The organism is Streptomyces sp. DT190, from assembly GCF_049846985.1.
GTDB lineage: Bacteria > Actinomycetota > Actinomycetes > Streptomycetales > Streptomycetaceae > Streptomyces.
The window spans coordinates 1-54,134 of the sequence record NZ_JBNCNM010000021.1 but is presented as its reverse complement, the minus strand read 5'-3'; the positions used below and the strand labels follow the sequence as shown (position 1 = coordinate 54,134).

The window sequence follows — 54,134 nt, the reverse complement described above, 5'->3', positions numbered from 1 at the left end:
GCGACGACCGTGCGGTCGGCGGTGGCGCCGGGCACGAGGGCACGGACGGTCCAGGTGCCCTCGGCCGCGTAGAAGCGGAACTGTCCGGTCGCCGAGGTCGGCACCTCGGCCGTGAACTCGCCGGTCGAGTCCAGCAGGCGGACGTAGCCCACCACGGGCTCGCCGTCCTTGGTCACCTGACCCTGGATCGTGGTCTCACCGGGCTTGATCGTCGAGGCGTCGGGGCCGCCGGCCTTCGCACCACACATGTCGTACTCCTGAAGGGGTCGGAAGAGGTCGGTCGGGGTCGCTTACTTGCCGGCGCCGAGCTCGATCGGCACACCCACCAGGGAGCCGTACTCGGTCCAGGAGCCGTCGTAGTTCTTGACGTTCTGCACGCCGAGCAGCTCGTGCAGGACGAACCACGTCAGCGCGGAGCGCTCACCGATGCGGCAGTAGGCGATGGTGTCCTTCGCCAGGTCGACGCTCTCCTCCTCGTAGAGGGCCTTGAGCTCCTCGTCCGACTTGAAGGTGCCGTCGTCGTTGGCGTTCTTGGACCACGGGATGTTGCGGGCGCTGGGCACGTGGCCCGGGCGCTGCGACTGCTCCTGCGGCAGGTGGGCCGGGGCGAGGAGCTTGCCGGAGAACTCGTCGGGCGAGCGCACGTCGACCAGGTTCTGCGAACCGATGGCGGCGACGACGTCGTCCCGGAAGGCGCGGATGGACGTGTCCTGGGCCTTGGCCTTGTAGTCCGTCTTGGCGCGCTCGGGCACCTCGTCGCCGGGGACCAGCTCGCGGGCGTCGAGCTCCCACTTCTTGCGGCCGCCGTCGAGGAGCTTGACGTTCTCGTGGCCGTAGAGCTTGAAGTACCAGTACGCGTAGGAGGCGAACCAGTTGTTGTTGCCGCCGTAGAGGACCACGGTGTGGTCGTTGGCGATGCCCTTCTCCGACAGGAGCTTCTCGAAGCCCTCCTGGTCGACGAAGTCACGGCGGACCGGGTCCTGGAGGTCCTTGGTCCAGTCGATGCGGATCGCGTTCCTGATGTGGTTCTTCTCGTAGGCGGACGTGTCCTCGTCCACCTCGACGATGGCGATGGTCGGGTCGTCCAGGTGCTCCTGGAGCCAGTCGGCGTCGACCAGGACGTCGCTGCGGCTCATGCTCTTTCTCCTCCGGGGCAGTTGCGGCGGGGCGTGCGAGATCTGTGGGCGCGCGCCCGTGACGGGGCGGCACACGAGTGCCCTTGATGCAGGGCGGCGGGGATGCGCGCACCGGCTCACGGGCCGGCGCGGTCGCTCAGAAGGTGCGACAGAGCATGGCGGCGACGCGGCACAGGTCTACTGCCCGCCGCTTCGTGAGGTCCGCCTGTCGCTTCATGCCGTCGATCGTAGGGACGGTCGGGCGGGCATGTCACCGGCGTGTCGCATACTGAGACGGGATGGTCCGCATGATGGGATCGCGAGCCTCTCGGCCCGTGCCGCGCACGGCCTCCCACCGGTTGCGTCGGCCGTCACATCTACGCTGCGGACTCCACCGTCTCGCCCACCGGACAGTCCTGGTGGCGGGCCCGCGTCCGTTCTACCCGGCGAGCCGGACGTCGGAACCCTTCACCGTGATCTCGACGCCGTCCGGGGCCGCCTGCACCTTGTCCAGCGTGATGCCGCCGGGCAGGCCGTCGATCTTCTGCTGGAAGTCGGTGATCGTGCGGACCCGGTTCTCGGCGAGGTCCACACCGGCGAACTCAGGCAGGCCGTCGGCCTTGACCCGTACGGTGTCGCCGTCGACCACGGTCACGGTGCTGAGCACCGAGACCGGCTCGGGCAGCTTGGTGCCGAGGACGGTGGCCTCGACCGCGACCTTGATCTTGCCGTTGCCGCCGTCGGAGAGGCCGACGACGTTGGCGGTGACGCCCGGGGCGACCTGGGTGGGCTCCGACTTCGCCGTCTTCAGCAGCTCGTCGTAGGCCACGGTCGCGGTGCCGGTGGCCGAGGTGGCGGTGGCCGAGCTGTAGTCGCCGGAGAACTCGACGCCCTTCATGTCGGCCCGGAGGTCGTCGATACGGATCTTCCGGCCGCCGTCGCCCGCGGCGGCCTCGTAGCTGTCGATGCCGACCTCGATGTCGTCCAGGGTGCCGCCGACGACCTGGGTGAGGAACGGGAAGCCCTTGATGGACACGTCGGGGGTGGCCGCGAGGTTCTCGGTGGCCTTCAGGCGGTCGGCGGCCTCGCCCTCGGCGACGTTCACGGCGATGCGGTCGGCGATGACGAAGAGTCCGCCCAGTACCACGACGAAGATCAGCAGTATGCGCAGTGCTCGCATGCGGTGTCGTCCCCCACCCAGTCGTTGTGCGACAGCGGTCCCTGACGACCGGGTGTGGCCGTCCACTGGGGTGAGGGTAACTCCGCGTGCGGCCCGGGCCCCGGGTTTGTCGATCATCTGTGACAGGCCGGATGCCGCGCCGGTGGCACCGGCACGGCTGTCCGCGGCCCGGTGAGCGATCAGGCCAGGGCCCGCCCCAGCACGTACACGACCGGTGCCGCGGCCGACAGCGGCAGGGCCACGCCCGCGGTGAAGTGGACGAAGCGCGACGGGTAGTCGTAGCTCGCGACCCGGTGGCCGATCAGGGCGCACACGCCCGCGCCGGCACCCAGCAGGGCGCCCGACGCGCCCAGGCCCGTCAGCCAGCCCGCCGCCACGCCGCCGCCCGCGGCGGCGAGCAGGGCCACCACCACCGACGCCGCCGTCGGCAGCGGCAGCGCGCGCGCCAGGACCGCGACCGCCACGGCCACCGCGCCCACCGTCACGGCGTCGGTGTCCGCCGCGAGGTAACCGCCCGCCACGATCGCCAGCGCCGACGCCGCGACCGTCGCCATCAGGCCGTACATCCGCTCGTCCGGGTCGGCGTGCGAGCGCAGCTGGAGCACCAGCGACAGCAGCACCCACACGCCCAGCGTCCCGAGGATCGCCGACGGCGACCGCCCGGACGCCAGCAGTGCCGCGTCCGCGGCCAGTGCCCCGGCGAAGCCGAGCGCGATGCCCTGCCGGGCCGGCCACATCCCGTTCAGCCGGAACCACCCCGCCGCCGTGACGGCCTGGAGCACCACCAGCGGCACGAGCAGCGCGTACGTCCCGACCGCCGCCGCACCGGCCAGCAGCAGCCCCAGCAGGGCCGTCAGCGCGGCCGGCTGCATGCCGGGCTCGATGATCGGCGACCGACCCTCCGCACGGGCCCGCTGGGCGTCGGTCATCCGCTTGTTCCCGGCGAGGGTGGCGGGGCCGTACCCGGCGGGCTCCGGCGTGGGCGCCGCGTCCCCCTGCTGCGGCAGATACGCCGTGTCCGCGGCGGCCGGCGCGGTGACCGGCTGCTGCGTCTGCGTCTCCCAGGTCTGCCCCTGCCACTGCTGCGTGTACTGCTGCGCGGCGTACGGATCCTCGTAGCCCTGGTGGCCCTGGTAGCCCTGCTGATAGCCCTGCCCGGGCCACGCCTGCGGATGCTGGGGCTGCTGCCAGTACGGGTCGTAGCCGTTCTGGCCGTCCTGGTAACCGTCGTACGGCTGGTTGGTCATCGCTCACCCTCCTGCGAACGGCGGGAGCACCTCGACCGTGCCGCCGTCGGCCAGCCGTACCGTCTCATGGGCGCGGGTGCCCACCGGGTCACCGTCCACGAGGAACGAGCAGCGCCGCAGCACCCGCTCCAGTTCGCCGGGATGCCGCTCGCGCACCCCGTCGAGCGCCTCGGCGAGCGTGGCCGCCTCGTACGCCTCCTCGGCCACCCCGGCCGCGGCCTTGGCGGCGGCCCAGTAGCGGACCGTGACCTCTGGCATCTGCTTCCTCACTCGGACTCACAACGGGCTCACCCGACGGTGAACCCCGTCAGGCTAGCCCGCCCGGCCGACGGCCCACTCCCCGATCCGGTCCAGCAGCCCGTCGCCCGCCGCGTGCTCGGCATGTCCCATGCCCGGCTCCAGCCACAGTTCGCCCTGGTCACCGGCGGCCGCGGCCAGCATCCGCGGGTGGTCGAGGGGGAAGTAGCCGTCGGAGTCGCCGTGCACGATCAGCAGCGGGGTGGGGGCGATCCGCGGCACCGCCTCCACCGGCGAGAGCGGGACCGGGTCCCAGTCCCGGTGGTGGATGCGGGTGCGGAACCCGTACCGGCCCACCACCCGCCCCTCGGGCCGTGTCACCAGCCAGTGCAGCCGCCGCATCGGCGCGGTCCCCCGGTAGTACCAGCGGGCCGGCGCGCTCACCGAGACCACCGCGTCGGTCCGCCCCGGGTGCAGGGCCGCGTGCCGCAGCGCCACCGAGCCGCCCATCGAGAAGCCGACGGTCACCACGCGCGCGTGCCCGCGGTCCCGGGCCCAGTCCGCGGCGGCCGCCAGGTCGAGCACCTCGCGGTCGCCGACCGTGGAGCGCCCGCCGGACATCCCGTGCCCGCGGAAGGAGAAGGTCACCACCGCGCCGTGGCGGGCGAACGCCCGGGCGATGCGCCGCACGTGCGGGCGGTCCACCGCTCCGGTGAAACCGTGGGCGACGACGAACACGGGGTGAGCGGACGGTGTCCCCGGGGCGTCGTATACGGCCGGGCCCGGCTCGTATACGACATCGATCGGCACCCCGTCGGACGTGCGAAGAAACGTCCGGACAGGCAGCCGAACAGCCTTTCTCCCGGTCGTCTCGGAGTGCGGACGATCGGTGGAACGTGCCACATGACCTGCCGGACCAGAGCTCATGTGGGCTATTCTGCTGGGCAGAGGACTCGGGCAGCGAAGCCCCCGGGTCCTTTTGTGCTTTCGGAAGCGTTGTATACGAAGCGGGAAACCGCAGGTGTACGGGGCCTTCGGGATCGCAGAGCGATGCTGTGCCAACAAACGTCCTCGCAGGGACCGAGGAGGAACCAGACATATGAGTTCTCTGCTGCTCCTGACCAATGCCCTCCAGCCGTCGACGGAGGTGCTCCCCGCCCTCGGACTGCTCCTGCACAACGTGCGCGTGGCTCCGGCGGAGGGCCCCGCCCTGGTCGACACCCCCGGTGCCGACGTGATCCTGGTCGACGGCCGGCGCGACCTCCCGCAGGTCCGCAGCCTGTGCCAGCTGCTGCGCTCGACCGGGCCGGGCTGCCCGCTGATCCTCGTCGTCACCGAGGGCGGCCTCGCGGCCGTCACCGCGGACTGGGGCATCGACGACGTCCTGCTCGACACCGCCGGACCCGCGGAGGTCGAGGCGCGGCTGCGGCTGGCCATGGGACGGCAGCAGATCGTCAGCGACGACTCCCCGATGGAGATCCGCAACGGCGACCTGTCGGTCGACGAAGCCACCTACTCCGCCAAGCTCAAGGGCCGGGTCCTGGACCTGACCTTCAAGGAGTTCGAGCTGCTGAAGTACCTCGCGCAGCACCCCGGCCGGGTCTTCACGCGCGCCCAGCTGCTCCAGGAGGTCTGGGGCTACGACTACTTCGGCGGTACGCGCACGGTCGACGTGCACGTACGGCGGCTGCGCGCCAAGCTCGGCCCGGAGCACGAGTCTCTGATCGGCACCGTCCGGAACGTCGGTTATCGATTCGTTACGCCGGAGAAGGTGGAGCGCGCCGCCGAGGAGGCGAAGGCCAAGGCGGCCAAGGCAAAGCCGGACAACAAGGACGAGTCGGCCGCCCTGGACGCCGCGGAGGTACGCGCCAAGGCCTGAGAGGCGTGATCCCGCGCCGACCTGGGCATCCCTCCCCGCACGAGGGGGCCCCGGGCGGCAGTCGGGATATCGTACGGAACCCCCTTTACGCCCTGCCCGGAGCGGGTATATCCGCGTAGACTCCGCGCGTGGCCAAGGTGACTCGGGATGATGTGGCGCGGCTGGCAGGGACTTCCACTGCCGTGGTCAGCTACGTCATCAACAACGGACCCCGGCCGGTCGCCCCGGCCACGCGCGAGCGTGTCCTCGCCGCGATCAAGGAACTGGGGTACCGGCCGGACCGGGTCGCCCAGGCGATGGCCTCACGGCGCACGGACCTCATAGGCCTGATCATCCCGGACGCCCGCCAGCCCTTCTTCGGGGAGATGGCGCACGCGGTCGAACAGGCCGCCTCCGAGCGCGGGAAGATGGTCCTCGTCGGCAACACGGACTACGTGGGCGAGCGCGAGGTCCACTACCTGCGCGCGTTCCTCGGGATGCGGGTCTCCGGTCTGATCCTGGTCAGCCACGCGCTGAACGACCTGGCGGCCGCCGAGATCGACGCCTGGGACGCCCGGGTGGTGCTGCTGCACGAGCGCCCCGAGGCCATCGACGACGTCGCCGTCACCACGGACGACCTGGGCGGCGCCGAGCTCGCCGTGCGGCACCTGCTGGAGCACGGCTACGAGTACGTCGCCTGTATGGGCGGCATAGCCGAGACCCCGGCGGTCGGCGACCCGGTCTCCGACCACGTCGAGGGCTGGCGCCGCGCGATGGACGAGGCCGGGATCTCCACGGAGGGCCGTCTCTTCGAGGCCCTGTACAACCGCTACGACGCCTATCAGGCCGCCCTGAAGATCCTGTCCGGGCCCCAGCGGCCGCCGGCGATCTTCTGCTCGACCGACGACCAGGCGATCGGCCTGCTGCGGGCGGCGCGCGAACTGCGCATCGACGTCCCCGGCGAGCTGGCGGTGGCCGGCTTCGACGACATCAAGGAGGCGGCGCTGGCCGACCCGCCCCTGACGACGATCGCCTCGGACCGCTCGGCGATGGCCCGGGCCGCGGTGGACCTCGTCCTGGACGACGGCCTGCGGGTCGCGGGGTCCCGGCGCGAGCGGCTGAAGGTGTTCCCGTCGCGGCTGGTGGTACGCCAGTCCTGCGGCTGCCCGTAACCTCGCGGGGGCTCCCCGCGAGGGGTCTTTATATCGGGCATACGAGGTTCTGTCGGGCTTCTCAGCCGTCCCTCAGGAAGCTCTCATGGTCGGGCGACAGGCTCGTTGCCATGACCGAGAGCTTCCACCGCAGTGGCGAGTACCCGAACCCTCACGAGGGTCAGCAGCAGGCCCCGGTGAACCCCGAGTGGCCGCCCCCGCCGGCGCACGCCCCGGCGCACGCTCCCAAGAAGCGCAACCGCGGCCCCGTCGCCCTGCTCGCCGCCGTGGCGATCGTCGCGGCCGCGATAGGCGGCGGCACCGCCTACGGCATCCAGGAGCTGACCGGCACCGACACGGTCGCCTCCAGCTCCACCAGCACCACCGTCGTGCCCGCCGGCCAGAAGGGCACCGTCGCCGGGGTCGCGAAGGCGGTCAGCCCCAGCATCGTCGAGATCAGCGCCCAGTCCAGCGCCGGGTCCTCCACCGGCTCCGGCGTGATCATCACCGGTGACGGCGAGATCGTCACCAACAACCACGTCGTCTCCGGCGCCTCGCAGATCAAGGTCTCGACCAGCGACGGCAGGTCCTACTCCGCGAAGATCGTCGGCACCGACAGCAAGAAGGACCTGGCACTGATCAAGCTGGAGAATGCCTCCGGCCTGAAGGCGGCCACTCTCGGCGACTCCTCCGGCGTCCAGGTCGGCGACCAGGTCGTCGCGATCGGTTCCCCGGAGGGACTGTCCGGCACCGTCACCAGCGGCATCGTCTCGGCGCTCGACCGGGACGTCACGGTCCCGACCGACGAGGACCAGGGCGGGCAGCAGGAGCAGCAGGACGACGGCTGGCCGTTCGAGTTCGGCGGGCGGCAGTTCAACGGCGACACCGGCAGCGACACCACCACGTACAAGGCGCTGCAGACCGACGCCTCCCTCAACCCGGGGAACTCCGGCGGCGCGCTGATCGACATGAACGGCAACATCATCGGGATCAACTCCGCGATGTACTCGCCGACGGGCAGCGCCTCCTCGTCCTCCGCCGCGGGCAGCGTGGGCCTGGGCTTCGCCATCCCGATCAACACCGTCAAGGCCGACCTCGCGAAGCTGCGGGCCGGTGCGACCGACTGAGTCCGCCGGGCCGCCCGGTCCCGGCCCGGCGCCGCGCGGTCCGGGGCCGGCGCCGCGCGGTCCGGGGCCGGCGCCGCACGGTCCGGGGCCGGCGCCGCACGGTCCGGGGCCGGCGCTCCTCCCGGCACCTCCCCGCGGCGTGCGACGCTGAGAGCGTCAGACGCACCTCCGTCCCCATCACCCCCGAGGACCCCGGACCATGAGCCCCGCAGACGGCGACCGTGACCCCCAGCGCATCCTGATCGTCGACGACGAGCCGGCGGTGCGCGAAGCACTCCAGCGCAGCCTCGCCTTCGAGGGGTACGGCACCCAGGTCGCGGTCGACGGCGCGGACGCCCTGGAGAAGGCGGCGGCGTACCGTCCCGACCTGGTCGTCCTCGACATCCAGATGCCGCGCATGGACGGCCTGACGGCGGCGCGCCGCATCCGCGCCACCGGCGACACGACGCCGATCCTCATGCTCACGGCCCGCGACACGGTCGGCGACCGGGTCACCGGCCTCGACGCGGGCGCCGACGACTACCTGGTCAAGCCCTTCGAACTCGACGAGCTCTTCGCCCGCATCCGCGCGCTGCTGCGCCGCAGCTCCTACGCGGCGGCCGTGGGCGCGGGCGACCCGGCCGACGAGGACGCGCTCACCTTCGCCGACCTGCGCATGGACCTCGCCACCCGGGAGGTCACCCGGGGCGGCCGCCCGGTGGAGCTGACGCGCACGGAGTTCACGCTCCTGGAGATGTTCATGGCCCACCCGCGCCAGGTCCTCACGCGGGAGCAGATCCTCAAGGCGGTGTGGGGCTTCGACTTCGAGCCGTCGTCCAACTCCCTCGACGTGTACGTCATGTACCTGCGGCGCAAGACCGAGGCGGGCGGGGAGCCGCGGCTGGTCCACACGGTGCGCGGGGTCGGCTACGTGCTGCGGCAGGGCGGCGCCGAGTGACCAGGCTCGTCCGCCGCTTCCGCTCGCTGCCGATCCGCTCGCGCCTGGCGCTGCTGGTGGCGGCGGCGGTGGCGTTCGCGGTGGCGGCGGTGTCGGTGACGTGCTGGTTCATCGTCCAGGGCAAGTTGTACGACCAGGTGGACGGGGACCTGAAGTCGTCCTACCGGACCATCCAGGAGGACGAGTTCAAGGCAGTGGTCTCGGCGTGCCCCCAGACGCCCTCCAGCACGCTCGGCGGCGGTCCCCGCCCGCAGACGTACGCGCAGCTGGTGCGGGTGGACGGCCGGGTCTGCCTGTTCAACAACAGCATGCCGCAGGTGAAGGTCACGAGCGCCGACAAGGCCGTGGCGGAGGACCCCGACCCCAGGACGGCCCGGCTCCGCAACGGCACGGACGGCGACGGCAACTCGGTGCGGGTGCTGACCACGGCGGTCATCGTCCAGCAGAGCCCGCTCGACAAGGCCGTCGCCGCCGACTACGCGCTGGTCATCGCCGTCCCCCTCAAGAGCACGGAGTCCACGCTCAACGAACTGGCGCTGATCCTGCTGCTGGTGTCGGGCATCGGCGTGATCGGCGCGGGAGCCGCCGGTCTCGCGGTGGCCCGGGCGGGACTGCGCCCGGTCGACCGGCTGACGGAGGCGGTCGAGCACGTGGCCCGCACCGAGGATCTGGACGTCCGGATCCCGCTGGACGAGGACAGCGACGACGAGGTGGCCCGCCTCTCCCGCTCCTTCAACTCCATGACCTCCGCCCTGGCCAGCTCCCGCGAGCTCCAGCAGCAGCTCATCGCGGACGCCGGCCACGAACTGCGCACCCCCCTCACCTCGCTGCGCACCAACGTCGAACTCCTCACCCGCAGCGAGGAGACCGGCCGCCCCATCCCGGAGGCGGACCGCAAGGCGCTGCTCGCGTCGGTGAAGGCCCAGATGACGGAACTGGCCGCGCTCATCGGCGACCTGCAGGAGCTGTCCCGCCCGGACACCGGCCAGCACGCCGGCCGGACCCAGATCGTCGCCTGGCACGACACGGTCGAGTCGGCGCTGCGGCGGGCCCGGCTGCGCGGCCCGGAACTGACGATCACGGCGGACGTCGAGCCGTGGTTCGTCCGCGCGGAGCCGTCCGCGCTGGAACGGGCGGTGGTGAACATCCTCGACAACGCGGTGAAGTTCAGCCCGGAGGGCGGCACGGTCGAGGTACGCCTCACCGGCGGCACCCTCACCGTCCGCGACCACGGCCCGGGCATCCCCGCGGACGAACTCCCCTACGTCTTCGACCGCTTCTGGCGCTCCCCGAGCGCACGGGCCCTGCCGGGCTCGGGCCTGGGCCTGTCGATCGTGGCCCGGACGGTGCAGCAGGCGGGCGGGGACGTGTCCCTGTCCCCGGCGGAGGACGGCGGCACGATCGCGACGATCCGGCTACCGGGGGCGTCGGTGCCTCCCCCGGAAGCACCGGCGGCTACCGCGTGACGAACGTGAGGAACGACGCCCAGGGGCTTGTGCCGAACACGAGTACCGGGCCGTCGGGGGTCTTGCTGTCGCGGACCGGGATCATGTTCGGGTAGTCGTCGGCGACTTCGAGGCAGTTGTTGGCGCCCCCGTCGCTGTAGGTCGACTTACGCCAGACGGCAGTGGTCAGATCGAGGGTGGGCTTCATGGTCCGTGCTCCTTCAGTACGTCCCGGATGAACGCCAGCGAGTCCGACGGGGACAGCGCCAGATCCCTCAACCGATCGTAGGACAAACGCTGGTGGGTGACGTCCTCCGGATCATCCATCAGCAGGCCGAAGCTGTGGCCCTCCGCGTAGGCCACGGCACTCCCGTCCGGTTGCCACAGCAGGGTGAGGGATCCCTTGCCCACAAGGTGGTGAACGCCGGCGGAGAAGGGGAGCACCTGGATGACGACGTTGGGTGCCTGCGCGGCGGTCTCGATGCGTGACAACTGGCCCTTCCACGTGTCCGCGGCGGCCGAGGGACGACGCAGCGCCGACTCGTCGATGATGAAGCGGGCATCAGGCGGCGGGTCCTTGTGCAGCACGAGTTGTCGCCCCATGCGTGCCGCCACTTGCTCCTCGACGTCCTCCGCGTTGCCAATCGTTGCCTGAGGGCCAGACAACACCTCTCTGGCGAAGTCCTCCGTCTGCAACAGCCCCGGTACACCGGGCGCGTACACCCGCATGAGGCGCGCAGTCGCCTCCAGCGCCATGTACCTCTTGTACTTGTCCTTGAAGGCGTCGTACCGGGCGATCCTCCAGTGGCGAACGAGCAGGTCACCGCAGCCGTAGTAGCTGTCCAAGTCCTCCATGACAGCCAGCTTGGAAAGCCGCTCACCCGACTCCAGGCGGCTCAAGTAGCTCTTGTCGTAACCCGACTCGTCGGCCAGCTGCCCCAGCGTCTTACCGGCGTTCTCCCGCAGGAACTTCAGCGTCCGCCCCAGCACGGCACGCCCCGACTCCTCCATGTCGTCAACGACATCCACCCCGTCACCCCTCCCCGTTGCCTGAGCGGCCAGACAACACCTGGCCCCTTTCGCAGCGTAGGGGCAGTCGGTGACCATGAGGGCACGAACGGTGATCTCCGCTCGTCAGACCCCCTTTGCCCCTGCCCTGAGAAGGGACGCCCCCGTGCGCCTGCGTATCGCCGAACTCTGCGAGTCCCTGCTGCTCGCCCTCGTACGGCTCCTGCTCCCCGCCAGCGGCCGGCACCGGGCCGCCGGGACGGTGCCGGCCGTCGCCCACCCCCCGCCGCCCGGCCGACGTCACCTCGCCGAAGAGCCCCTCGTCATGGACACCCGCCTCGTACGCCCCTACCTCTCCGCCCTGGAGGTCTCCGCATGAGGCTGCTCCCCTGGACCGGCGCCGGTGGCAAGCCGTGTTACCTCAGCACCGACGATCCCCACAGCCCGCTGTCCCGGCTCGCCGACGACATCGAGGCCCTGCAACTGGCCGACGCGGCAGGAGTCCTCGAAGGGGCGCGAGCCGTGCTCGACGACCCCGGGGCCGGCGAGCACGCCGTCCGCTTCGCGCTGGCCAGGGCCGTGGAGTCGCTGGGTGACACACTCCGCGTCGCGGTCAGCCGGGGCGAGCGCGTCTAGGAGAAGCCGAGCATGCCGGGAGCGTGGCGAACGCGGCAACCTTCGCCCCGGCCGCGGCGACTCCCCACCGCACCACCCGCACCCCGTCCCCCCACCAGCAGAACGGATCGCCGCATGAGTGAGCTGTCCTCTCCGCCGCGTCAGCCCCGCAGAGCGCGTCACCGCCGCAGCCGTACCGCCCTCGCCGCCGGGATACCCCTGGCGCTCGCCGCCGCCGGCGCCCTCGCCTACGGGGTCGCCCCGGGCACCCAGGCGCGCGCCTCCGCCGCCGCCCCCTCCTGGGCCTCGGACACCGCCGACGGGTTCGCCTCCGTCAACTCCCTCGGGCAGAACGGGACCTACGGCGGGCGGGACGGCAAGACCGTCACGGTGAAGACGCAGGCCGAGCTGGAGAAGTACGCCACCGCCGCCGAGCCGTACGTCATCGTCGTCGCCGGCGCCCTCACCATGAACCCCGTCGGGAAAGAGATCAAGGTCCAGTCCGACAAGACCATCGTGGGGCAGGGGACCTCCGGGCACATCGTCGGCGGCGGGTTCTTCCTCGGCCAGGGCGTGCACAACGTGATCATCCGGAACCTGACCATCCGGGACGCGTACCAGGGCGTCTGGAACGACAAGGACCACGACTTCGACGCGATCCAGATGGACGGCGCCCATCACGTCTGGATCGACCACAACGACCTGCGGCACATGGCCGACGGGCTCATCGACGTCCGCAAGGACAGCACCGCTGTGACCGTCTCCTGGAACAAGCTGAGCGACAACAACAAGACCTTCGGCATCGGCTGGACCGAGAACGTCACGACCGACATCACGATCCACCACAACTGGATCCGCGAGACCGAGCAGCGCAACCCGTCCACCGACAACGCCGCCCGCGCCCACCTCTACAACAACTGGCTGGAGGACGTGCCGGGCACGAGCATCGCCTCGTCGTACGGGAACTACGCGCGCGGTGCGACGAAGATGGTCCTGGAGAACTCCTACTTCCAGGGTGTGAAGAACCCGGTCATCAAGGACAGCGGAGCCGCGATCGCGCAGCGCGGCAGCGTCTTCTCCGGGACCAGCGGGCGCAACGAGAGCGGCGGGACCGCCTTCGATCCGAAGGCCTCCTACCCGTACACCCTCGACAAGGCCGCCGACCTGCCGTCGGTCCTGAGGTCGGGCGCCGGGCCGCGCGCCTCCATCGGCACGACCGCCACCACCAAGGCCGCCGCCGCGACCACCCTCACCGTCGCCAAGGACGGCAGCGGGCAGTACACGACCGTCCAGGCCGCCGTGAACGCCGTGCCCGCGAACAATCCCTCCCGGGTCGTCATCGCCGTCAAGCCGGGCACGTACCGGGAGCTGGTGAAGGTGCCGGCCAACAAGCCGCACGTCACCATCCAGGGCACCGGCGGCAGCCGCAAGGACACCACCATCGTCTACGACAACGCCTCGGGCACGCCCAAGCCCGGCGGCGGGACGTACGGCACGAGCGGCAGTGCCACCGTCGCCGTCGAGGCCGACGACTTCCAGGCCCGGAACCTGACCATCTCCAACGACTTCGACGAGAAGGCCAACCAGGGCCTCAGCGGCCACCAGGCCGTGGCGCTGCGGACCGCGGCCGACAGGGTGTTCCTGGACGGGATCATCGTCAGCGGCGACCAGGACACGCTGCTGCTCGACACCGCGGCCAAGGACCGGCTGGGCCGGGTCTACATGAGCAACAGCTACGTCATCGGCAACGTCGACTTCATCTTCGGGCGGGCCACGGCCGTCGTCGACAGGTCCGTCATCACGCTGAAGAAGCGCTGGGACGGCACCTCCGCCGGGTACGTGACCGCGCCGAGCACCGCCGCGAACCGCAAGGGCATCCTGATCGCCAACTCCACGGTGAACGGGGACGTCGCGGCCGGCAGCTTCCACCTCGGCCGGCCCTGGCACGCGGGCGGGGACGCCTCCCTCGACCCGCAGACCACCGTCCGCAACACCGATCTCAGCGCCGCGATCAAGTCCACCCCGTGGACCGACATGAGCGGCTTCTCCTGGAAGGACGACCGGTTCGCCGAGTACCGCAACACCGGAGCGGGCGCCGGTCCGGCGGGTACGAACCGGCCGCACCTGACCGATGCCCAGGCCGCCGGCCAGGAGGTCGCGGACTGGCTCGCGGGCTGGACGCCCTCGGCGTCCTGACGGCTCCCTCCCGGGTTCGGCTGACCATCGCCGCCGAACCCGGGAGGGTCACCATCCCGCTCGCCCGAGGTCGTGGGTGAGCGGCGGGGCCGGCCTCACCCGCCCACGGAAAGCCCCGAGCCCGACACCCGCACCCGGATGCCGTCCTCCTCCACCCGCACGTCCCGCAGCCGTACGTCCCCCTGCTCCGGCTCGGGCAGTTCGAACGCCAGGGAGAGCCGGTCGGCCAGGACCGGGCGGGTCAGGCCCGAGAGGGAGTCGAGGAGCTTCGGGTCCAGGCCGAGGCGGCGCAGCACCCCGGGGTTGTCCAGCGCCAGGTCGATGAGGTTGAGGTCCTGGGCCGTGCGGGCGAAGCGCGGGGAGCCGGTCAGCTCGGTGAGCTTGCCGTCGTCGGCGAGGGCCTCGCGCACGGTCGCCTCGGGGACGCCCAGGCGCCGGACCATGGCCGGGACGGACAGCAGCGCCTTGGCCTTGCGGGTCTCGCGGGCCAGGCCGGCGGTCCCCTCACGGGTCAGGTGCAGGCCCTCCGAGGGGCGGGTGCCGGGGCGGTAGGTGGCCAGGTCGCCGATGTCCAGGCGCATGTTGCCGATGTCGGTGGCGATACCCCGCTCGCCCTGCCGCCGGATCGTCGCCTCGGCGCGCAGCCGCAGGTCGTGCCCCGCGACCGGCAGGGTGCCGTCGGCCCGGACCCGGTCGCGGCCCTCGCCGGTGAACGTCACCTGGGAGGCGCCGAGTTCGCGGTTGAGGTCGGCGAAGGAGAGCTGGACCTCCCCGTCGAAGCGCGGGACGCGGGCGCCGCGCACGGAGGTGAGCCCGTCGGCGTCCAGCCGGATGTCGTGGGCCGTGGCCGACACCTTCGCCAGCGAGACGCGGTCGGCGGCGACGTCCGGGACGGTCACCCGCACCGAGTCCAGCCGCTGGTCGGCGAGTTGGGTGAGGAAGGGAAAGCCGCCGATCTCCACCTCCGGGGCCGCCGCGAGGTCGAGGCGGTCCTTGAGGGTGTCGGCGGCGCGGTGCTCGGCGTACAGCACGGCCCAGCGGTCGGCGAGGGCGGTGAAGGAGGCGAGGACGGCCAGGCCCACCACCGCCTTCACCGCGAGCGGCCATCCGGCGAAACGATTCTTCCGGCGGCGCCGGCCGCCCCGGCGGTGGTCCGGCGGGGCCCAGGCGTCCTCGGCGCCTTCCTCGCGTTCCTCAGCGAGGAACTCCCCCAGAGGGGTCTCCTCCAGAGGCCCGTCGTCGAGGGCGCCGAGCTCCTCGTACGGGTTCGGACGGGGCTGGGCGTCGATGCGGTGGGGGGTACGCATCGATCCATCCGACCATGCGTACCGCCCCTGCCCGCAACCCGAACCCCGGGTATGCGATCTAGTTCACCACGGTGATCCGGTCGGCCTTCGGCGGCGCGATCGGGCTGGCCGCCGAGGAGTTGGCCGTCAGGTACTGCTCCAGCGCGGTCAGGTCGTCGGCGCCGACGACGTCGTTCGTGCCCTGGCCGAGCGTCGGGAAGCCGTCGCCGCCGCCCGCGAGGAAGCTGTTCGTCGCGACGCGGTAGGTGGCGGCCGGGTCGATGGCCGCGCCGTTCAGCCTGATGCTGTCCGTGACCACCCGGTCGGCACCGGACTTGGTGAGGTCCAGCGTGTACGTCAGACCGGACGAGACCTGGAGGATCTTCGGCGCGGCCGCGTTCGGGCCGGACACCTGCTCCTTGAGCGCCTGGATCAGCTGCGTGCCCGTGAAGTCCTGGAGGTTCACCGTGTTGGCGAACGGCTGGACCGTGAAGCCCTCGGCGTAGGTGACGACACCGTCGCCCTCACCGGCCTTGGCCGCGTAGGTGAGCGGAGCCCGGATGCCGCCCGGGTTCATCAGCGCCAGGTCGGTCTCCGGGTCGAGCTGCCTGCCGTGGGCGAGCTGCGCGTCGGCGATGAGGTCGCCGAGCGGGGACTCGGTGCCGGTGTTGCCGATGTCGCCGGAGATGTAGCCGATCGCCCGGTTGCCGATGGGCGCGGCCAGCGCGTTCCACTTGCCGATCAGCCCGGTCATGTCGGGCGCCTTGGGGACGTCCCGGGTGACCACGCGGTTCGCGGACTTCACCGCCGTACGGGCGATGTCGCCGGTCCTGCGGTCGTAGGTCAGCGTGGTGTCGGTGTAGAGGCGGCCGAAGGACGCGGCCGAGGTGACCATGCGGGGCTTGCCCGACGGGTCGGCGATGCTGCACACGTACGCGTTGTGGGTGTGGCCGGTGACCAGCGCGTCCACCTGGGGCGTGACGTTCTTGGCGATGTCGACGATCGGCCCGGATATGCCGTCGCCCGCACCCGGGGAGTCACAGTCGTAGTTGTACGACGTCGACGCCGGGAAGCCGCCCTCGTGGACGAGCGCGACGATCGACTTCACGCCCTTGCGCTGCAGCTCCTTGGCGTACTTGTTGATCGTCTCGACCTCGTCCTTGAAGGTGAGGCCCTTGACGCCCTCGGCGGAGACGATGTCCGGGGTGCCCTCCAGGGTCACGCCGATGAAGCCGACCTTGACGCCGTTCTTCTTCCACACCCAGTAGGGCTTGAGGATCGGCTTCTTCGTCTTCTCGTCGAGGACGTTGGCGGCCAGGTAGGGGAAGTCGGCGCCCTCGAACTCCTCGTCCGTGTAGCAGCCCTCCTTCGGGTGGCAGCCGCCGTTCTGCAGCCGGGCCAGCTCCTCGGCGCCCTCGTCGAACTCGTGGTTGCCGACCGAGGTGACGTCGAGGTCGAGCTTGTTCAGCGCCTCGATGGTCGGCTCGTCGTGGAAGAGCCCGGAGATCAGCGGGGAGGCGCCGACCATGTCGCCGCCGGCCGCGGTGATGGAGTACTTCTCGCCCTGGCGGGCCTGCCGCAGGTGCGTGGCGAGGTACTCGACGCCGCCCGCGTCGATGGTCTTCGTCGTGCCGTCGGGCTGCTTCTCGGTGACGCGGCCGGAGGAGCCCGCCGGCGGCTCCAGGTTGCCGTGCAGGTCGTTGAAGGACAGCAGCTGCACGTCCTGGTAACGGCCGGGCCAGTGCCCGCCCGTGCGCTGGTCCTCGTCGGCGGTCGCCGCGCCCGGCAACGCCGCGGCGGCCAGCGCGCCGACGGTGACGACGCCGGCGGCGAGAGCGAGGAAACGGTTCGTACGGCGTCTCCGGCGCTCCGGATGCGCCGGTGAAGTGGCTGGCATACGCCCCCCTGAGGGTCTGCGGGACAGTGATGTCGTCCGGCGCAGCCTAGAGTCAACGCGCGTAGCGCGACAGGCCTTTCCGGGTTACGACCTGGTTGCTTCTTTGCCGCCGATTTGCCGGTGCCGCCCCGTACCCTCGTACGCATGACCAGCGACGACACCGTACGGCCCGGCCACCCCCGCTCGATCGAGACCCTTGCCGCGCTCTCCGCGGAGCAGACCGAGGCCGTGCTCGGACTGCTCGACGAGGCCGCCCGGACCGACGGGCAGCAGGCGGTGTCCGAACAGGGCCGGCTGCAGTTGCGCGGCGGCGAGCGCGAGGGCGTGTCCCATCTGCTGCTCACCGTCGACGGGGAACTTGTCGGTTATGCCCAGTTGGAGGACACGGACGAGGTGGAGCCGCCGGCCGCCGAGCTGGTCGTGCACCCCGGGCACCGCGGGCACGGGCACGGACGGGCGCTCGGCTCGGCGCTGCTGGCGGCCTCCGGCAAGCGGCTGCGGGTCTGGGCGCACGGCGGGCACTCCGCCGCCCGGCACCTCGCCCAGGTCCTGGGCCTGACGCTGTTCCGCGAACTGCGCCAGATGCGCCGCCCGTTGACGGACTTCGACGCACCCGAGCCGGTGCTGCCCGAGGGCGTCACGGTCCGCGCCTTCGTGCCCGGCCGGGACGACGCGGCCTGGCTCGCGGTGAACGCCGCCGCCTTCGCCCACCACCCCGAGCAGGGCTCCCTCACCCAGCGCGACCTCGACGACCGCAAGGCCGAGCCGTGGTTCGACCCGGCCGGTTTCTTCCTCGCCTTCCGCGGCGACGAACTCGTCGGCTTCCACTGGACCAAGGTGCACGCCGAGGAGGGCCTCGGCGAGGTGTACGTCCTCGGCGTCGCGCCGGGCGCGCAGGGCGGCGGCCTCGGCAAGTCCCTCACCACGATCGGGCTGCGGCACCTGGCGGCGCGGGGGCTGCCGACCGCGATGCTGTACGTCGACGCCGACAACAAGGCGGCGGTGTCGGTCTACGAGCGGCTGGGCTTCACCACGCACGAGGCGGACCTGATGTACCGGACGGAGACCTGACCGTGCCGCAGGCGCGAGGCCTGCCGTAACGCCGGGAGCCCGGCCCGCGTGCTGGTCCCGCCGCCGCCTCCGACGCCGGGCATGACGCCGGGTGCCCGGCCTCCGTTTCCGTCCCCTTGCCGCCTCCGACGCCGGGGCATGACGCCGAGAGCCCGGCCTCCGTTTCCGTCCCCCGCCGCGTCCGACGCCGGGACACGGCGCACGGCGAGGTCCGGCTCGCTCGGGCCGGCGGCCGCCCGGCCCGTGCCCGGGAGCCGTGGTGCAGGGACGAGGACGCCCGGGGTCCGCAGCCGCCCGTCGCCGGGTACGCGCACCGGCGGATGGTCGACCGGACCGCCGCCCCGCCCGGGACGGCTGCCGCCGAACACCGGGTCGCCTCAGCCGGGCGCACCCACGTGCGTCCGGCCTGCCGGGCGGGCGGGCAACGCGCAGCTCAACGCCTGCCGCGCGGACGCCGGTCACCGCGTGGTGGGCCGTGAGGAGGACAAGCCGCGGCCCGGCGGGGCACCGCGGTCCCTCACGCTGCTGGAGAAGCGCCTCGGCCGGCCGGGGGTTCCGCCCACGCCGGACGCCACAGGGCGCCCTCCGGCGGCCGGGGCCGGGCCGCCGCCAGGTAGTCGCGCAGTGCCGTCAGGCCCGGGTGCGGGTTGTCCGCGCGCCAGAGCAGGGAGTGCGGGTAGACCGGGGTCGGGTCCTTCAGCGGCACGAGCCGCAGGTCGTGGCCGACGGGCCAGACGTGCGGGGTCCGTTCGCTGAGGATCGTCGCCACGGTCGGGGAGCCGGCGACCGTGTCCAGGAGCGCTTCGAGGCCGAAGTTGGGCCCGATGGTGTCGATGTCCGGCCCGAACGCGGCGGCGAAGGCCTCGTAGTAGGCGTGCCACTCGGTGCCCGGCACGTTGCCCGGCATCCAGATCCGGTGCCCGGCGAGCTGTGCGGGCGTCACCGCGGCGGCCCGGGCGAAGGCGTGGCCGGGGCCCACGCACAGGCTGAGCGGCTCGTCGAGGACGGGCTGCGCCTCGACGCCGTCGGGGAGCCGGTGCCCGGGCATGGTCACGGCGCGGAAGGTGGCGTCGACGGCCCCGTCGCGCACCGCGGTCACGGCCGTGTCCACGTCGAACAGCGTGACCACGTCCAGCGGGATCCGCGGACGGGCCCGGTGGAAGTCCTGCACCAGTCCGCCGGTGGCGGCCCGGCGTCCCACGACGTCCACCCGCAGCGCCCGGCCGTCGGGGCGCACGGCGGCCACCGCCCGCTCCTCCGCCCGGAGCAGGACCCGGGCGTGCGGCAGCAGCGCCTGCCCGTCGATGGTGAGCTCCGCGCCGCGCGGCGTCCGGACGAACAGCCGGACGCCGAGGTCCCTCTCCAGGGCGGCGATCCGCTTGGACACCGCCTGCTGGGTCAGGGCCAGGTCCACGGCGGCCTTCTGGAACTGCCCGGCGTCGGCGACCGCGACGAAGGCCCGTACGGCGTTGAGGTCCACGGCGGCAGCCTATTTCTCCCCACGGCAGCGCGACGCCCCGGGCGTTCCCCACCCGGGGCATCGGTTTGTTCGCCGGTGCTGTTCGGCGCCGCTACGAGCCGGGCCGCCGCAGGACCCGCCGCCGCAGCGGTTCGCGCAGGCAGAGCACGCCCACGAGGGCCGCCACGGCCAGCAGCACCGCCCACCGGTCGTGCGCCGCCGCCCATCGCTTGTCCGCCACGGTGACGAACAGCGCCCAGCGCTCGGGCCAGAGCAGGATCGCCAGCACCGCCGTGGTGAGGAAACCGGCCGCCACCGGCAGCCCGGGCCGGGCCGCCTCGGTGAAGCGGACCGCGGCCGCCGCGCCGGTCACCGCCAGGACGCAGGCCGCCCCGGCCTCCAGCGTGAGGTCCCCGACCGGGGGCCGTACGTCCGGCGGCACGAGCAGCAGCGCCACCGTCCACCAGGCCGCCGCCGCCGGGACCACGAGGGCCACCCGCAGGGCCACGCGCAGCGGGCGCGGCGCCGGCACGGTGCCCGTGGTGTGCCGGGCCGGGTCGTCCAGGAGGAACACCAGCCCCAGCGCGAAGGCCAGGACCGCCGCCCGCAGCAGGGGCAGTGTGAGCTGTTCCGCCGTCTCCCCGGTCCGGGTCAGCGCGGTGAGCAGCAGCCCCGCCGCACCGGCCGCGCCGAGCGCCGGCCAGGGCAGGGTCCGGTGCACGGGGAGCAGCAACTGCCGGGTCAGGCGCACGTGTCGTCCCCCTCGGGTGCGGGCAGGCCCAGCAGCTTCGCGGCCCCGGCCGCCGTCACACCGGGCGCGGTCAGTGCGGCCCAGTGCCGTTTGACGCGTGCCGTGGCCCGGTCACGGGGCAGGTCGAGCAGCGCGCGCAGCACTTCGGTCTGGGCCTCGGTCATGGACAGGCCGTTCGTGGGCTGCAAGACAGCGGCCGGGCCGGTGATCGAGTCGTCGAGGCGGACGCGGCGCAGGGCGTCGAGGGGCTCGGACTCCCAGCCCACGGCCAGCCACATGAGGGGGACCATGCGGCCGTCGCAGATCGAGGACGTGGCCTCCTCGTCGCCCGCGATCAGCACCCCGGCCACGGCGGCGGAGAACTCGGGGACGCGGTTGCCGCCCCACCGGGTGCCCACGGTCACCTCGTACGGACGCTCCAGGGACGGCAGCGCGGCGTCACCGTCGAGTCCGTACCGGGCCTCGACCCGCTGCCGTACGACGACGTCGCGCTCGTGCGCCGCGCCCCCGGCCAGCGACCGCACCCGGTCCACCACCCGGGCCCACTCCCCGACCTGCGGCCTCCACTCGGGGAAGGCGCAGTAGGCGGACCCGTCGCGCCGGACGCAGGTCTGCAGCTGATCCGGGTGCACCGAGGCGCGTTCGCGTGCCTTCACCAGCCCGGGGGAGGCACCCTGCGACTGGCCCACCGCGCCCGCCGTCGTCAGGGCCAGCGCCCCGGCCAGAGAGGCGAGGAGGACCGGCTTGCGGCCGCCCGTCACGAGCACCGCCAGCAGCCCGAGCGTCAGCCCCAGCCCGGCCAGGTACGCCGCGTGCCAGGCCGCGGGCCGGCCGATCAGGTCGGTGGGCAGCGTGTTGCCGGTCGCCTGGCCCACGACGGGCATGAGCCACCGCGAGCCGCCGTCCCCGGTCCCGGTGCCGAGGAACAGGAAGAGGCAGAACACGATCAGCAGCGGGCCCACGACGGCGGACCGCACCAGGCCGGCCACGAGCAGCCCGAACAGACCGAACAGCAGCACCGTCAGCGGCCCCACGAGCAGCTCGGCCACCGAACCGCGCCCGATCGCGCCGGGCTTGAGGGCCTCCCGGCCGAACTGCGCGGCCACGCACCCGGCCGTGACCAGCGCGGCGGCCAGGACCGGCAGGGCGTGGGCGACCGTACGGCGCCACCGCGGCAGGACCAGCACCGCGAGGTGCGCCTCGGTGCCGTTGCGGTGGGAGCGCAGCACGGCGTGGTTCACGCTCAGCATGACCGCGAGGCCGACGAGCAGCGGGGGGCTCTGGGTGGCGCGGTCGGCGTCCTGGAGCGCCGGGAAGTCGCCCCAGTCCCGGCCGCCGCGCCACACGGCCCAGCCGGCGTACACGGCGAAGGCGACCAGGACCGGCACCCGGGTCAGCAGCCGGCGCGTCTCGAACAGGCCCAGGGCCCACACGGCCGCCCAGGAGCCGCCGGCGTCGGTGCGCGTGCCGGCCACGGCCGGTCGCTGAGCCACCGCGGTCATGCCGCCACCTCCGCTCCGGCGCCGTCGAGCGTGAGCAGGTAGCCGTCCTCCAGGGTCGGTTCCAGCAGGTCGGCCCCGTCCGGCGGGTCCCCGACGTTGCGGAAGGACCCGGCCCCGGTACGCCATCCGGCCCGGGCGCCCGGATCGCGTTCCGTGCTGCTCCACACCCGCCCGGCGGCGCGCGCGGTCAGCTCGGCCGGGGTGCCGTCGAACCGGATCCGGCCCGCGGCCATCACCAATACCCGGTGGCAGAGCATCGCCACGTCCTCCGTCTGGTGGGTGGACAGCAGCACCGTGCGCCCCTCACCGGCCTCGGCGATCAACTCGCGGAAGCGCATGCGCTGTTCGGGGTCGAGCCCGACGGTCGGCTCGTCCAGCACCAGGAAGCCGGGATCGCCGGCCAGGGCGGCCGCGAGGGCGACGCGCTGCCGCATCCCGCCGGACAGCCTGCGCAGCCGCTTGCCGCGCACGTCCGCCAGGCCCACCTCGTCGAGGACCCGCCGCACCTCCCGGTGCCGGGTGCCCCGGTCGGTCATCTCCTTCAGGATGGCCACGTAGTCGACGAATTCGAAGGCCGTGAAGTCCGGATGGAACCCGGGCGTCTGCGGCAGATAGCCCAGCCGGCGCCGGACCTCCTGCCGTCCCCGGGCGGTCGCCGGGTCGTGGCCGAGCACGGTGAAGGCGCCCCGGTCGGCGGGCAGGGCGGTGGCGAGCACCCGCAACAGGGTGGTCTTGCCCGCGCCGTTGGGCCCGAGCAGCCCGGTGACTCCGGCGGACAGGCGCAGCGACACGTCGTCGAGGGCCCGGGTCCCGCCGTAGCGGAGGCCGATCCCGGAGGCGGACACGGTCGGAGTCATACGGCACGTCCCTGGAAGAGGTCGAAGCGGTCACGGAGGAGGAAGAGCAGCCCGGCGGCGAGCGCGGCGACCACCGCCGCCACGCCCTGCCCGGCCGGGGTGAACGGCGCGAGGGGCACGTCGCCCCCGGCCCGCACCGCGTCGGCCAGCAGCAGCAGACCGATCCAGGCGCCGCCGACCAGCGACGGCGCGAGCACCGGCCCGAGCCGGGCGGTGAGCGCGAGCCCGGTCGCGGTGAGCGCCAGCGCGGGCAGCAGCCAGGCCAGGGCGTGCAGCCCGTAGGCCGGCAGGGCCAGCGTCGCCAGCCCGTTCAGCCCGAGCACGACGGCCAGCACGGCCACGGTCCGGATCATCAGCAGCCGGAACCCGTGCAGGGGCGCGACGACGGCCATCTCGTACGTCGGGTCCAGCGCGGGCCCGTACGACAGCGCCACCCCGGCCAGCGGCAGCAGCGGCGCGAGGGCGAGGAAGAGGGTGGGGGACTCACCGGTGCGCACGGCGTGCCCGGCGCCCACGCCGAGCAGCAGCACGGCGACGACGGCCCCCAGCCAGGACCGCCGCAGCACCGGTGTCGCCGCGAGCAGCCGGGCCGTGTGCCCGGCCACGCCGAGCCGCACCAGCAGGCCCTCCAGGAGCCCCGGGCGGGGCGCGTCCAGCTCGGCGTCGAGCCGTTCCCATCCCGCGTCGAGCGCGACCGGGTCACCGGTCTCGGCCAGCACCTGCCGGCACCGCCCGCAGGAGGCCAGGTGCGCGTCGGCGGACCAGAGCGCGGGCGCCGCCAGCTCGCCCCGCGCGTAGGCGCGCAGATCGTCGTCGGGTACGTGCCATGTCATGCCAGTGCCTCCCGCAACTGCTTGCGGGCCCGCATCGCCCGCGTCTTGACCGTCCCCGGGGGGATCCCCAGCAGGACGGCGGCCTCGCGGGTGGTCAGCCCGTCGACGACGGTCGCCTGCAGCACCGCCCGCAGCTCCGGCGACAGCCGCACCAGGGCCCCGGCGAGGTCACCGTGCTCCACCCCCGCGAGCACGCGCTCCTCCGCCGACGCCTCGTCCCGGTGCCGCAGCCGGGCCAGGGCCTGCCGCAGCCGGCCCCGCGCCCCGTCACCCCGCAGGGCGTCCACCAGCCGCCGCGACCCGATCCGCCACAGCAACCCGGCGACGTCCGGGGCGGGCCCGTCCACCCGGAAGCGGGCCGTGCCCCGCCACACGGCGAGGAAGGTCTCCTGGACGACGTCGTCGACGACGCCCGGATCGGCGCACCGCCCCCGCAGCCGGGCCCGGAGCCACGGCGCGTAGCGCCGGTACAGCTCCTCGAAGGCACGCCGGTCGGCGTCCGCCACGGCGGCCCGCAGCAGCTCCCCGTCGCTTCTCGTTTCGCTCACGTCCCCTCATCGGACCACCCGTACCGAACGGTTCACGCGAGCACGCCGGGTTTTTTGCCGGTCCGGACCGAGGCGCGGCCCCGGGCCCCGAAGGCGCCCGGCCCGCCGTGCCGCCCGGGGCCGCCCACAACCTGTGGACAAGCCGTCCCGGCCGCCGGCCCGGCCCCGCGGACGCCCGCGGGCCGCCGCCCGCTATCCCGCACGTCATGTCTCCGTAACCATTGATTCAGACGAGCTTGCGACGCTCGGCCAATGAATCCCGCCGTGCCAGAGCCTTCCCCGCCCCGCGAGGGGCCCGAGGGAAACGGGAGCACTCATGTGACGCCTCCGCTCCCGCCCGCGCTGTCCGACGCGCCCGTGATGCTCGCGGCGCGGAAGAATGGGTCCATGAGCCAGCCGAACACCCAGGCACAGGTCCAGCACGCGCAGCCCTCCGTGGGCTCCATAGCAGCCCACCGCCCGCACACGGTGGCGGCGGTGGTCTCCGATCTGGAACCGGACATCGACGCCGACCTCGACGGGTACGAGGAGTCGCCGTACGACGGGCCCGAGCTGCCCCAGGGGCGCTTCCTGGACCGGGAGCGCAGCTGGCTCGCGTTCAACGAGCGCGTGCTCGAACTCGCCGAGGACCCGAACACGCCCCTGCTGGAGCGGGCCAACTTCCTGGCGATCTTCGCCAGCAACCTGGACGAGTTCTTCATGGTCCGGGTGGCCGGCCTGAAGCGCCGTATCGCCACCGGCGTGGCCACCCGCTCCGCCTCCGGCCTGCAGCCCCGCGAGGTGCTGGAGATGATCTGGGCCCGCTCCCGCGAGCTCATGGCCCGGCACGCCGCCTGCTACCACGAGGACGTCGCCCCCGCACTCGCGGAGGAGGGCATCCACCTGGTCCGCTGGAGCGAGCTGCAGGAGAAGGAGCAGGCCCGCCTGTTCACCCTGTTCCGGCACCAGATCTTCCCGGTGCTGACCCCGCTCGCGGTCGACCCGGCGCACCCCTTCCCGTACATCTCCGGCCTGTCCCTGAACCTGGCCGTGGTCGTGCGCAACCCCGTCACGGGCCACAAGCACTTCGCCCGCGTCAAGGTGCCGCCGCTGCTGTCCCGCTTCCTGGAGAGCTCCCCGGGCCGCTACGTCCCCATCGAGGACGTCATCGCCGCCCACCTGGAGGAGCTCTTCCCGGGCATGGAGGTGCTGGAGCACCACGCCTTCCGGCTCACCCGCAACGAGGACCTGGAGGTCGAGGAGGACGACGCCGAGAACCTGCTCCAGGCCCTGGAGAAGGAGCTCATGCGGCGCCGCTTCGGCCCGCCCGTGCGCCTGGAGGTCGAGGAGTCCATCGACCGCGAGGTCCTGGACCTGCTGGTGCGCGAGCTGAAGATCAGCGAGGCCGAGGTCTACCCGCTGCCGGGCCCGCTGGACCTCACCGGCCTGTTCCGCATCGCCTCGCTGGACCGGCCCGAGCTGAAGTACCGCAAGTTCGTCGCCGGCACCCACCGCGACCTCGCCGAGGTCGAGTCGGCGTCCGCGCCGGACATCTTCGCCGCGCTGCGCGAGCGGGACGTCCTGCTGCACCACCCCTACGACTCGTTCTCCACCTCCGTCCAGGCCTTCCTGGAGCAGGCGGCCGGCGACCCGGACGTCCTCGCGATCAAGCAGACCCTGTACCGCACCTCCGGCGACTCCCCGATAGTCGACGCGCTCATCGAGGCGGCCGAGTCCGGCAAGCAGGTCCTGGTCCTGGTCGAGATCAAGGCCCGCTTCGACGAGCACGCCAACATCAAGTGGGCCCGCAAGCTGGAGGAGGCCGGCTGCCACGTGGTCTACGGCCTGGTCGGGCTGAAGACCCACTGCAAGCTGTCGCTGGTGGTCCGCCAGGAGGGCGAGACCCTGCGCCGCTACAGCCACGTCGGCACCGGCAACTACCACCCGAAGACGGCCCGCCTCTACGAGGACCTCGGCCTGCTCACCGCCGACCCCCAGGTCGGCGCCGACCTGTCGGACCTGTTCAACCGCCTCTCCGGCTACTCGCGCCGGGAGACCTACCGCCGGCTGCTGGTCGCCCCGAAGTCACTGCGCGACGGCCTGATCTCCCGGATCACCAAGGAGATCCAGCACCACCGCGCCGGGCGGCCCGCCCACGTCCGCATCAAGGTCAACTCGATGGTCGACGAGGCCGTCATCGACGCCTGCTACCGGGCGGCCCAGGCGGGCGTGCCGGTCGACATCTGGGTGCGCGGCATCTGCGCGGTGCGCCCGGGCGTCGCGGGCCTGTCGGAGAACATCCGGGTCCGCTCGATCCTCGGCCGCTTCCTGGAGCACTCCCGGGTCTTCGGCTTCGGCAACGGCGGCGAGCCCGAGGTGTGGATCGGCAGCGCCGACATGATGCACCGCAACCTCGACCGCCGGATAGAGGCCCTGGTCAGGGTCACCGACCCGGCCCATCGAGCGGCCCTGAACCGGCTGCTGGAGACCGGCATGTCCGACTCCACCGCCTCCTGGCACCTCGGCCCGGACGGCGACTGGACCCGGCATGCGACCGACGCGGACGGCCAGCCCCTGCGCAACGTCCAGGAGATGCTCATAGACGCCCGGAGGCGCCGGCGTGGCACAGCGACACCTTGACCCGACGGATCCCCGGTCCGGGCACGTCGGGACCGCCCCCACCGGGACCGCCCCGACCGGGGACGCCCTGGCGGGCTACCTTCGGGACCAGGCCACGGAGTTCCTCCGGGCGCTGCGCCTGCACCGGGAGACCGGGGCGGGGGCGAACGGCTCGGAGGGGTCCGCCGAGGCGGCCCGCGCGCTGCGCCGCTCGGCCCGGCGCATCAGCGCCAGCCTGCACACGTTCCAGTCGCTGCTGGACTCGGACTGGTGCGAGACCATGCGCCCGGAGCTGGCCTGGGTCTCCGGCACGCTGGCCATGGAACACGCGTACACGGCCCGTCTGGAGCGCCTGCTGACCGCCCTGCACCGCCTGTCGGGCTCGACGGCGTTCCCGGCCCAGGCGACGGCCCGGACCCAGCCGGCGGCCCCGGCGGGCGGCGGCCGCGCGGACGCGGCGGCACCGGAACGGGGCAGCCTGACCGTCGGAGCGGCCAAGGCGGGCGCCCTGCTGGACCGCCAGCTCACCCTCGCCCGCACCCGGGCCCACTCCACCGCCCTGCAGGCCCTGGGCAGCAGCCGCTTCCACGCCGTCGCCGACAAGGTCGCGGTCCTGGCCAGCGAGGTCCCGCTCAGGGCCGCGGCGGCCACCGGCGACCTGCGCCCCCTGGCCGCCGCCGCCGAGGACCGCCTCACCGACGCCGTGACCGCCCTGCCCCTGCTGACCGCGGGCCACCCGTACAACGCCGCGGCCCTCGTCCACGGCCTGTCCCCCGACACGGTCGCGCACCCGCAGGACGCCCCCTGGCACCAGGTCCGCCTGCTGCTGCGCCTGCACCGCTACGCCCGCGAGGCGCTCAGCGGCCCCAAGGGCAACGCCCCCGTCGACCTGCGCCTGCTCTCCGCCGGCCAGGCCCTGAACCGGCACCGGGACGCCTCGGAGGCGGCGGCGGCCGCCGCCCAGGCGGCCCGCACGCCCAGGATCGCCCCGGCCACGGCCTACGCCCTCGGGGTGCTCCACGCCGACCAGCGGCACGAGGTGGAGGCGGCACGTTTCGCGTTCCAGCAGGCCTGGCAGAAGGAGACGGTCGGCACGTCATGACCGGCACGGCACCCGGAAGGCGGTGAACACCGGTGGGCTCGTCCGAGGATCTCACCGTCCAGGCCGCGGGCTGCGTCCTGTGGCGCCGCTCCCCCGGCACCGGCGGGCTGGAGCTCTGTCTGGTGCACCGGCCGAAATACGACGACTGGTCGTGGCCGAAGGGCAAACTGAAGCGCGCCGAGGACGCCCTCGCCGGCGCCCTGCGCGAGGTGGCGGAGGAGACGGGCTGCCGGGCCGTTCCGGGTGCCGAGCTGGCCACCCTGCGGTACGTGGCGAACGGCCGGCCCAAGCAGGTGCGCTACTGGGCCGCCGAGGCCGTGAGCTGCGCCTTCACCCCGAACGACGAGATCGACCGCGTCCTGTGGCTGTCCCCGCAGGCGGCCCGCGCGAAGCTGACGCAGCCCCACGACCGGCCGCTCGTCGACGCGCTGCTCACCGTGCTGCACCGGGCCCGTACCGCCCACCGGCCGGACTGAGACCGCCCGCGGTTGTCCAGTGGGACCCGCGCGAAAAGCGGAATCCTCACGTGCTCTCCCCGTGAGCATTCCGTGACCTAACCACACCGTCGGCAGGGGTTCACCCGTCGTTCATGTGTGGCCATCGGCGGCTTCACCTGATCTGCCTAATTTCGGCCGTACCAGATGCGAGACGCGCACGCCGCGCGTTCGCGTCGGCCAGTCTTCGCACGCCGCCGATCAGGACGGCGGCTCCTGGAAGGAACTCAAGTGAAGCTTCAGCGCATGAACCGGCGGGCCCTCGCTCTCGGTGCTCTCGCCGTCTCCGGCGCCCTGGCCCTCACGGCGTGCGGCTCCGACGACACCGGAGGTGGCAGCGACGGCTCCTCGTCCAACGCCGCCGCGCCCAGCAACATCAAGTGCGACGACGCCTCGGGCCAGGTGCTCGCCGACGGCTCCTCGGCGCAGAAGAACGCCGTGGACGCCTGGGTCAAGCAGTTCTCCGCCGCCTGCAAGGTGGAGATCAACTACAAGGCCGGCGGCTCCGGCGCCGGTGTCACCGCGTTCACCCAGGGCCAGGTCCCGTGGGCCGGTTCGGACTCGGCCCTGAAGCCCGACGAGGTCGAGGCCTCCAAGAAGATCTGCTCCGGCGGCCAGGGCATCGACCTGCCGATGGTCGGCGGCCCGATCGCCGTCGGTTACAACGTCCCGGGTGTCGACAAGCTCGTCCTGGACTCCTCGACGATCGCCAAGATCTTCGACAGCAAGATCACCAACTGGAACGACCCGGCCATCGCGAAGCTGAACCCCGACGCGAAGCTGCCCAACCTCAAGATCCAGGCGTTCCACCGCTCGGACGAGTCCGGCACCACGGACAACTTCACCAAGTACCTGATCGCCACCGCGAAGAAGGACTTCCCCTACGAGGGCGGCAAGGCCTGGCAGGCCAAGGGCGGCCAGTCCGCTCCGCAGTCCTCCGGCGTGGCCGCGCAGGTCAAGCAGACCGCCGGCGCGATCGGCTACTTCGAGCTGTCCTACGCCAAGGACGGCATCAAGACCGTCGCCATCGACACGGGTGCGGCCGAGCCGGTCGAGGCGAACGTCGAGAACGCCACCAAGGCCATCGCGGACGCCAAGGTCGTCGGCACCGGCAAGGACCTCGCGCTGGAGCTGAACTACGCGACCAAGGCCGACGGCGCCTACCCGATGGTCCTGGTGACCTACGAGATCGTCTGCGACAAGGGCAACAAGGCCGAGACGCTCCCCGCGGTCAAGGCGTTCCTGCGCTACGCGGCCTCGGAGGACGGCCAGAAGATCCTCGCCGAGAACGACTACGCGCCCATGCCCGAGGACATCATCGCCAAGGTTCGGACCACCGTCGAGAGCCTGAGCTGACCTGAGCGTGCGGTCCGGTCCCCCCGCGGGGCCGGGCCGCACCGTCCGGTGCACCGCCGCCAAGAGCCGCACACCCGTTGCGGTTCCGCAGACCGGAGAACCCGATGGACACCACACAGATAGCTGACGCACCTCCCCCCACTCCCCCGCTGCCCACGGCCGAGCAGAAGCGCGCCGCCCGTGGCGCCACCCGGCCCGGGGACCGGATCTTCCTCGGCCTCTCGCGCGGCTCGGGCATCCTGCTGCTGGTGATCATGGCCGCGATCGCGGGCTTCCTCACCTACCGCGCGGTCCTCGCCATCAGCAAGGACGAGGGCAACTTCCTCACCACGTTCGAATGGAACACCGGCGTCAACCCGCCGGTCTTCGGCATCGCGGTCCTCGCCTACGGCACGATCGTCTCCTCGATCATCGCGATGGTCATCGCGGTCCCGATCGCCGTCGCCATCGCGCTGTTCCTCACGCACTACGCCCCGCGCCGGCTGAGCGGTCCCATCGCCTACGTGATCGACCTGCTCGCCGCCGTGCCGTCCATCGTCTACGGCCTGTGGGGCGCCCTGGTCCTGGTGCCGTACATGAACGGCCTCTTCGGCTGGCTGAACGACTACTTCGGCTGGACCGGCATCTTCTCCTGGCAGAACGGCGCCCCGCGCTCCATGCTCACCGTGGGCATCCTGCTCGCGATCATGATCCTGCCGATCATCACCAACGTGAGCCGCGAGGTCTTCCGCCAGGTCCCGCAGATGCACGAGGAGGCGGCCCTGGCGCTCGGCGCCACCCGCTGGGAGGTCATCCGCATCTCGGTCCTCCCCTTCGGCCGCTCCGGCGTGATCTCCGCCTCGATGCTCGGCCTCGGCCGCGCCCTCGGCGAGACGATGGCCGTCGCCACCGTGCTCTCCCCGGACTTCCTGATCCACACCAGCCTGCTCGACCCGGGCGGCGGCACCTTCGCCCAGAACATCGCCAGCAAGTTCAGCGAGGCCACCGAGTTCGGCCGGGACGCGCTGATCGCCTCGGGTCTGGTCCTGTTCGTCATCACCCTGCTGGTCAACGGCGCGGCCCGCGCGATCATCGCCCGCCGCAAGGAGTACTCGGGGGCCAACGCATGAGCACCGCAACCACCGCCCCGAAGGCGCCCAGCACCCTGCGCGGCGCCCGCCTGCCCAAGTGGGCCCCCTGGGCCATCGCCGCCGGATCCGTCGCCGCCGGTCTCGGCATCAGCGCCGCCGCCGGCCTGCACAGCGACATCCAGTGGGCGCTGATCGCCGCGCTGCTGCACATCCTCGGCACGTACGTCATCGCGGCCAAGGTGGAGAACCGCCGCCAGGCCAAGGACCGCGTGGTCACCTCGCTGGTGTGGGTCGCGTTCCTGCTCGCCGTGGTGCCGCTGGCCTCCCTGGTGTGGTCGACCGTGCAGCGCGGCACCAAGGTGCTCGACGTCTACTTCCTGACCCACTCGATGGGCGTGGTCGCCGACTCGGAGACGGGCGGCGGCATCTACCACGCCATCCTCGGCACGCTGCAGCAGGTCGGCCTCGCCACCCTGATCGCCGCGCCGGTCGGCGTGCTCACCGCGATCTACCTGGTGGAGTACGGGCGCGGCAACCTCGCCCGGGCCGTCACCTTCTTCGTCGACGTCATGACCGGCATCCCGTCGATCGTCGCGGGCCTGTTCATCCTCAGCCTGATGCTGATGTTCGACATGCAGCCCTTCGGCTTCGCCGGCTCGCTCGCCCTGGCGATCCTGATGATGCCGGTCGTCGTCCGCTCCACGGAGGAGATGCTCAAGCTCGTCCCGAACGAGCTGCGCGAGGCCTCCCTGGCGCTCGGCGTGCCCAAGTGGCGCACCATCCTGAAGGTGGTCCTGCCGACCTCGCTCGGCGGCATCACCACCGGCATCATGCTGTCCATCGCCCGTATCGCCGGTGAGACCGCGCCCGTGCTGCTGCTGGTGTTCGGCAGCAAGTTCATCAACGCCAACCCCTTCGAGGGCGCGCAGGCGTCGCTCCCGCTGTACATCTACCAGCAGTACGGCTCGGGCGAGGTCACGGCGTACGACCGGGCCTGGGCGGCATCGCTCACCCTGATCGCGTTCGTGATGATCCTCAACCTGGTGGCTCGCGGCATCGCCCGCTGGAAGGCCCCCAAGACCGGTCGCTGACGCGGCCATACAGCGACTGACTGAAGTCTGGAAGTGAAGTAGTCATGGCCAAGCGAATCGACGTGAGCGGACTCACCGCCTACTACGGCTCCCACAAGGCGATCGAGGACATCTCGATGACCGTCGAGCCGCGCTCGGTGACGGCGTTCATCGGCCCGTCCGGCTGCGGCAAGTCGACGTTCCTGCGCACCCTGAACCGGATGCACGAGGTCACGGCCGGCGGCCGGGTCGAGGGCAAGGTGCTGCTGGACGACGAGGACCTCTACGGCACGGGCATCGACCCGGTGTCGGTCCGCCGCGAGGTCGGCATGGTGTTCCAGCGGCCGAACCCGTTCCCCACCATGTCGATCTTCGACAACGTGGCGGCGGGCCTGCGGCTGAACGGCAACTACAAGAAGAGCGAGCTGGCGGACGTCGTCGAGCGCTCCCTCAAGGGCGCCAACCTCTGGAACGAGGTCAAGGACCGACTCAACAAGCCCGGCTCGGGCCTGTCCGGCGGTCAGCAGCAGCGTCTGTGCATCGCGCGGGCGATCGCGGTGGAGCCGAACGTCCTGCTCATGGACGAGCCCTGCTCGGCGCTCGACCCGATCTCGACCCTCGCGATCGAGGACCTGATCGGCGAGCTGAAGGAGCGCTTCACGATCGTCATCGTGACGCACAACATGCAGCAGGCGGCGCGGGTGTCCGACCGTACGGCGTTCTTCAACCTCGCGGCGGTCGGCCAGCCCGGCAAGCTCATCGAGATCGACGACACGGAGCGGATCTTCTCCAACCCGTCGGTCCAGGCCACGGAGGACTACATCTCCGGCCGCTTCGGCTGAGCCCTTCGCCGAGACCCCTCGCGGTGCTGCATGGCGGTGCCACCGCGAGGCCGAAAAGGGCCCGCCCCTGGCTCCCGGGGGCGGGCCCGTTCGTGTTCCGGCGTCCCGGCGGACGCGGATCCGTCGCTACAGGAAGGCCAGGTTCACGATTCCGTAGGACGCGGCGGCCACCGTCGCCGCCGCCGGCATCGTGATGAACCAGCCCAGGATGATGTTCTTGGCGACGCCCCACCGCACGGCGTTCACGCGCTTGGTCGCGCCCACGCCCATGATCGCCGAGGTGATCACGTGCGTCGTGGAGATCGGCGCCTTGAACAGGAACGCCGTGGCGAACATGATCGACGCGCCCGTCGTCTCGGCGGCGAACCCCTGCGGCGGATCCAGCTCGATGATCTTCCGGCCCAGCGTCCGCATGATCCGCCAGCCACCGGCGTAGGTGCCCAGCGACAGCATCACCGCACAGGCGATCTTCACCCAGACCGGGATCGGGTCGCCGTAGTCCTCGACATCCGCGATGACCAGGGCCATCACCACGATGCCCATCGTCTTCTGCGCGTCCTGCAGACCGTGCCCCAGCGCCATACCGGCCGCCGAGACGGTCTGGGCTATCCGGAAGCCGCGCTTGGCCTTGTGCGGGTTGGCCTTGCGGAACATCCACATGATCGCGGTCATCACCAGGTAACCGGCCAGCAGGCCGACCACCGGGGAGATGAACATGGGGATGACGACCTTCTCCAGCACGCCGTGCCAGTAGACCGTCGTCCCACCGGCCAGCGCCGCGCCGACCATGCCGCCGAAGAGCGCGTGCGAGGACGACGAGGGCAGCCCGAAGTACCAGGTGATCAGGTTCCAGACGATCGCGCCGACCAGCGCGGCGAAGAGGATGCCCATCCCCTTCGACCCCTCCGGTGTCTGGATCAGGCCCTCACTGACCGTCTTGGCGACCCCGGAGCCCATGAACGCGCCGACGAGGTTCATCACCGCGGCCATCGCCAGGGCGGCCCGCGGCGTCAGCGCCCGGGTCGACACGGACGTGGCGATCGCGTTCGCCGAATCGTGGAAACCGTTGGTGTACGTGAAGAAGAGCGCGACCCCGATGGTCACGACCAGAGCGAAGGTGTCCATGAAGAGCTCAGGACTCCTTGACGGCGATGGTCTCCACCGTGTTCGCCACGTGCTCGAACGCGTCCGCCGCTTCCTCCAGCACGTCCACGATCTGCTTCAGCTTCAGCACCTCGATGGCGTCGTACTTGCCGTTGAAGAGGTGCGCGAGCAGCTTGCGGTGGATCTGGTCCGCCTGGTTCTCCAGCCGGTTGACCTCGATCCAGTACTCGGTGAGGTTCTCCATGGTGCGCAGGTGCGGCATGGCCTCGGCCGTCAGTTCGGCGGCGCGCGCCAGGACCTCGATCTGCTGCTCGACGCCCTTGGGCAGTTCCTCGACGTTGTAGAGGACGACCAGGTCGACGGCCTCCTCCATGAAGTCCATGATGTCGTCGAGGGACGAGGCGAGGGAGTAGATGTCCTCGCGGTCGAACGGCGTGATGAACGAGGAGTTCAGTTGGTGGAAGATCGCGTGCGTGGCGTCGTCACCTGCGTGTTCCGCTGCCCGCATACGCTCTGCGATCTCGGCCCGGGCGGAGGCGTCCGCCCCGAGCAGTTCCATCAGGAGCTTGGAGCCCGTGACGATGTTGTCCGCGGAGGCGGCGAACATGTCGTAGAAGCTCGTCTCCCTGGGGGTCAGACGAAAGCGCACGTGGGGTCCTCGGGGTGCTTCGGTTTCGGTCAGGCCGATGCTAGGCGCATCATCCGGCCACGGCTATCGGGCCGCCCACCAGTGTCGCCCATCAGGCACAGTGATGAGCACGGGGGCGGCTCCAGGGCCGTGTACCCGGCAAAGTTCGGTACCATATACCCACTAGGGGTATATCTCCGCCCACGGCCCACCAGGAGGACGCGATGACGGACGTGACCGACACGACAGATGTCGCACATGTCACCCCCGGCACCGCCGACGCCGGTGCGCCGGCCGTCACGGACCACGACCGCGGCGTGCACGGGTACCACAAGCAGAAGGACGAGCACCTCAAACGCCTGCGCCGGATCGAGGGCCAGATCCGCGGCCTGCAGCGCATGGTCGACGAGGACGTCTACTGCATCGACATACTCACCCAGGTCTCCGCCTCCACGAAGGCCCTGCAGTCCTTCGCCCTGCAGCTGCTGGAGGAGCACTTGCGCCACTGCGTCGCCGACGCGGCCGTCAAGGGCGGCGACGAGGTCGAGGCGAAGGTCAAGGAGGCGACCCAGGCGATCGCCCGCATGCTGCGGACGTGATCCCGCCCGGGGTCAGCTTCCGCGGGCGTCCCGTTCCTCGGCCACCCTCAGCACCTCGTCGATGCTCGCCAGGCTGAGCCGCTCGCGCGCGGCCGAGGCCGCGATGATCAGCTCTCCGCACAGCTCGATCTCGGCGAGGGCCACGTGGTCCTGAACTGCCGTACCGCCGACCGGAGCCACGTGCATCACCTCTTCTCTGCCGTCACCGACTTCCTAGAGTAGGGAGCGGCACACGCACCGCGCATGGCACGGACGGGCTAGTTCCCGCCGGTCACTCCTCGGCGATCCTGCCCGCGTAGATGTCGTCCCCGTCCGGCAGCCGCACCCGCACCGGGGCCCCGAAATCGTAGAGCAGCGTCGTCGAGGCGACCGCGACGGGGCTCTTCTGCTGTCCGTTGACGAAGCTGAACCGGTGGCGGACCTTGCGGACGCGCCCCTCGTCGTCGAGGTAGGCGTCGAACGGCACCGCGGCCGTGGCGAATCCCTTCGCCGCCGCGCGCAGGGGCCCCTTGTTGCCGCCCGACGCCCGCCTGGCGGCGTCCCCGAGGTCCGCCGTGCCCCGGTAGTGCCGCACCCCGGTGCCCGCGACCTCCGTGCGGCCCAGGTACGTCGCCGTCCGCGTGCCGCGCAGCACCTCCGCCGCGGCGAACGGGTCGGTGGCCCCGCCGGTGACCAGGTTCCCGTCGGACAGCGTCCGGGTGTCCACCCGCACCCACTTGCCCGCGGGCACACCGGCGCCCCGGTTCTTCATGAACAGGGCCCCGGGGGCGAGCAGTTCCGTGATGGGCCGGCGCCCGGCGGCGCCCGCGGGATCCTGCGGCAGCAGCACCCGCAGCCGCCCCAGCCGCTTGCGGTAGTCGTAGACCCCGGCGCCCCGGATGGTCACCCGGGTGCCCCCGGCCGCCATCTCCATCGACGTGCGGGCCTTCGAACTGCCCGCCTCCACCAGCCGGTCGGCGGCCCGGTGCAGCAGCACCACGGCGTCGCCGCCCCGGGAGTCCCCGGCGACGGCGTCCCCGCCCGCGCAGCCTCCCGCTCCCAGACCCGCCGTGGCCACGACCCCGGCGGCGAGGACCGCCGCACCCGTTCGCCCGCGCCGCCGTTCCCGCTGCCGCCCAGTCATCGCCTGCCTACCCCCAGCCGGTACGTCCGTCACGGGCCCCCATGTCGTTCCGCTTAACGACCGGTTTGTGCCCTCGTCACGCGAGCCCCGCCGTCCGGCATACGAACCCTTTACCCGCGGTGGGTACCGTTGTCGTCGTGGCGCAGCAGGACGGGCTGGAGATTCCCCCCAACCTCCCGGAACACAGCACGACGACCATGGAGAGAGGCCGCTTCTGCAGAGCCGAGTGCACCTGCGGGTGGCGCGGCCCGGCCAGGCGTGCGAGAAGCCAGGCACGCACGGACGCGCAGCAGCACGCGGCCGGCTGACCCGCCGCCGTGGAACCCCCGCCCCCAGCAGCCCGTCTTGGAGGGCGGAACCACCGGGAGGCCCCATGGAACGGCGCACCGTCCTCACCGCCGGCACGGCGGCGATCGCCGCGGCGGCGACCCCCTTCGCCACCGCCTGCAAGAACACGGACACCCGCTCCACGGCCACGGCGGCCGGCACCCGGACCCGCGCCACCGCCGCGGGCTGGTCGGCCCTCGCCCGCGACCTCGACGGTCCCCTCGTCCGCCCCGGTGACGCCGCCTGGGCGAGCGCGCGGCAGCTGTACAACACCCGATTCGACCACCTGAAGCCCGCCGCCGTCGCCTACGTGGCCCACCCGGACGACATCCGCACGGCCCTGGCCTACGCCCGCGGCCGCTCCCTGCGCGTGGCCATCCGCAACGGCGGCCACTCCTACGCCGGCTGGTCCTCCGGCGACGGCCGCCTGGTCATCGACGTCTCGAAACTCGACCGGGTCCGGGCCTCCGGCACCACCGCCGTGGTCGGCGCCGGCGCCAAACTCATCGACGTCTACCGCGCCCTGGCCGCCAAGGGCGTCACGATCCCGGCCGGCTCCTGCCCCACCGTCGGCGTCTCGGGCCTCACCCTGGGCGGCGGGCACGGCGTGGTCTCCCGCGCCTACGGCCTGACCTGCGACAGCCTCACGCGGGCCACCCTGATCACCGCCGACGGCAGGGAGCTCACCGCCGACGCCCGCGAGAACAAGGACCTCTTCTGGGCCCTGCGCGGCGCCGGCAACGGCAACTTCGGCGTGGTGACCGAACTGCACTTCACGACCCACCCGGCGCCGCAGGGTGTCTCGGCGTACCTGTCCTGGCCCTGGTCCAAGGCGGCGGCGGTGGTCAAGGCCTGGCAGGAATGGGGGCCTTCGCAGCCCGACGAGATCTGGTCGTCGCTGCATCTGGCGAGCGCCGCGGGCAGCACCCCGACCGTCTCCGTCGCGGCGTTCTCCCTCGGCACGTACGGCGAGCTGAAGAACGCCGTGGACCGCCTCGCCGACCGCGTCGGCGCCCCGGCCCGCAGCGTCTCGCTGAAGCGCCGCTCGTACGAGGAGTCGATGGAGGTGTACGCGGGCTGCTCCTCCTTCCCGACGGACGCCCAGTGCCACCTGCCCGGCTCGACACCGGGCCGCTCACCGAAGGGCGCCCTCGGCCGCGAGACGTACGCGGCGGCCTCGGACTTCTTCGACCGCTCCCTCTCCCCGGCCGGCGTCCGCGCGCTGCTGTCGCAGATCGCCTCGGTGCGCGGCGGCACGGGCAGCATCGCGCTCACCGCCCTCGGCGGAGCGGTCAACCGCGTCTCCCCGACGGCCACGGCCTTCGTGCACCGCCGTTCGCGCATGCTGGCCCAGTACATCGGCGCCTGGCGCGCGGGCACGAGCGGTGCGACGGCCCGGGAGTGGCTGGCCTCGGCCCACCGGGCCATGCGCCCCCACGCCTCGGGCGCGGCCTACCAGAACTACACGGACCCGACCCTGACGAACTGGCGCACGGCGTACTACGGAGACGCGGCGGCGCGGCTGACGAAGCTGAAGAAGCAGTACGACCCGGACCGCTTCTTCACGTATCCGCAGGCGCTCTGACCCGGGCCGGGCCGCGCCGGGTGCTACGCGGCGAGGTCCCGCTCGGAGGCCCGCTCGCTGCGGGATTCGGGGATCACGGAGTCCTGTCCGGCACTCGCCCGCCCTCTGGCCCGCACCAGCCACCCCGCCCGGGGCGACCGCTCCACCGCCTTCACCAACGGCGTCAACAGGGCCATGGCGAGCGGCGACAGCAGCAGTGCCACGGCCGTGCCCAGCGCGAACCCGCCGATCACGTCGGTCGGGTAGTGCACGCCCATGTAGACGCGGATGAAGCCGCCGAACAACGCCAGGACGATCCCGAACAGCCCGAACCTGCGGTGGGCGACGAAGAGTCCGACCGCCATCGCCATGACGATCGTCGCGTGGTCGCTGACGAACGAGTAGTCGGTCTTGCCCTGGACGAGCACGTCGAGCCCCTGGTGGTCGAGGAACGGCCGGGGCCGCTCCACGAATCCCCGTATCGGCACGTTCACCAGGACGGCGATGCCGGCCGCCAGCGGCGCCCAGATCAGCGCCGCGACCGTGGACGCCGCGTCCTCGTCGCCCCGGCGCCGCACGGACCACCAGCACCACACCACGAGCAGCACGACGGCGAGCAGCAGGCCGTACTCGCCCACGTACTCCATGACGCGGTCGAACCAGGCCGGCGCGTCCTTGGCCAGGCCATTGATGTCGTACAGCAGGTCGACGTCGGGGTTCGACCCGGAATCGGCGAGTCCAGCCATGGTGCTGCGGCCCCTTCGTCGTCTCTCCCGGCGCACCCGTGCGTGCGCCGCTCCTGCCACCCCCGTGGTTGTAGATCCGCTTCCGCTGCACGCGTACGTGACACGTGCGTGTTGACGTCTGCTCGGCTACGTCACCAGGAACGCACGGTCCCCGTTGATACGTTCCACACTCCACCGAATGATCACGCAGACGTTATCGAAGAGAGATACGTCGTCGCAGCTCAGGGGGTGGGTTCACGCTCGGTTCACACCGTCGTGGGCAGCGCTTTCGCGCCATCTTCGGTGACTCTGGTGGCCCCGAAGTAGTCGGGGGTGTCGATCGGGTCGAACCGGATGACCGCACCCGTGCGCGGCGCGTCGATCATGTACCCGCCTCCGACATAAATGCCGACATGCCGGATGGCCCGGGAATTGGTGAGGTCGTCCGAGAAGAACACCAGGTCCCCCGGCAGCAGTTCGTCCCGGGAGGGGTGCGGTCCCGCGTTGTACTGGTCGTTGGCGACGCGCGGGAGCGTGATGCCCACGCTCTTGTACGCGGCCTGGGTCAGACCGGAGCAGTCGAAGCGTCCGCCCTGCTCAGGAGTGCCGGTGCCGCCCCACAGGTAGAGCGTGCCGAGCTTCTTCTGCGCGTACTCGATCGCGCCGGCCGCCTGCTGCGAGGGGTCGACCCGGCCGACGGGGGCCGCGAAGCTCTCGGAGAGGGTGGTGATCCGCTTCACGTAGTTCTGCGTCTCGTTGTACGGCGGCACGCCCCCGTACTTGATCACCGCGTACGCACCGGCGTTGTACGCGGCCAGCATGTTTTCGGTCAGATTCCCGCCCACCTTCTTCACGTACGACGCGAGTTCGCAGTCGTACGACGCGGCGGAGGGGATCGCGTCCTTCGGGTCCCACACGTCGCGGTCGCCGTCACCGTCGCCGTCGATGCCGTGGGCGGCCCAGGTGCCGGGGATGAACTGCGCTATGCCCTGCGCGGCGGCGTGGCTCTGGGCCCTCGGGTTGAAGCCGCTCTCCTGGTAGAGCTGGGCGGCGAGCAGGGCCGGGCTGATGGCGGGGCAGAGGTTGCCCCACTTGGCGACCAGCGGCGCGTACGCCGCGGGCACCGACCCCTTGGCCAGCGCCTTCGCCCCGCCGCTCACGCCGTTGACGAGGTTTCCGGCGACGAGGTAGACGCCGACGACGAGCAGCATCACGAAGGCCAGCGCCGAGCTGATCGCAACACTCGCCACGATCCACGCCTTACGCACCGTCAACCGCCCCTCGCCGCCCAGGAGTCCGTCGCTCAGTGTAGAGGCGGCGGTCGCACACCGGAACGATCACGGGGAGGAGAGTCGGGGCGGACGGGGGGAAGGACGGCGGCACGGCGGGCACACGGCCGGCGCGCCGGGCTCACGGCCCGGGCGGCCGGCGCACGGGGGCGCGGCGCGGTCACCCGCGGGACGGCCGGCGCCGCCCGCCGGGAAGGCGGGGTGCGCGCGCTCCGCGCCTCACGCCCGCGCTCCGCGCCTCACGCCCGCGTTCTCCGCCTTACTCCCGCGTTCTCCGCCTCAATCCTGCCCCGCCGCCCCGGCCGCCGCGGGGAAGCGGGTGCCGGTCAGTTCCTCCGACACCCGCCACAGCCGACGGGCCGTCAGCGGGTCGCTGGCGGCGCGGGACCGGCCGACCAGGGTCGGGGCGCCGCGCAGTTCGGCGAAGCCGTCGGGGCCGACGTAGCTCGCCCCGGGCAGGTCCTGGGTGGCGGCGTAGAGCGTGGGCAGGGCGCCGGCCCGGTCGTCCTGGGCGAAGAGGCGGTTGCCGAGGCGCATGAGGGCGCGGGCCGCCGGGTTGGACGTGTGGCTCTGGAGGTTGGTGGCGGCGTAGCCGGGGTGGGCGGCCAGGGCCCGGACCGCGGAGCCCGACTCGGTCAGGCGGCGCTGGAGTTCCAGGGTGAACAGGAGGTTGGCCAGCTTGGACTGGGCGTAGGCGCGCTGGGGGGTGTAGCCCGAGGCGAGGTCCAGGTCGTCGAAGGCGATCCGCCCGCCGCCCCAGCGGTGGGCACCCGAGGAGACGGTGACGACCCGGTCGGTGACGTACGGCAGCAGCAGGTTGGTCAGGGCGAAGTGCCCGAGGTGGTTGGTGCCGAACTGCATCTCGAAGCCGTCCCTGGTGCGCTGCCGGGGCAGCATCATCACGCCGGCGTTGTTGACCAGCAGGTGCAGCGGCTCCCGCCAGCCCTCGGCGAAGGCCCGCACGGAGGACAGGTCGGCCAGGTCCAGCCGGCGCACCTCGGTGCTGCCCCGCACGGTGGCGGCCGCGGCCCGCCCGCGCTCCACGTCCCGCACGGCGAGCACGACGTGCGCCCCCGCCCGGGCGAGCGCGTCGGTCGCGGTCAGCCCGATGCCGCTGTTGGCGCCGGTGACGACGACGGTCCGCCCGGACAGGTCGGGCAGGCGGTCCGCGCTGAACGTCTCGTTGCTCTGGGTGTTCCGCTGATTGGCCATGCCCCCAAAGTAGACGGTGACAACAATGCTGTCAATGACAACAATGCTGACGACGTCAACAAAGATGGCGGCGACAACATCCGGCTACGATGGTGCGCATGCCAGCCAGCCGCCCCTACCACCACGGAGACCTGCGCTCCACCCTGCTCGCCGGGGCCGAGCGCACCCTGCGCGAGAAGGGTGCGGGCGCGCTCTCCCTGCGGGAACTGGCCCGCGAGGCCGGCGTGAGCCACGCCGCGCCCGGCCGCCACTTCAAGGACAAGCAGGCCCTGCTCCACGCCCTGGCGCTGAGCGGCTACGAGCGGCTGGGCCGCGCCCTGGAGGGCGCCGACGACCCCGCCCTGCCCCTGGAGCGGCGGCTCGCCGCCCTCGCGCGCGCCTATCTCGCCTTCTCGATCGACAACGCCGAGCTGCTGGAGCTCATGTACGCCCGCAAGCACGAGCCGGACGCCTCGGAGCAGCTGGCCGCGGCCGTCGACCGTACGGTGGGCTCGCTCGAACGGGTCATCGCCGACGCCCAGGAGCGCGGCGAGATCATCCCGGGCGACCCCGAGCGGCTCACCCTGCTGACCGGTGCCACCCTCCAGGGCATCGCGTCCTTCGCCGCGAGCGACGTGCTCGCCGCCGAGGCCGCCCTGGACGGCGTCGACGAGCTCGTCCACCTCCTGCTGCACGGCCTCAAGCCCCGCTGACGCTCCGACAGCGCCCCTCGCGCGGACCCGGGTTAGCCTTCACCCGGAGAACACCGGCGCGACCGCTCACCCGACCAGCCGTCAGAAACCGTTCGGAAAGGTGAGAAAGGCCGCAGGAGAGCACAACGACGAACCGCACACCAGGTTTCGCTCAGGCCTCATTGCCCGGCGTGACCTGCCGTGATACACAGAGTGACCATACGATCCTTCGTACGCCGTCCGGCGCCTCCCCTTAGGCTCCGAAGCGAAACGGTGGCAAGGTATTCGTACGAAACCCGCCAATCAATGACGCCAAGTCGACATACGACAGCGTCATCGTCGGCGACAATGAGGCCTGACCTCTGCACGACCGCAGAGGATGCGGAACTACCCAACAGGGGCGGTGACTTACATGCTCTTTGCGGCCGACAAGGGAGACATCAACACCATCATCGGCGGGATCGCTCCGGACTGGGGCCCCTTCGGCAGCCTGGGCAACGAGGCCAAGGTGATGATCGAAGTGGTCATGGCGGTCGCCATCCTGATCTGCCTCGGCATCGCCATCTGGGGCGCCGCCAAGCAGCGCATCGGCGCCACGGCCCTCCGGGACACCTTCAGCGCCGAGCAGGGCAAGGGCCTCATCATCGCCGGCCTCACCGGAGTCTTCATCATCGGCTCCCTCGGCACGCTCTTCACCATCGTGTACGGCATGGCCGTGTAGGCCGGGCCCCGTACGCCCCGGCCGGACACGCCCGGCTCCCCCTCCATCCCACCCGCCCGTCGTGCCCACCGGCTGAGGTTGCGTTTCCCTGATGTCGAGTCACCACACCGCGCCCGCGCGGGAACCAGCACGGCTACCGTCGTACGAGGAGTACGTGTATCCGTACGACGTCGAGGGGGCGTACGCGGCATGAGTCTCGGTGACGAGCGTGACACCTCCGGCGGCTACGGCGGCACGGGCCAGACCCGCACCCGCCTCCCCGACACCGACACGGACCCCTACGGCGCCCCGCGCCGCACCCCCCGCTCCTCGTCCCGCAGCCTGGTGACGGTGGTGGGAGTGGTGGTCCTCCTGATCGCAGCGATCGCCTTCGCGAACCGGGGGGACGGGGGCTCCGACAGCGGTGAACCGGGCGGCGACAAGGCCGAGAGCTCGGCGACCGCGCCCTCCGGGAAGCGTCCGGTGGCGTCGAAGGCGAGCGGGATTCCCACGGGATACTCCCAGGACGAGCAAGGCGCCCAGTCCGCAGCCACGAACTACGGCATCGCCCTCGGTTCGTCCGACATGTACAACACCAAGAAGCGTCACGCGATCGTCAGGACCGTGTACGCGCCCGATGTTGCGGCCACCCGCCTGTCAGCGTTCGATCAGGTGTACTCCCGCCCGAGCTTTCTCGAGAAGCTCGGGTTGGACAAGGACGGCGCCGCGCCGAGCGGCCAGACCTTCGTGTCGCGCGTCATCCCGGTCGGCACCAAGGTCACGTCCTTCAGCGGCAGCGCCGCCACCGTCGCCCTCTGGTACACCTCCCTGTTCGGCCTGTCGGGTGAGAGCTCCACGAACCCCGTGACCGAGAGTTGGTACACGACGACCTACCAGTTGAAGTGGGTCGCCGGTGACTGGAAGGTCACCGACTTCACCCAGCAGGACGGCCCGGTCCCCGTGGGGCGCGACCAGAGAGCCTCCACCGCTGAGGACATGACGAAGGCAGTCGAGGAGTACGGAGGTTTCACCTATGCCCGGTAGGCATCACGTACTCAATCTCGGCGTCGCGGTCGCGGTCGTGCAGACGGCCACGGTCCTGCTGGCCACCCGTGCATTCGCCGCACCCACGCCCACCCCGTCCCCCAGCAACAACGCGTGTGACCTGCTGAGGGGTGAGGCCAGGGACATCTGTGAAGGCGACACGGGCACCGGAAGCGGTACCGGCGGGGGCAACCCCTCCCTGAACCCCACCAACACCCTCGACCCCCTCTCCTCCCTCGCCAAGGGCTGTGCCGACGCCGCCGCCTGGACCGTCGACAAGCTCAGCGACGCCGTGAAGGAGACCGCCAACGTCGACTTCACCAACCCCAAGTTCCTCCAGCAGTACGCGGTCGTCTTCGCCGCCTCGACGATCCTCACGCTCCTGCTGTGGCTCCTGGCCGTCGCCAAGCGAGCCGTCCGCGGCGTGCCCCTGACCACCGCCCTGTCCGAAGCCATCGGCTTCCTCTGGCTGACCGTCCTGGCCTCCGCCTTCACCCCCCTGATCCTCTACACCGTCGTCTCCGCCACCGACGGCATCACCGAGGTCCTCGCCAAGGCCACCGGCGACCAGACCGACACCTTCTTCGGCACCTTCTCCGAGGCCCTCAAGAAGGGCGAGGACATCGGCGGCGGCCCGATCATGCTGATCGTCGTCTCCCTCGTCAGCATCCTCGCCGCCGGCGTGCTCTGGCTGGAACTCGTCATCCGCGCGGCCCTGCTCTACGTCGGCGCCCTCCTCGGCACCGTCGTCTACGCCGGCCTCGTCGACAAGAACCTGTGGGGCCACGTCCGCCGCTGGGCGGGCATCATGATCGCCGTCATCCTCATCAAGCCGGTCATCGTCATCGTGCTCGGCCTCGCCGGCGCGCTCTCCGCCGACGACGGTCCGGACGCCTTCTCCGCCGTCGTCTCCGGCCTCGCCATCATCCTGCTCGCCATCTTCGCCAGCGCGATGATCTACCGCTTCGTCCCCGGCTTCGGCGACGAGATCGCCGGCTCCCGCAACAACCGCATCATGCAGGGCGCCGAGAGCAAGGCCGCCGCCGTCATCAGCTCCCCGGCCTCCCTGGTCGCGCAGGGCATCAAGACCCACAGCACCCGCGCCGACCACAACGGCGGAGGCGGCCAGTCCTCCGCCCCCCGCCCGAGCAACCCCGCATCCGGCGGGGTCGCCGCGCACAGCGCGCGCACCTCGAACGGCGGCGGCGGATCTGTCCCCTCCGCCGCACCCGCACCCCGTTCGAGCAGCCCCGTCAACACTCCCCACGCCAGCAGCACCCGCAACAGCAGTACCAACCGCACGGGAGGTGAAGGGCGTTGACGACCGAGTCCCACCTGTCCCATCCGGTCACGCCCCGCCGGACATATCTGATCGGCCGCGCCCGGCCGAACGCGATCATCGGCCGCAACCGCGAGACCGGCGAGATCGCCCTGATCGTCGTGGGCGCGTTCCTCGGCATGATGTGCGGGCTCCTCGTCCCGGTGCTGTCCCTGCGCATCGTGCTGCTCGCCGGGTTCCCGATGCTGGCGCTGGCCGCGGTCTACGTGCCGTACAAGCACCGCACGTTCTACAAGTGGTTCGAGATCAACCGCAGCTACAAGCGCACCCTCAAGCGGGGCGCCACCTACCGCTCCACCGCCGTCGAGGCCGGCACCCGCATCGACGGCCGCGAGGTCGAGGTCGGCCCGCCCCCCGGTATCGGCCGCATCACCTGGCTCTCCGCGCCCTTCGGGCCCGACGAGATCGCCGTCCTGCTGCACGCCGACCGCAAGACCGTCACCGCCGCCATCGAGATCGAGGGCCCCGGCGTCGGCCTGCGCGACAGCGAGGACCAGGAGGCCCTGGTCGACCGCTTCGGCACGCTGCTCAAGCACGTGGCCAACGGCGACGGCTTCGTCACCCGCCTGCAGATGCTCGCCCGCACGCTGCCCGCCGACCCCGACGCCCACGCCAAGGACGTCGCCGTCCGCGGCGACGACAGGGCCCTGCCCTGGCTGCAGGAGTCCTACGACCAGCTCCAGTCGATGGTGTCGACCAGCAGCGAGCAGCACCGCGCGTACCTCGTCGCCTGCATGCACTACACCCGCGACCTCGCCGCCGAGGCCAACGCCATGGCCCGGGCCGCCCGCGCCCACGGCGGCAAGGTCGACCGCGACGCCGGACTCGCCGTCGTCATGGCCCGCGAGCTCACCGACATCTGCTCGCGCCTGCAGGAGGCCGACATCCGCGTCCGCCAGCCGCTCGGCCAGAGCCGGCTGTCCTCGCTGATCCACTCCATGTACGACCCGGACCACCCGATCGACCACATCCAGGCGATGACCAAGCGCAACGCCTGGCCGGCCGAGCTCGACGCCATGGAGCCCACCTACCTCCAGGCCAAGACCCGCGAGTCCTCCACCCGCGCCCCCTGGTGCCACGCCACCGCCTGGGTGAAGGAGTGGCCGATGACCCCCGTCGGCGTCAACTTCCTCGCCCCGCTGCTCGTCCACACCCCGGACGTCATCCGCACGGTCGCCGTCACCATGGACCTCGAACCCACCGAGGTCGCCATCGAGCGCATGCTCACCGAGAAGACCAACGACGAGGCCGAGGCCTCCCGCGCCGCCAAGATGAACCGCACCGTCGACCCGCGCGACGTGGCCGCCAACTCCCGGCTCGACCAGCGCGGCGAGGACCTCGCCAGCGGCGCCGCCGGCGTCAACCTCGTCGGCTACATCACCGTCAGCTCCCGCTCCCCCGACGCCCTGGCCCGCGACAAGCGCACGATAAGGGCCTCAGCCGGCAAGTCGTACCTCAAGCTGGAATGGTGCGACCGCGAGCACCACCGCGCCTTCGTGAACACCCTTCCCTTCGCCACCGGCATTCGGAGGTAGGACCTGATGCGGGATCCGCTGTCCGTCCTCACCGAGGCCTTCACGTCCTTCCTCTTCGGGAAGGTCGAGACGACCCGGCTCCCGGTGCGCACGTCCACGGGCCAGGCCCAGGCGGTCTACCTCCCGACCGCCGCCCCCGGCCTCGGCGACTCCGGCGTCATCATCGGCCGCGAGGTGTACTCCGGCAAGGGCTACATCTACGACCCCTTCCAGCTCTACGGCCAGCAGCTTCCCGCCCCCCACTGGCTGGTCCTCGGGGAGTCCGGCAACGGCAAGTCGGCGCTGGAGAAGACGTACGTCCTGCGCCAGCTCCGCTTCCGCGACCGCCAGGTCGTCGTCCTGGACGCCCAGGGCGAGGACGGCGTGGGCGAGTGGAACCTCATCGCGCAGGAGCTGGGCATAACCCCCATCCGCCTGGACCCGATGGCCGCCCTGGACATGGGGATCCGCCTCAACCCGCTCGACCCCGCGATCACGACGACCGGCCAGCTCGCGCTGCTGCGCACGATCATCGAGGTCGCGATGGGCCACGGCCTCGACGAGCGCTCCGGCTTCGCGCTCAAGGTCGCGCACGCCTACGTCAACGCGACGATCACCGACCGCCAGCCGGTCCTCACCGACATCGTCGAGCAGCTGCGCCACCCCGAGCCCGAGTCGGCCGAGGCGATGAACGTCGCCATAGACGACGTCCGCGCCTGGGGCCTGGACGTCGCCCTGGTCCTGGACCGCCTGGTCGACGGCGACCTGCGCGGCATGTTCGACGGCCCCACGACGGTCGGCATCGACCTCGACGCCCCGCTGATCGTCTTCGACCTCTCCCACATCGACCGCAACTCCATCGCCATGCCGATCCTCATGGCCATCGTCGGCGTGTGGCTGGAGCACACCTGGATCCGCCCCGACCGGAAGAAGCGCATCTTCCTGGTCGAGGAGGCCTGGCACATCATCAACAGCCCCTTCGTGGCGCAGCTGTTCCAGCGTCTGCTGAAGTTCGGCCGGCGCCTGGGCCTGTCCTTCGTCGCGGTCGTCCACCACCTCTCCGACGTCGTCGACGGCGCGGCCGCCAAGGAGGCCGCCGCGATCCTGAAGATGGCGTCGACCAGGACGATCTACGCCCAGAAGGCCGACGAGGCCAGAGCCACCGGCCGGGTCCTCGGCCTGCCCCGCTGGGCGGTCGAGATCATCCCGACCCTCACCCCCGGCATCGCCGTCTGGGACGTCAACGGCAACGTCCAGGTCGTCAAACACCTGGTCACGGAGACCGAACGCCCCCTGGTCTTCACCGACCGCGCGATGACGGAGTCCTCCGCCGACCTCGCCGACGACGCCCTGCGCGCCGCCGAGATCGAGGCGGAGGAGAGGGCGGCGGCCTTCGTGGAGCACCACATGGGCGACTCCGAATCGACGGTGGCGTAGGCGTACGCAGGGGAGGAACGCGTGAGACCGGACGATCGCCGCACCCCGCGGAACACCCAGGGAGGCATCCCCGACGGACTGCTCGTCGGCATACTCGCGTTCCTCCTCGGCATGACCGTGCTGGTGTGGACGGCCACGGGCCTGGCCGGCGTGTTCGCCCACGGCTCCTGGCCGTCCGGCGTCACCTTCGTCGCCACACCCCTGGCCATGCGCCACCTCATCGCCCAGCCCCACGACATCCCCGGCGCCTGGCCCGGCACACCCCCCGGCGACCTCTCCGGCTACGGCCTGTTCTGGGGGCTGTTCATCGGCCAGCTGATGGTCCTGCTCGTCCTCACGGTGTTCGTGCTGGGCACCGTGGCCCGCTGGCGCGCGGGCCGGGCGAGACGCCGTCTGGAGCAGGCGACGGCAGCGGAAGTCCGACAGCACGAAGCACCGGCCCGGCACCCGGCGCAGAGCCCGGTACAGCACGACGTCCCCGCCCCGGCGCCCTCCGCCTCACCTCAGCCCCACACCCCCCAGAGCCCGGCCCCGGCCCCCGCCCCGCACGACCTCCCCACCCCCCGCCGCGCCGCCCCCGAGCCCGGTCACCTCCCGGAGCCGACCGCGCCCCTGGCCCCCACCCCGGCGGCCCCGGCTTTCCTGTTCGGGCAGGAACGGGTGGGCGGGTGGGAGAAAATCCTCGTGGCCCCGAGGGAAACCCGCCAGATCACGGCAACCCAGGCCGTACGCGACGCGGAAGGCCCCACCCTCGTCGTCACCTCCAACCCCACCCTCTGGCAGGAGACCAAGGACGCCAGAGCCAAGCTCGGCCCCACCCACCTCTACGACCCCACCCACCTCTGCAACACCCCGTCCCGCCTCCACTGGTCCCCCACCACCGGCTGCGAGGACCCGCGGACCGCGGCGACGACCGCCACCGCCCTGCTCGCCCCCGTACGCCCGACCGCCAAACTCGACCAGGCGGTCACCGACACGGCCACCACGCTCCTGCGCAGCTACCTGCACGCCGCCGCCGTCGACGGACGCACCATCCGCCACGTGCACCGCTGGGCCCAGGGCACCCAGATCCAGGACGCCGTCCGCATCCTGCGCACCAACCCCAAGGCCGCCCCCGGCTCGGCGGGCGAACTCGAAGGCGCCCTCACCGCCCACCCCGAACGCCGCGACGTGGCCCAGCAACTGACCACCCGTGCCCTCGCCGCACTCTCCACGATCAACGTCCGCGAGGCCTGCACTCCCAACCGAAATGATGCCCTCGCCTTGGATTCCTTCATCGACGAAGGGGGCACGCTTTATGTGGTCGGTGAATCCATCGAGGACCCCAGGACCACCCCGGGCGCGATGCCCTTCCTGACGGCCCTCGTCTCCAGCGTGGTCGAGCGCGGCCGGCGCATGGCCGAACGGTCATCCTCCGGTCGCCTCGACCCACCACTGACCCTCGTCCTCGACGACGTCGCGGCCGTGGCCCCGCTCCCCCAGCTCCCGGAGCTGCTCGCCACCGGAGCGGACCGGGGTCTTTCGACCCTGGCCCTGCTCCGCTCCCGCGAACAGGGCCGCGCCCGCTGGCCGCACGACGAACTACCCGTCTGAGAGCGGCACCCCCGCACCGCCCCGCTCCAGCACGAACTCCAGCTCCCGCTCCCCGGCGTCCCCCAGCGGCACGACCAACCCGCTCGGCACGAACCCCACCCGCCGGTAGAACCGCTGCGCCCGCCCGTTCTCCTCGTGCACGAAGAGCCGCACCCGCTCCATTCCCCGCCCCCACGCCCACTCCAGCGCGGCGTCGAACAGCACCTCGGTCAGCCCGTTGCCCCGCTCCTCGGGCCGCACGAACACCCCGACCAGATGCCCCTGCTTCCGCTCCACCGCCAACCCGGCCCAGTCGGTCGTCCCGGGCTCCTCCACGAGCACCGTCACCGTCCCCACCCACCGCCCGTCCGGCCCCTCGGCGATGACCTGCTGCGCCTGGTCCGCCCCCTCGGCCGCCTTGGCCGTGCGCTCCCGCCAGTACGACTCCGGCCTCTCCACGGCCTGCTCGTACGTCTCCAGGAAGGCGAGGTGCGCCACCGGATCGCGCAGCGCCATGAGCCGCAACTCCTTCACGGCACCCCACTCATCAGCACGGACGGACCGGATCACATAGCTCATGCGGGCCACCGTAGTACCCCGGTACGACGCCCCTCACCCCGATAACCACCGCCGGTCCGACGCCCACCGTCGCCGCGCGCACGAGCATCGAACCATGCTGACCGCACACGAACTCACCAAACGCTACGGCGACCGGACCGTCGTCACGGACCTGTCCTTCACCGTCCGCCCCGGCACCGTCACCGGCTTCCTCGGCCCCAACGGCGCCGGCAAGTCCACGACCATGCGCATGCTCCTCGGCCTCGACGCCCCCACCCGCGGCCACGCCACCGTCGGCGGCCGCTCCTACGCCGCCCACCCCGCGCCCCTCACCGAGGTCGGCGCCCTGCTGGAGGCCCGCTCCGTCCACCCCGGCCGCACCGCCCACCACCACCTGCGCGTGCTCGCCCACACCCACGGCATCCCGCGCAGCCGCGTCGACCACGTCCTCGGCCTCACCGGCCTGACCGACGTGGCCCACCGCCGCGTCAAGGGCTTCTCCCTCGGCATGGGACAGCGCCTCGGCATCGCCGCCGCCCTCCTCGGCGACCCGGCCGTGCTCCTCCTCGACGAGCCGGTCAACGGCCTCGACCCGGAGGGCGTGCTGTGGATCCGCACCCTGCTCAAGTCCCTCGCCGCCGAGGGCCGCACGGTCTTCGTCTCCTCGCACCTGATGAGCGAGATGGCCCTCACCGCCGAGCACCTCGTGATCATCGGCCGCGGCCGTCTCCTCGCCGACACCACGGTCACCGACTTCGTCCGCGACTCCGGCGCCGGCACCACCAAGGTCGTCACCCCCCGCGCCCCCGACCTCGTACGCGTCCTCACCGCACCCGGTGTCGACATCACCACCGACACCCCCGGCACCCTTCAGGTCCGCGGCGCCGACGCCCCGCAGATCGGCCGCACGGCGGCCGCCCACGGCATCCCCCTCTACGAACTGACCCCCAACGCCGCCTCCCTGGAGGAGGCCTTCATGGACCTCACCCGCGACGCGCTGGAGTACCCGGCGACCCTCGAAGGAGCAGCGGCATGACCACGGCCACCCTCCCCTATCGCGTGACCCCCGCCCGCGTGCTGCGCTCCGAGTGGCACAAGCTGTGGACCCTGCGCTCCACCTGGATCAACCTCACCGTCACGACCCTCCTGACCGCCGCGATGGGCGCCGGCCTGGCCGCCGCCTACGACGGCTCCGGCGAAGGCGGCATGGACACCGTCATGTTCGTCCTGCTCGGCACCCAGTTCGCCACGATCAACCTCGGCGTGCTCGGCATCCTGGCCACCGCCGGCGAGTACTCCACCGGCCAGATCCGCGCGACGATGACCGCCGTCCCGCGCCGCCTGCCCGTCCTGTGGTCCAAGGCCGCCGTCCTGACGGCGATCGCCCTGCCCCTCACCCTCGCGACGAACCTGATCACCTTCCCCCTCGCCCAGCCCTTCCTCACCGGCACCGACCTGTCCGCCTCCCTCGGCGACCCCGGCGTCCTGCGCGCCCTCGCCGGCAACGCGGCCGGTCTCACGCTCCTCGCCGTCCTCGCCCTCGCCGTCGGTGCCCTGCTCCGCTCGGTGGCGACGGCCATCGGCGCCTTCATCGGCCTGATCATGGTCCTCCCGGAGGTCCTCGCGATGCTCCCCTACGACGCCGTCGACAGCGCCGTCCGCTACTTCCCGGGCAAGGCCCTGGAGGCCCTGAGCACGGCCCAGCCCATGCCCGGCACGGCCTCACCGGGCGGCGCCCTGCTCGCCCTGCTCCTGTGGGCGGCGGCGACCCTGACGGCGGCCGCCTGGGTCCTGCGCCGACGCGACGTCTGACGCCCGGCGCCGGATACCCGCACGATGGACCCCGTGACGGAAGACCGGGCGACCGAGCCCCTCACCGACTACGCCCAGCGCCTCACCCGCCGGGTGCGCGCCTTCGACCGCCGCCATCCGCTGCTGTGGGACCTGCACTTCACCGGCTTCTGGATGACGGCCGCCCTGATCGACCTCGTCGGCGGAGGCTGGGAACACAACGCCCACCGCCTGGACGTCCCCGGTCCGCTCCTCCTCACCCTCAGCCTGGGCCTGTCGGTCCCCCTGCTGTGGCGCCGCACCCACCCGGGGGCCGTCCTCGCCGCCATGGCCCCCTTCGCCCTCGTCAACGCCTGGACCGGCGCGGCCCTCCAGGCGGCCCTGCTCCAGCTGGTCCTCGTCTACCACCTGGCCCTGCGCCGCCCTCTGCATCACCTGTGGTGGGCCACCGCCCTGGTGATCGCCCCGGTCGTCGTCTCGGCCCTCCGCCACGGCGAGGGCAGCTGGGACCAGCAGCTCGGCTCCCAGCTGATGTCCGTCACGGTGGCCGCCCTCATCGGTGTCACCGTCCGCACCCGCCGGAACTACACCGAGGCCCTCGAGGACCGCGCCCGCCGCCTGGAGACCGAACGCGACCAGCAGGCCCAGCTCGCCACCGCCGCCGAACGCGCCCGCATCGCCCGCGAGATGCACGACATCATCGGCCACAACCTCTCCGTCATCACCGGCCTCGCCGACGGCGGCCGGTACGCCGCCGGCAAGTCCCCGGAGCGCGCCGCCCAGGCCCTCGACGCCATCGCCACGACCAGCCGCCAGGCCCTCACCGAACTCCGCCGCCTCCTGGACGTCCTGCGCGAGGAGGAGAGGCAGCAGGCCGAACTGACCCCTCAGCCGGGCCTCACGGACCTGGAGCAGCTCCTCGACGGCGTCCGCTCGGCGGGCCTCCCCGTCAGCACCAGGACCCACGGCACCCCCACCCTCCCCCCGGGCCGCCAGCTCACCGTCTACCGCGTGGTCCAGGAAGCCCTCACCAACACCCTCAAGCACGCCGGCCCGGACGCGACAGCGCAGATAGACCTGGCCTACGGCGACCGGGCCGCCGTCACGGTCACCATCACGGACACGGGCAGCCGCGGCCCGGCGGACACCCCGGCCGAAGGCCGCGGACTACCGGGAATGCGCGAGCGAACCGCCCTCTACGGCGGCACACTTGAGGCCGGCCCCCGCCCCCACCCGGAGCAGGGCTGGCGCGTCCGTCTCCACCTCCCGGAGGAAAGCCCGCAGTGACCACGGTCCTCATCGCCGACGACCAGCCCTTGCAACGCTTCGGCTCCCGCATGCTCCTGGAGAGCCAGGACGACATGACCGTCGTGGGCGAGGCGGCCAACGGCAGCGAAGCCGTCCGCATGGCGGCCGAGCTCCACCCCGACGTCGTCCTCATGGACATCCGCATGCCCGGCCTGGACGGCATCGAGGCGACCCGCCGCATCACCGCGTCCGGCGACCGCACCCGCATCCTGATCGTCACGACCTTCGACCTGGACGAGTACGCCTACGCCGGCCTGCGCGCCGGTGCCTCCGGCTTCCTCGTGAAGGACGCCCAGCCGGAGGAACTCCTGGCCGGCATCCGCGCGGTCGCCACGGGCGACGCGGTCGTGGCCCCCAGCCTGACCCGCCGCCTCCTGGACGCCTACGTCCACCACCTGCCGACCGACACCGCGGCGGCGACACCGACCGAGGATCCCCGCCTGGCCTCCCTCACGGACCGCGAACGCGAGATCCTCACGGTCATCGGCCAGGGCTGGACGAACACGGAGATAGCCGAGCGCCTGCACCTGGCCGAGTCGACGGTGAAGACCCACGTGGGCCGGATCCTCGCGAAGACCGGATCCCGTGACCGCATCCAGGCGGTCATCCTCGCGTACGACACGAAGCTGGTGCAGCCCTCGTAGGAATGGCCGGGAAACACAAAAAGGCCCACACCATAAGGTGTGGGCCTTTTTGAAGAATTGTTCGGCGGCGTCCTACTCTCCCACAGGGTCCCCCCTGCAGTACCATCGGCGCTGTAAGGCTTAGCTTCCGGGT

The 54,134-nt window shown here is 72.0% G+C and carries 54 protein-coding genes and 1 rRNA gene (1 of these 55 running past the window's edge); 29 read left to right on the top strand and 26 right to left on the bottom strand.

Going from position 1 to position 54,134, the window contains the following annotated elements; translation table 11 throughout:
- The 7 genes from ACPXCS_RS30005 to ACPXCS_RS29975 form a co-directional block, all read right to left on the bottom strand.
- On the bottom strand, positions 1 to 248 hold the 5' portion of the coding sequence (locus tag ACPXCS_RS30005) for a DUF1416 domain-containing protein (protein ID WP_003991226.1). Its footprint begins 40 nt before the window's first position; 248 of the gene's 288 nt are visible here — the first part of the coding sequence; it begins with the start codon at positions 246 to 248; its stop codon lies off the left edge, out of view.
- Between the two features lie 42 nt (positions 249 to 290).
- Positions 291 to 1,136 (bottom strand): sulfurtransferase, encoded by an 846-nt coding sequence (locus ACPXCS_RS30000; RefSeq protein ID WP_425950992.1) that lies wholly within the window; start codon positions 1,134 to 1,136, stop codon positions 291 to 293.
- A gap of 136 nt (positions 1,137 to 1,272) precedes the next feature.
- Complete coding sequence (locus ACPXCS_RS29995; protein WP_350310325.1) at positions 1,273 to 1,353, bottom strand: putative leader peptide; 81 nt, start codon at positions 1,351 to 1,353, stop codon at positions 1,273 to 1,275.
- Between the two features lie 201 nt (positions 1,354 to 1,554).
- Entirely contained in the window at positions 1,555 to 2,295 is a 741-nt protein-coding gene (locus tag ACPXCS_RS29990; RefSeq protein ID WP_425950991.1) for a DUF2993 domain-containing protein, read from the bottom strand.
- 179 nt (positions 2,296 to 2,474) lie between these two features.
- A complete protein-coding gene (locus ACPXCS_RS29985) occupies positions 2,475 to 3,542 on the bottom strand; it encodes a hypothetical protein (RefSeq protein WP_425950990.1) in 1,068 nt (355 codons plus the stop codon).
- Between the two features lie 3 nt (positions 3,543 to 3,545).
- Positions 3,546 to 3,800, bottom strand: a complete 255-nt coding sequence (locus ACPXCS_RS29980) for a MoaD/ThiS family protein (protein ID WP_094055671.1) — start codon at positions 3,798 to 3,800, stop codon at positions 3,546 to 3,548.
- Positions 3,801 to 3,854: 54 nt separating this feature from the next.
- Positions 3,855 to 4,706 (bottom strand): alpha/beta hydrolase, encoded by an 852-nt coding sequence (locus ACPXCS_RS29975; RefSeq protein ID WP_425950989.1) that lies wholly within the window; start codon positions 4,704 to 4,706, stop codon positions 3,855 to 3,857.
- Positions 4,707 to 4,878: 172 nt separating this feature from the next.
- Between ACPXCS_RS29975 and ACPXCS_RS29970 the strand changes: the two genes are divergently transcribed.
- The 5 genes from ACPXCS_RS29970 to ACPXCS_RS29950 all read left to right on the top strand — a co-directional run bounded on the left by ACPXCS_RS29970 (position 4,879) and on the right by ACPXCS_RS29950 (position 10,318).
- On the top strand, positions 4,879 to 5,658 hold the full coding sequence (locus tag ACPXCS_RS29970; RefSeq protein WP_425950988.1) for a response regulator transcription factor: 780 nt from the start codon (positions 4,879 to 4,881) through the stop codon (positions 5,656 to 5,658).
- A gap of 128 nt (positions 5,659 to 5,786) precedes the next feature.
- Positions 5,787 to 6,809, top strand: coding sequence for a LacI family DNA-binding transcriptional regulator (locus ACPXCS_RS29965; protein ID WP_425950987.1), 1,023 nt, complete (start codon positions 5,787 to 5,789; stop codon positions 6,807 to 6,809).
- 110 nt (positions 6,810 to 6,919) lie between these two features.
- The gene (locus tag ACPXCS_RS29960; protein WP_425950986.1) at positions 6,920 to 7,915 is read left to right on the top strand and encodes a S1C family serine protease; all 996 of its coding nucleotides are present in this window, start codon (positions 6,920 to 6,922) and stop codon (positions 7,913 to 7,915) included.
- A 199-nt stretch (positions 7,916 to 8,114) separates the two neighbouring features.
- The gene (locus tag ACPXCS_RS29955; RefSeq protein ID WP_425950985.1) at positions 8,115 to 8,852 is read left to right on the top strand and encodes a response regulator transcription factor; all 738 of its coding nucleotides are present in this window, start codon (positions 8,115 to 8,117) and stop codon (positions 8,850 to 8,852) included.
- Complete coding sequence (locus ACPXCS_RS29950) at positions 8,849 to 10,318, top strand: sensor histidine kinase (protein WP_425950984.1); 1,470 nt, start codon at positions 8,849 to 8,851, stop codon at positions 10,316 to 10,318. The genes ACPXCS_RS29955 and ACPXCS_RS29950 overlap by 4 nt, the downstream gene beginning before the upstream one ends.
- On the opposite strand, the gene ACPXCS_RS29945 is transcribed toward ACPXCS_RS29950, so the two are convergent.
- Both ACPXCS_RS29945 and ACPXCS_RS29940 read right to left on the bottom strand, forming a co-directional pair.
- Positions 10,308 to 10,505, bottom strand: a complete 198-nt coding sequence (locus tag ACPXCS_RS29945) for a DUF397 domain-containing protein (RefSeq protein WP_425950983.1) — start codon at positions 10,503 to 10,505, stop codon at positions 10,308 to 10,310. The two genes, ACPXCS_RS29950 and ACPXCS_RS29945, sit on opposite strands and share 11 nt — an antisense overlap.
- Positions 10,502 to 11,308, bottom strand: coding sequence for a helix-turn-helix domain-containing protein (locus ACPXCS_RS29940; RefSeq protein ID WP_425951080.1), 807 nt, complete (start codon positions 11,306 to 11,308; stop codon positions 10,502 to 10,504). Before ACPXCS_RS29940 ends, ACPXCS_RS29945 begins: the two co-directional genes overlap by 4 nt.
- Before the next feature lie 163 nt (positions 11,309 to 11,471).
- Here ACPXCS_RS29940 and ACPXCS_RS29935 point away from each other — a divergent pair, with 163 nt between their 5' ends.
- From ACPXCS_RS29935 to ACPXCS_RS29925, 3 genes are all read left to right on the top strand, one after another.
- Entirely contained in the window at positions 11,472 to 11,684 is a 213-nt protein-coding gene (locus ACPXCS_RS29935) for a hypothetical protein (protein ID WP_425950982.1), read from the top strand.
- The gene (locus ACPXCS_RS29930) at positions 11,681 to 11,941 is read left to right on the top strand and encodes a hypothetical protein (protein WP_425950981.1); all 261 of its coding nucleotides are present in this window, start codon (positions 11,681 to 11,683) and stop codon (positions 11,939 to 11,941) included. Before ACPXCS_RS29935 ends, ACPXCS_RS29930 begins: the two co-directional genes overlap by 4 nt.
- A gap of 114 nt (positions 11,942 to 12,055) precedes the next feature.
- Positions 12,056 to 14,116: a pectinesterase family protein gene (locus tag ACPXCS_RS29925; protein ID WP_425950980.1), complete on the top strand. Its 2,061-nt coding sequence runs from the start codon at positions 12,056 to 12,058 to the stop codon at positions 14,114 to 14,116.
- Positions 14,117 to 14,211: 95 nt separating this feature from the next.
- On the opposite strand, the gene ACPXCS_RS29920 is transcribed toward ACPXCS_RS29925, so the two are convergent.
- The gene (locus tag ACPXCS_RS29920; RefSeq protein ID WP_425950979.1) at positions 14,212 to 15,423 is read right to left on the bottom strand and encodes a DUF2993 domain-containing protein; all 1,212 of its coding nucleotides are present in this window, start codon (positions 15,421 to 15,423) and stop codon (positions 14,212 to 14,214) included.
- Between the two features lie 58 nt (positions 15,424 to 15,481).
- Entirely contained in the window at positions 15,482 to 17,299 is a 1,818-nt protein-coding gene (locus tag ACPXCS_RS29915; protein WP_425950978.1) for a bifunctional metallophosphatase/5'-nucleotidase, read from the bottom strand.
- 144 nt (positions 17,300 to 17,443) lie between these two features.
- On the opposite strand from ACPXCS_RS29915, the gene mshD reads away from it, so the two are divergent.
- Positions 17,444 to 18,370 (top strand): mycothiol synthase, encoded by a 927-nt coding sequence (mshD, locus tag ACPXCS_RS29910; RefSeq protein WP_425950977.1) that lies wholly within the window; start codon positions 17,444 to 17,446, stop codon positions 18,368 to 18,370.
- Positions 18,371 to 18,887: 517 nt separating this feature from the next.
- On the opposite strand, the gene ACPXCS_RS29905 is transcribed toward mshD, so the two are convergent.
- From ACPXCS_RS29905 to ACPXCS_RS29880, 6 genes are all read right to left on the bottom strand, one after another.
- The gene (locus ACPXCS_RS29905; RefSeq protein ID WP_425950976.1) at positions 18,888 to 19,850 is read right to left on the bottom strand and encodes a LysR family transcriptional regulator; all 963 of its coding nucleotides are present in this window, start codon (positions 19,848 to 19,850) and stop codon (positions 18,888 to 18,890) included.
- 91 nt (positions 19,851 to 19,941) lie between these two features.
- Complete coding sequence (locus ACPXCS_RS29900) at positions 19,942 to 20,580, bottom strand: ABC transporter (protein ID WP_425950975.1); 639 nt, start codon at positions 20,578 to 20,580, stop codon at positions 19,942 to 19,944.
- Positions 20,571 to 22,082 (bottom strand): ABC transporter permease, encoded by a 1,512-nt coding sequence (locus tag ACPXCS_RS29895; RefSeq protein ID WP_425950974.1) that lies wholly within the window; start codon positions 22,080 to 22,082, stop codon positions 20,571 to 20,573. The genes ACPXCS_RS29900 and ACPXCS_RS29895 overlap by 10 nt, the downstream gene beginning before the upstream one ends.
- Complete coding sequence (locus ACPXCS_RS29890) at positions 22,079 to 22,939, bottom strand: ABC transporter ATP-binding protein (protein WP_425950973.1); 861 nt, start codon at positions 22,937 to 22,939, stop codon at positions 22,079 to 22,081. Before ACPXCS_RS29890 ends, ACPXCS_RS29895 begins: the two co-directional genes overlap by 4 nt.
- On the bottom strand, positions 22,936 to 23,772 hold the full coding sequence (locus tag ACPXCS_RS29885; protein WP_425950972.1) for a zf-HC2 domain-containing protein: 837 nt from the start codon (positions 23,770 to 23,772) through the stop codon (positions 22,936 to 22,938). The genes ACPXCS_RS29890 and ACPXCS_RS29885 overlap by 4 nt, the downstream gene beginning before the upstream one ends.
- A complete protein-coding gene (locus tag ACPXCS_RS29880; RefSeq protein ID WP_425950971.1) occupies positions 23,769 to 24,320 on the bottom strand; it encodes an RNA polymerase sigma factor in 552 nt (183 codons plus the stop codon). Before ACPXCS_RS29880 ends, ACPXCS_RS29885 begins: the two co-directional genes overlap by 4 nt.
- Before the next feature lie 252 nt (positions 24,321 to 24,572).
- Between ACPXCS_RS29880 and ACPXCS_RS29875 the strand changes: the two genes are divergently transcribed.
- The 7 genes from ACPXCS_RS29875 (at position 24,573) to pstB (ending at position 32,852) form a co-directional block, all read left to right on the top strand.
- Positions 24,573 to 26,939, top strand: coding sequence for an RNA degradosome polyphosphate kinase (locus tag ACPXCS_RS29875; RefSeq protein WP_425950970.1), 2,367 nt, complete (start codon positions 24,573 to 24,575; stop codon positions 26,937 to 26,939).
- Positions 26,920 to 28,020 (top strand): CHAD domain-containing protein, encoded by a 1,101-nt coding sequence (locus tag ACPXCS_RS29870; RefSeq protein WP_425950969.1) that lies wholly within the window; start codon positions 26,920 to 26,922, stop codon positions 28,018 to 28,020. The genes ACPXCS_RS29875 and ACPXCS_RS29870 overlap by 20 nt, the downstream gene beginning before the upstream one ends.
- Positions 28,021 to 28,052: 32 nt before the next feature.
- Positions 28,053 to 28,496, top strand: coding sequence for an NUDIX hydrolase (locus tag ACPXCS_RS29865; RefSeq protein WP_425950968.1), 444 nt, complete (start codon positions 28,053 to 28,055; stop codon positions 28,494 to 28,496).
- A gap of 249 nt (positions 28,497 to 28,745) precedes the next feature.
- The gene (gene pstS, locus ACPXCS_RS29860) at positions 28,746 to 29,870 is read left to right on the top strand and encodes a phosphate ABC transporter substrate-binding protein PstS (protein ID WP_425950967.1); all 1,125 of its coding nucleotides are present in this window, start codon (positions 28,746 to 28,748) and stop codon (positions 29,868 to 29,870) included.
- Between the two features lie 104 nt (positions 29,871 to 29,974).
- Positions 29,975 to 30,979, top strand: coding sequence for a phosphate ABC transporter permease subunit PstC (gene pstC / locus ACPXCS_RS29855; RefSeq protein ID WP_425950966.1), 1,005 nt, complete (start codon positions 29,975 to 29,977; stop codon positions 30,977 to 30,979).
- Positions 30,976 to 32,031, top strand: coding sequence for a phosphate ABC transporter permease PstA (gene pstA, locus ACPXCS_RS29850; RefSeq protein WP_425950965.1), 1,056 nt, complete (start codon positions 30,976 to 30,978; stop codon positions 32,029 to 32,031). Before pstC ends, pstA begins: the two co-directional genes overlap by 4 nt.
- Positions 32,032 to 32,075: 44 nt before the next feature.
- Positions 32,076 to 32,852: a phosphate ABC transporter ATP-binding protein PstB gene (gene pstB / locus ACPXCS_RS29845; protein WP_351353754.1), complete on the top strand. Its 777-nt coding sequence runs from the start codon at positions 32,076 to 32,078 to the stop codon at positions 32,850 to 32,852.
- A 126-nt stretch (positions 32,853 to 32,978) separates the two neighbouring features.
- Here pstB and ACPXCS_RS29840 read toward each other — a convergent pair whose 3' ends face one another.
- Positions 32,979 to 33,977 carry an anion permease gene (locus ACPXCS_RS29840; RefSeq protein ID WP_425950964.1) on the bottom strand — a complete coding sequence of 333 codons (999 nt, stop codon included), beginning with the start codon at positions 33,975 to 33,977 and terminating at the stop codon, positions 32,979 to 32,981.
- Positions 33,978 to 33,984: 7 nt separating this feature from the next.
- Complete coding sequence (locus ACPXCS_RS29835) at positions 33,985 to 34,605, bottom strand: DUF47 domain-containing protein (protein WP_020269925.1); 621 nt, start codon at positions 34,603 to 34,605, stop codon at positions 33,985 to 33,987.
- A gap of 203 nt (positions 34,606 to 34,808) precedes the next feature.
- Here ACPXCS_RS29835 and ACPXCS_RS29830 point away from each other — a divergent pair, with 203 nt between their 5' ends.
- On the top strand, positions 34,809 to 35,183 hold the full coding sequence (locus ACPXCS_RS29830; RefSeq protein WP_425950963.1) for a metal-sensitive transcriptional regulator: 375 nt from the start codon (positions 34,809 to 34,811) through the stop codon (positions 35,181 to 35,183).
- Positions 35,184 to 35,195: 12 nt separating this feature from the next.
- On the opposite strand, the gene ACPXCS_RS29825 is transcribed toward ACPXCS_RS29830, so the two are convergent.
- Both ACPXCS_RS29825 and ACPXCS_RS29820 read right to left on the bottom strand, forming a co-directional pair.
- Positions 35,196 to 35,369, bottom strand: a complete 174-nt coding sequence (locus tag ACPXCS_RS29825; protein ID WP_425950962.1) for a hypothetical protein — start codon at positions 35,367 to 35,369, stop codon at positions 35,196 to 35,198.
- A gap of 85 nt (positions 35,370 to 35,454) precedes the next feature.
- Positions 35,455 to 36,306, bottom strand: coding sequence for a hypothetical protein (locus ACPXCS_RS29820; RefSeq protein WP_425950961.1), 852 nt, complete (start codon positions 36,304 to 36,306; stop codon positions 35,455 to 35,457).
- A 373-nt stretch (positions 36,307 to 36,679) separates the two neighbouring features.
- On the opposite strand from ACPXCS_RS29820, the gene ACPXCS_RS29815 reads away from it, so the two are divergent.
- Entirely contained in the window at positions 36,680 to 38,218 is a 1,539-nt protein-coding gene (locus ACPXCS_RS29815) for an FAD-binding oxidoreductase (protein ID WP_425950960.1), read from the top strand.
- 23 nt (positions 38,219 to 38,241) lie between these two features.
- On the opposite strand, the gene ACPXCS_RS29810 is transcribed toward ACPXCS_RS29815, so the two are convergent.
- The 3 genes from ACPXCS_RS29810 to ACPXCS_RS29800 form a co-directional block, all read right to left on the bottom strand.
- Positions 38,242 to 38,943, bottom strand: coding sequence for a phosphatase PAP2 family protein (locus ACPXCS_RS29810; protein ID WP_425950959.1), 702 nt, complete (start codon positions 38,941 to 38,943; stop codon positions 38,242 to 38,244).
- A gap of 245 nt (positions 38,944 to 39,188) precedes the next feature.
- On the bottom strand, positions 39,189 to 40,190 hold the full coding sequence (locus ACPXCS_RS29805; RefSeq protein WP_425950958.1) for an NlpC/P60 family protein: 1,002 nt from the start codon (positions 40,188 to 40,190) through the stop codon (positions 39,189 to 39,191).
- A gap of 300 nt (positions 40,191 to 40,490) precedes the next feature.
- Positions 40,491 to 41,423, bottom strand: a complete 933-nt coding sequence (locus ACPXCS_RS29800) for an oxidoreductase (protein ID WP_425950957.1) — start codon at positions 41,421 to 41,423, stop codon at positions 40,491 to 40,493.
- Positions 41,424 to 41,512: 89 nt separating this feature from the next.
- Here ACPXCS_RS29800 and ACPXCS_RS29795 point away from each other — a divergent pair, with 89 nt between their 5' ends.
- The 7 genes from ACPXCS_RS29795 (at position 41,513) to ACPXCS_RS29765 (ending at position 49,721) form a co-directional block, all read left to right on the top strand.
- The gene (locus ACPXCS_RS29795; protein WP_425950956.1) at positions 41,513 to 42,115 is read left to right on the top strand and encodes a TetR/AcrR family transcriptional regulator; all 603 of its coding nucleotides are present in this window, start codon (positions 41,513 to 41,515) and stop codon (positions 42,113 to 42,115) included.
- 391 nt (positions 42,116 to 42,506) lie between these two features.
- Positions 42,507 to 42,815: a hypothetical protein gene (locus ACPXCS_RS29790; protein WP_004000049.1), complete on the top strand. Its 309-nt coding sequence runs from the start codon at positions 42,507 to 42,509 to the stop codon at positions 42,813 to 42,815.
- A gap of 189 nt (positions 42,816 to 43,004) precedes the next feature.
- The gene (locus ACPXCS_RS29785; RefSeq protein ID WP_425950955.1) at positions 43,005 to 43,838 is read left to right on the top strand and encodes a hypothetical protein; all 834 of its coding nucleotides are present in this window, start codon (positions 43,005 to 43,007) and stop codon (positions 43,836 to 43,838) included.
- Positions 43,828 to 45,159, top strand: coding sequence for a hypothetical protein (locus ACPXCS_RS29780; protein ID WP_425950954.1), 1,332 nt, complete (start codon positions 43,828 to 43,830; stop codon positions 45,157 to 45,159). Before ACPXCS_RS29785 ends, ACPXCS_RS29780 begins: the two co-directional genes overlap by 11 nt.
- Positions 45,156 to 46,712 carry an SCO6880 family protein gene (locus ACPXCS_RS29775; RefSeq protein WP_425950953.1) on the top strand — a complete coding sequence of 519 codons (1,557 nt, stop codon included), beginning with the start codon at positions 45,156 to 45,158 and terminating at the stop codon, positions 46,710 to 46,712. Before ACPXCS_RS29780 ends, ACPXCS_RS29775 begins: the two co-directional genes overlap by 4 nt.
- Before the next feature lie 6 nt (positions 46,713 to 46,718).
- Entirely contained in the window at positions 46,719 to 48,128 is a 1,410-nt protein-coding gene (locus ACPXCS_RS29770; protein WP_425950952.1) for an ATP-binding protein, read from the top strand.
- Between the two features lie 21 nt (positions 48,129 to 48,149).
- A complete protein-coding gene (locus tag ACPXCS_RS29765) occupies positions 48,150 to 49,721 on the top strand; it encodes a type IV secretory system conjugative DNA transfer family protein (protein ID WP_425950951.1) in 1,572 nt (523 codons plus the stop codon).
- Here ACPXCS_RS29765 and ACPXCS_RS29760 read toward each other — a convergent pair.
- Positions 49,710 to 50,279: a GNAT family N-acetyltransferase gene (locus ACPXCS_RS29760; protein WP_425950950.1), complete on the bottom strand. Its 570-nt coding sequence runs from the start codon at positions 50,277 to 50,279 to the stop codon at positions 49,710 to 49,712. The genes ACPXCS_RS29765 and ACPXCS_RS29760 overlap by 12 nt on opposite strands.
- A 94-nt stretch (positions 50,280 to 50,373) precedes the next feature.
- Here ACPXCS_RS29760 and ACPXCS_RS29755 point away from each other — a divergent pair, with 94 nt between their 5' ends.
- The 4 genes from ACPXCS_RS29755 to ACPXCS_RS29740 are packed head-to-tail and all read left to right on the top strand — an operon-like array spanning position 50,374 to position 54,001.
- The gene (locus tag ACPXCS_RS29755; RefSeq protein WP_425950949.1) at positions 50,374 to 51,294 is read left to right on the top strand and encodes an ABC transporter ATP-binding protein; all 921 of its coding nucleotides are present in this window, start codon (positions 50,374 to 50,376) and stop codon (positions 51,292 to 51,294) included.
- Positions 51,291 to 52,070 carry an ABC transporter permease gene (locus ACPXCS_RS29750; RefSeq protein WP_425950948.1) on the top strand — a complete coding sequence of 260 codons (780 nt, stop codon included), beginning with the start codon at positions 51,291 to 51,293 and terminating at the stop codon, positions 52,068 to 52,070. Before ACPXCS_RS29755 ends, ACPXCS_RS29750 begins: the two co-directional genes overlap by 4 nt.
- 24 nt (positions 52,071 to 52,094) lie before the next feature.
- Complete coding sequence (locus ACPXCS_RS29745; RefSeq protein ID WP_425950947.1) at positions 52,095 to 53,336, top strand: sensor histidine kinase; 1,242 nt, start codon at positions 52,095 to 52,097, stop codon at positions 53,334 to 53,336.
- Positions 53,333 to 54,001, top strand: a complete 669-nt coding sequence (locus ACPXCS_RS29740) for a response regulator (protein WP_425950946.1) — start codon at positions 53,333 to 53,335, stop codon at positions 53,999 to 54,001. The genes ACPXCS_RS29745 and ACPXCS_RS29740 overlap by 4 nt, the downstream gene beginning before the upstream one ends.
- A gap of 59 nt (positions 54,002 to 54,060) precedes the next feature.
- Here the strand turns inward: ACPXCS_RS29740 and rrf are convergent.
- A 5S ribosomal RNA gene (gene rrf / locus ACPXCS_RS29735) occupies positions 54,061 to 54,134 on the bottom strand; the annotation flags it as partial.

What these genes read in the sequence shown, in the direction of transcription:
- ACPXCS_RS29825 (WP_425950962.1), bottom strand. Translation starts at nt 35,369, where the DNA reads ATGCACGTGGCTCCGGTCGGCGGTACGGCAGTTCAGGACCACGTGGCC.
- ACPXCS_RS29915 (WP_425950978.1), bottom strand. Translation starts at nt 17,299, where the DNA reads ATGCCAGCCACTTCACCGGCGCATCCGGAGCGCCGGAGACGCCGTACG.
- ACPXCS_RS29820 (WP_425950961.1), bottom strand. Translation starts at nt 36,306, where the DNA reads ATGACTGGGCGGCAGCGGGAACGGCGGCGCGGGCGAACGGGTGCGGCG.
- ACPXCS_RS29780 (WP_425950954.1), top strand. Translation starts at nt 43,828, where the DNA reads ATGCCCGGTAGGCATCACGTACTCAATCTCGGCGTCGCGGTCGCGGTC.
- ACPXCS_RS29840 (WP_425950964.1), bottom strand. Translation starts at nt 33,977, where the DNA reads ATGGACACCTTCGCTCTGGTCGTGACCATCGGGGTCGCGCTCTTCTTC.
- ACPXCS_RS29960 (WP_425950986.1), top strand. Translation starts at nt 6,920, where the DNA reads ATGACCGAGAGCTTCCACCGCAGTGGCGAGTACCCGAACCCTCACGAG.
- ACPXCS_RS29940 (WP_425951080.1), bottom strand. Translation starts at nt 11,308, where the DNA reads ATGGAGGAGTCGGGGCGTGCCGTGCTGGGGCGGACGCTGAAGTTCCTG.
- ACPXCS_RS29985 (WP_425950990.1), bottom strand. Translation starts at nt 3,542, where the DNA reads ATGACCAACCAGCCGTACGACGGTTACCAGGACGGCCAGAACGGCTAC.
- ACPXCS_RS29885 (WP_425950972.1), bottom strand. Translation starts at nt 23,772, where the DNA reads ATGACATGGCACGTACCCGACGACGATCTGCGCGCCTACGCGCGGGGC.
- ACPXCS_RS29980 (WP_094055671.1), bottom strand. Translation starts at nt 3,800, where the DNA reads ATGCCAGAGGTCACGGTCCGCTACTGGGCCGCCGCCAAGGCCGCGGCC.
- ACPXCS_RS29945 (WP_425950983.1), bottom strand. Translation starts at nt 10,505, where the DNA reads ATGAAGCCCACCCTCGATCTGACCACTGCCGTCTGGCGTAAGTCGACC.
- ACPXCS_RS29800 (WP_425950957.1), bottom strand. Translation starts at nt 41,423, where the DNA reads ATGGCCAATCAGCGGAACACCCAGAGCAACGAGACGTTCAGCGCGGAC.
- ACPXCS_RS29970 (WP_425950988.1), top strand. Translation starts at nt 4,879, where the DNA reads ATGAGTTCTCTGCTGCTCCTGACCAATGCCCTCCAGCCGTCGACGGAG.
- ACPXCS_RS29955 (WP_425950985.1), top strand. Translation starts at nt 8,115, where the DNA reads ATGAGCCCCGCAGACGGCGACCGTGACCCCCAGCGCATCCTGATCGTC.
- ACPXCS_RS29975 (WP_425950989.1), bottom strand. Translation starts at nt 4,706, where the DNA reads ATGAGCTCTGGTCCGGCAGGTCATGTGGCACGTTCCACCGATCGTCCG.
- ACPXCS_RS29830 (WP_425950963.1), top strand. Translation starts at nt 34,809, where the DNA reads ATGACGGACGTGACCGACACGACAGATGTCGCACATGTCACCCCCGGC.
- ACPXCS_RS29770 (WP_425950952.1), top strand. Translation starts at nt 46,719, where the DNA reads ATGCGGGATCCGCTGTCCGTCCTCACCGAGGCCTTCACGTCCTTCCTC.
- ACPXCS_RS30000 (WP_425950992.1), bottom strand. Translation starts at nt 1,136, where the DNA reads ATGAGCCGCAGCGACGTCCTGGTCGACGCCGACTGGCTCCAGGAGCAC.
- ACPXCS_RS29810 (WP_425950959.1), bottom strand. Translation starts at nt 38,943, where the DNA reads ATGGCTGGACTCGCCGATTCCGGGTCGAACCCCGACGTCGACCTGCTG.
- mshD (WP_425950977.1), top strand. Translation starts at nt 17,444, where the DNA reads ATGACCAGCGACGACACCGTACGGCCCGGCCACCCCCGCTCGATCGAG.
- ACPXCS_RS29760 (WP_425950950.1), bottom strand. Translation starts at nt 50,279, where the DNA reads ATGAGCTATGTGATCCGGTCCGTCCGTGCTGATGAGTGGGGTGCCGTG.
- pstB (WP_351353754.1), top strand. Translation starts at nt 32,076, where the DNA reads ATGGCCAAGCGAATCGACGTGAGCGGACTCACCGCCTACTACGGCTCC.
- ACPXCS_RS29815 (WP_425950960.1), top strand. Translation starts at nt 36,680, where the DNA reads ATGGAACGGCGCACCGTCCTCACCGCCGGCACGGCGGCGATCGCCGCG.
- ACPXCS_RS29995 (WP_350310325.1), bottom strand. Translation starts at nt 1,353, where the DNA reads ATGAAGCGACAGGCGGACCTCACGAAGCGGCGGGCAGTAGACCTGTGC.
- ACPXCS_RS29895 (WP_425950974.1), bottom strand. Translation starts at nt 22,082, where the DNA reads ATGACCGCGGTGGCTCAGCGACCGGCCGTGGCCGGCACGCGCACCGAC.
- ACPXCS_RS29930 (WP_425950981.1), top strand. Translation starts at nt 11,681, where the DNA reads ATGAGGCTGCTCCCCTGGACCGGCGCCGGTGGCAAGCCGTGTTACCTC.
- ACPXCS_RS29990 (WP_425950991.1), bottom strand. Translation starts at nt 2,295, where the DNA reads ATGCGAGCACTGCGCATACTGCTGATCTTCGTCGTGGTACTGGGCGGA.
- pstC (WP_425950966.1), top strand. Translation starts at nt 29,975, where the DNA reads ATGGACACCACACAGATAGCTGACGCACCTCCCCCCACTCCCCCGCTG.
- ACPXCS_RS29875 (WP_425950970.1), top strand. Translation starts at nt 24,573, where the DNA reads ATGAATCCCGCCGTGCCAGAGCCTTCCCCGCCCCGCGAGGGGCCCGAG.
- ACPXCS_RS29890 (WP_425950973.1), bottom strand. Translation starts at nt 22,939, where the DNA reads ATGACTCCGACCGTGTCCGCCTCCGGGATCGGCCTCCGCTACGGCGGG.
- ACPXCS_RS29755 (WP_425950949.1), top strand. Translation starts at nt 50,374, where the DNA reads ATGCTGACCGCACACGAACTCACCAAACGCTACGGCGACCGGACCGTC.
- pstA (WP_425950965.1), top strand. Translation starts at nt 30,976, where the DNA reads ATGAGCACCGCAACCACCGCCCCGAAGGCGCCCAGCACCCTGCGCGGC.
- ACPXCS_RS29795 (WP_425950956.1), top strand. Translation starts at nt 41,513, where the DNA reads ATGGTGCGCATGCCAGCCAGCCGCCCCTACCACCACGGAGACCTGCGC.
- ACPXCS_RS29790 (WP_004000049.1), top strand. Translation starts at nt 42,507, where the DNA reads ATGCTCTTTGCGGCCGACAAGGGAGACATCAACACCATCATCGGCGGG.
- ACPXCS_RS29750 (WP_425950948.1), top strand. Translation starts at nt 51,291, where the DNA reads ATGACCACGGCCACCCTCCCCTATCGCGTGACCCCCGCCCGCGTGCTG.
- ACPXCS_RS29925 (WP_425950980.1), top strand. Translation starts at nt 12,056, where the DNA reads ATGAGTGAGCTGTCCTCTCCGCCGCGTCAGCCCCGCAGAGCGCGTCAC.
- ACPXCS_RS29920 (WP_425950979.1), bottom strand. Translation starts at nt 15,423, where the DNA reads ATGCGTACCCCCCACCGCATCGACGCCCAGCCCCGTCCGAACCCGTAC.
- ACPXCS_RS29785 (WP_425950955.1), top strand. Translation starts at nt 43,005, where the DNA reads ATGAGTCTCGGTGACGAGCGTGACACCTCCGGCGGCTACGGCGGCACG.
- ACPXCS_RS29745 (WP_425950947.1), top strand. Translation starts at nt 52,095, where the DNA reads ATGGACCCCGTGACGGAAGACCGGGCGACCGAGCCCCTCACCGACTAC.